General features: G+C 52.9%; 43 protein-coding genes and 1 pseudogene (1 of these 44 running past the window's edge). 23 read left to right on the top strand and 21 right to left on the bottom strand.

The window, feature by feature from the left end; all coding sequences use genetic code 11:
• Positions 1 to 48: 48 nt before the first annotated feature.
• From B1C80_RS24380 to B1C80_RS29025, 3 genes are all read right to left on the bottom strand, one after another.
• A complete protein-coding gene (locus tag B1C80_RS24380; protein WP_077923844.1) occupies positions 49 to 1,284 on the bottom strand; it encodes an efflux RND transporter periplasmic adaptor subunit in 1,236 nt (411 codons plus the stop codon).
• Positions 1,281 to 5,723: a CusA/CzcA family heavy metal efflux RND transporter gene (locus tag B1C80_RS24385; RefSeq protein WP_077923845.1), complete on the bottom strand. Its 4,443-nt coding sequence runs from the start codon at positions 5,721 to 5,723 to the stop codon at positions 1,281 to 1,283. Before B1C80_RS24385 ends, B1C80_RS24380 begins: the two co-directional genes overlap by 4 nt.
• A 97-nt stretch (positions 5,724 to 5,820) precedes the next feature.
• Positions 5,821 to 6,159, bottom strand: a complete 339-nt coding sequence (locus tag B1C80_RS29025; protein ID WP_369822737.1) for a DUF6660 family protein — start codon at positions 6,157 to 6,159, stop codon at positions 5,821 to 5,823.
• A gap of 418 nt (positions 6,160 to 6,577) precedes the next feature.
• On the opposite strand from B1C80_RS29025, the gene B1C80_RS24390 reads away from it, so the two are divergent.
• Together B1C80_RS24390 and B1C80_RS24395 are read left to right on the top strand one after the other, a co-directional pair.
• Positions 6,578 to 7,042 (top strand): 5-fold beta-flower protein, encoded by a 465-nt coding sequence (locus B1C80_RS24390; RefSeq protein ID WP_077923846.1) that lies wholly within the window; start codon positions 6,578 to 6,580, stop codon positions 7,040 to 7,042.
• Between the two features lie 71 nt (positions 7,043 to 7,113).
• Complete coding sequence (locus tag B1C80_RS24395) at positions 7,114 to 7,365, top strand: hypothetical protein (RefSeq protein WP_077923847.1); 252 nt, start codon at positions 7,114 to 7,116, stop codon at positions 7,363 to 7,365.
• A 33-nt stretch (positions 7,366 to 7,398) separates the two neighbouring features.
• Here B1C80_RS24395 and B1C80_RS28215 read toward each other — a convergent pair whose 3' ends face one another.
• From B1C80_RS28215 to B1C80_RS24405, 3 genes are all read right to left on the bottom strand, one after another.
• The gene (locus B1C80_RS28215; RefSeq protein ID WP_139361727.1) at positions 7,399 to 7,773 is read right to left on the bottom strand and encodes a hypothetical protein; all 375 of its coding nucleotides are present in this window, start codon (positions 7,771 to 7,773) and stop codon (positions 7,399 to 7,401) included.
• A 367-nt stretch (positions 7,774 to 8,140) separates the two neighbouring features.
• Positions 8,141 to 8,875, bottom strand: coding sequence for a sulfite exporter TauE/SafE family protein (locus tag B1C80_RS24400; protein WP_077923848.1), 735 nt, complete (start codon positions 8,873 to 8,875; stop codon positions 8,141 to 8,143).
• 189 nt (positions 8,876 to 9,064) lie between these two features.
• Positions 9,065 to 9,634: a recombinase family protein gene (locus tag B1C80_RS24405; protein ID WP_077923849.1), complete on the bottom strand. Its 570-nt coding sequence runs from the start codon at positions 9,632 to 9,634 to the stop codon at positions 9,065 to 9,067.
• Between the two features lie 168 nt (positions 9,635 to 9,802).
• Here B1C80_RS24405 and B1C80_RS24410 point away from each other — a divergent pair, with 168 nt between their 5' ends.
• Positions 9,803 to 12,907, top strand: a complete 3,105-nt coding sequence (locus B1C80_RS24410) for a Tn3 family transposase (protein WP_077923850.1) — start codon at positions 9,803 to 9,805, stop codon at positions 12,905 to 12,907.
• A gap of 352 nt (positions 12,908 to 13,259) precedes the next feature.
• On the opposite strand, the gene B1C80_RS28220 is transcribed toward B1C80_RS24410, so the two are convergent.
• Together B1C80_RS28220 and B1C80_RS24420 are read right to left on the bottom strand one after the other, a co-directional pair.
• Complete coding sequence (locus B1C80_RS28220; RefSeq protein ID WP_139361728.1) at positions 13,260 to 13,853, bottom strand: hypothetical protein; 594 nt, start codon at positions 13,851 to 13,853, stop codon at positions 13,260 to 13,262.
• Positions 13,854 to 14,223: 370 nt separating this feature from the next.
• Entirely contained in the window at positions 14,224 to 14,406 is a 183-nt protein-coding gene (locus B1C80_RS24420) for a hypothetical protein (RefSeq protein ID WP_012931300.1), read from the bottom strand.
• 193 nt (positions 14,407 to 14,599) lie between these two features.
• Here B1C80_RS24420 and B1C80_RS24425 point away from each other — a divergent pair, with 193 nt between their 5' ends.
• The 14 genes from B1C80_RS24425 (at position 14,600) to B1C80_RS29030 (ending at position 31,600) form a co-directional block, all read left to right on the top strand.
• Entirely contained in the window at positions 14,600 to 15,190 is a 591-nt protein-coding gene (locus B1C80_RS24425; protein ID WP_012931301.1) for a helix-turn-helix domain-containing protein, read from the top strand.
• A 101-nt stretch (positions 15,191 to 15,291) separates the two neighbouring features.
• Entirely contained in the window at positions 15,292 to 15,522 is a 231-nt protein-coding gene (locus B1C80_RS24430; RefSeq protein ID WP_012931302.1) for a hypothetical protein, read from the top strand.
• Positions 15,523 to 15,916: 394 nt separating this feature from the next.
• The gene (locus B1C80_RS24435) at positions 15,917 to 16,126 is read left to right on the top strand and encodes a hypothetical protein (RefSeq protein ID WP_012931303.1); all 210 of its coding nucleotides are present in this window, start codon (positions 15,917 to 15,919) and stop codon (positions 16,124 to 16,126) included.
• 116 nt (positions 16,127 to 16,242) lie between these two features.
• Positions 16,243 to 17,652, top strand: coding sequence for an efflux RND transporter permease subunit (locus B1C80_RS24440; RefSeq protein WP_041618065.1), 1,410 nt, complete (start codon positions 16,243 to 16,245; stop codon positions 17,650 to 17,652).
• Positions 17,653 to 17,656: 4 nt separating this feature from the next.
• Positions 17,657 to 19,600, top strand: a complete 1,944-nt coding sequence (locus B1C80_RS24445; protein ID WP_041618066.1) for an efflux RND transporter permease subunit — start codon at positions 17,657 to 17,659, stop codon at positions 19,598 to 19,600.
• Positions 19,551 to 20,939 carry a TolC family protein gene (locus tag B1C80_RS24450; protein WP_236648908.1) on the top strand — a complete coding sequence of 463 codons (1,389 nt, stop codon included), beginning with the start codon at positions 19,551 to 19,553 and terminating at the stop codon, positions 20,937 to 20,939. The genes B1C80_RS24445 and B1C80_RS24450 overlap by 50 nt, the downstream gene beginning before the upstream one ends.
• Positions 20,940 to 20,955: 16 nt before the next feature.
• Positions 20,956 to 22,377 carry an efflux RND transporter periplasmic adaptor subunit gene (locus B1C80_RS24455; protein ID WP_012931305.1) on the top strand — a complete coding sequence of 474 codons (1,422 nt, stop codon included), beginning with the start codon at positions 20,956 to 20,958 and terminating at the stop codon, positions 22,375 to 22,377.
• Between the two features lie 2 nt (positions 22,378 to 22,379).
• Positions 22,380 to 24,203 carry an efflux RND transporter periplasmic adaptor subunit gene (locus tag B1C80_RS24460; RefSeq protein ID WP_012931306.1) on the top strand — a complete coding sequence of 608 codons (1,824 nt, stop codon included), beginning with the start codon at positions 22,380 to 22,382 and terminating at the stop codon, positions 24,201 to 24,203.
• Between the two features lie 80 nt (positions 24,204 to 24,283).
• A complete protein-coding gene (locus B1C80_RS24465) occupies positions 24,284 to 25,435 on the top strand; it encodes a DUF563 domain-containing protein (RefSeq protein WP_012931307.1) in 1,152 nt (383 codons plus the stop codon).
• Positions 25,436 to 25,462: 27 nt separating this feature from the next.
• Positions 25,463 to 26,716, top strand: a complete 1,254-nt coding sequence (locus B1C80_RS24470; protein ID WP_012931308.1) for a glycosyltransferase family 87 protein — start codon at positions 25,463 to 25,465, stop codon at positions 26,714 to 26,716.
• A 287-nt stretch (positions 26,717 to 27,003) separates the two neighbouring features.
• Complete coding sequence (locus tag B1C80_RS24475) at positions 27,004 to 29,469, top strand: TonB-dependent receptor (protein WP_077923851.1); 2,466 nt, start codon at positions 27,004 to 27,006, stop codon at positions 29,467 to 29,469.
• Positions 29,470 to 29,559: 90 nt separating this feature from the next.
• Positions 29,560 to 30,291: an AraC family transcriptional regulator gene (locus B1C80_RS24480; protein ID WP_201723584.1), complete on the top strand. Its 732-nt coding sequence runs from the start codon at positions 29,560 to 29,562 to the stop codon at positions 30,289 to 30,291.
• Between the two features lie 67 nt (positions 30,292 to 30,358).
• Positions 30,359 to 31,402, top strand: coding sequence for a sterol desaturase family protein (locus B1C80_RS24485; protein WP_077923852.1), 1,044 nt, complete (start codon positions 30,359 to 30,361; stop codon positions 31,400 to 31,402).
• Complete coding sequence (locus tag B1C80_RS29030; protein ID WP_077923853.1) at positions 31,403 to 31,600, top strand: DUF2147 domain-containing protein; 198 nt, start codon at positions 31,403 to 31,405, stop codon at positions 31,598 to 31,600.
• 11 nt (positions 31,601 to 31,611) lie between these two features.
• Here B1C80_RS29030 and B1C80_RS29035 read toward each other — a convergent pair.
• Positions 31,612 to 32,352, bottom strand: a pseudogene (locus tag B1C80_RS29035) (DUF6503 family protein).
• 156 nt (positions 32,353 to 32,508) lie between these two features.
• On the opposite strand from B1C80_RS29035, the gene B1C80_RS24500 reads away from it, so the two are divergent.
• Positions 32,509 to 32,688, top strand: coding sequence for a hypothetical protein (locus B1C80_RS24500; protein ID WP_077923854.1), 180 nt, complete (start codon positions 32,509 to 32,511; stop codon positions 32,686 to 32,688).
• A gap of 19 nt (positions 32,689 to 32,707) precedes the next feature.
• Here B1C80_RS24500 and B1C80_RS24505 read toward each other — a convergent pair whose 3' ends face one another.
• Complete coding sequence (locus B1C80_RS24505; RefSeq protein WP_201723587.1) at positions 32,708 to 34,789, bottom strand: heavy metal translocating P-type ATPase; 2,082 nt, start codon at positions 34,787 to 34,789, stop codon at positions 32,708 to 32,710.
• 537 nt (positions 34,790 to 35,326) lie between these two features.
• On the opposite strand from B1C80_RS24505, the gene B1C80_RS24510 reads away from it, so the two are divergent.
• The 5 genes from B1C80_RS24510 (at position 35,327) to B1C80_RS24530 (ending at position 42,191) form a co-directional block, all read left to right on the top strand.
• Complete coding sequence (locus B1C80_RS24510; protein ID WP_012931315.1) at positions 35,327 to 35,929, top strand: helix-turn-helix domain-containing protein; 603 nt, start codon at positions 35,327 to 35,329, stop codon at positions 35,927 to 35,929.
• Between the two features lie 90 nt (positions 35,930 to 36,019).
• Positions 36,020 to 38,284, top strand: coding sequence for a heavy metal translocating P-type ATPase (locus tag B1C80_RS24515; RefSeq protein WP_077923855.1), 2,265 nt, complete (start codon positions 36,020 to 36,022; stop codon positions 38,282 to 38,284).
• 50 nt (positions 38,285 to 38,334) lie between these two features.
• Positions 38,335 to 38,565: a heavy-metal-associated domain-containing protein gene (locus tag B1C80_RS24520; protein ID WP_012931317.1), complete on the top strand. Its 231-nt coding sequence runs from the start codon at positions 38,335 to 38,337 to the stop codon at positions 38,563 to 38,565.
• 206 nt (positions 38,566 to 38,771) lie between these two features.
• Positions 38,772 to 39,242: a DUF305 domain-containing protein gene (locus B1C80_RS24525; RefSeq protein WP_041618069.1), complete on the top strand. Its 471-nt coding sequence runs from the start codon at positions 38,772 to 38,774 to the stop codon at positions 39,240 to 39,242.
• Between the two features lie 123 nt (positions 39,243 to 39,365).
• A complete protein-coding gene (locus B1C80_RS24530) occupies positions 39,366 to 42,191 on the top strand; it encodes a multicopper oxidase domain-containing protein (RefSeq protein ID WP_012931319.1) in 2,826 nt (941 codons plus the stop codon).
• Between the two features lie 116 nt (positions 42,192 to 42,307).
• Here the strand turns inward: B1C80_RS24530 and B1C80_RS24535 are convergent, their stop codons facing one another.
• The 11 genes from B1C80_RS24535 to B1C80_RS24585 form a co-directional block, all read right to left on the bottom strand.
• Positions 42,308 to 42,631 (bottom strand): DUF6799 domain-containing protein, encoded by a 324-nt coding sequence (locus tag B1C80_RS24535; protein WP_012931320.1) that lies wholly within the window; start codon positions 42,629 to 42,631, stop codon positions 42,308 to 42,310.
• A 69-nt stretch (positions 42,632 to 42,700) separates the two neighbouring features.
• Complete coding sequence (locus B1C80_RS24540) at positions 42,701 to 43,273, bottom strand: hypothetical protein (protein ID WP_012931321.1); 573 nt, start codon at positions 43,271 to 43,273, stop codon at positions 42,701 to 42,703.
• A 143-nt stretch (positions 43,274 to 43,416) separates the two neighbouring features.
• Positions 43,417 to 44,214 (bottom strand): cytochrome c3 family protein, encoded by a 798-nt coding sequence (locus B1C80_RS24545; RefSeq protein WP_077923856.1) that lies wholly within the window; start codon positions 44,212 to 44,214, stop codon positions 43,417 to 43,419.
• On the bottom strand, positions 44,202 to 44,963 hold the full coding sequence (locus B1C80_RS24550) for a hypothetical protein (RefSeq protein ID WP_077923857.1): 762 nt from the start codon (positions 44,961 to 44,963) through the stop codon (positions 44,202 to 44,204). Before B1C80_RS24550 ends, B1C80_RS24545 begins: the two co-directional genes overlap by 13 nt.
• 5 nt (positions 44,964 to 44,968) lie before the next feature.
• A complete protein-coding gene (locus B1C80_RS24555) occupies positions 44,969 to 47,029 on the bottom strand; it encodes a 2Fe-2S iron-sulfur cluster-binding protein (RefSeq protein ID WP_139361732.1) in 2,061 nt (686 codons plus the stop codon).
• A gap of 32 nt (positions 47,030 to 47,061) precedes the next feature.
• Complete coding sequence (locus B1C80_RS24560; RefSeq protein ID WP_012931325.1) at positions 47,062 to 47,634, bottom strand: hypothetical protein; 573 nt, start codon at positions 47,632 to 47,634, stop codon at positions 47,062 to 47,064.
• Positions 47,635 to 47,736: 102 nt separating this feature from the next.
• Entirely contained in the window at positions 47,737 to 48,393 is a 657-nt protein-coding gene (locus tag B1C80_RS24565) for a hypothetical protein (protein ID WP_012931326.1), read from the bottom strand.
• A 586-nt stretch (positions 48,394 to 48,979) separates the two neighbouring features.
• The gene (locus B1C80_RS24570; RefSeq protein WP_077923858.1) at positions 48,980 to 55,801 is read right to left on the bottom strand and encodes a type I polyketide synthase; all 6,822 of its coding nucleotides are present in this window, start codon (positions 55,799 to 55,801) and stop codon (positions 48,980 to 48,982) included.
• Between the two features lie 6 nt (positions 55,802 to 55,807).
• Positions 55,808 to 56,353: a GNAT family N-acetyltransferase gene (locus tag B1C80_RS24575; protein WP_012931328.1), complete on the bottom strand. Its 546-nt coding sequence runs from the start codon at positions 56,351 to 56,353 to the stop codon at positions 55,808 to 55,810.
• Positions 56,354 to 56,572: 219 nt separating this feature from the next.
• Positions 56,573 to 57,157, bottom strand: a complete 585-nt coding sequence (locus B1C80_RS24580) for a DUF305 domain-containing protein (protein ID WP_012931329.1) — start codon at positions 57,155 to 57,157, stop codon at positions 56,573 to 56,575.
• Positions 57,158 to 57,243: 86 nt separating this feature from the next.
• On the bottom strand, positions 57,244 to 57,671 hold the 3' portion of the coding sequence (locus B1C80_RS24585; RefSeq protein WP_012931330.1) for a DUF305 domain-containing protein. It continues 286 nt past the right edge of the window; the window shows 428 of its 714 coding nt (coding positions 287–714); the start codon falls outside the window, past its right edge; its stop codon occupies positions 57,244 to 57,246.

Genomic DNA, 57,671 nt, shown 5'->3' on the forward strand with positions numbered 1-57,671 from the left:
GCAGCGAATCAATCGGAAAGCCTGGGTTGTATTTTTCTGCCTGTTGCCTTATTTACCCTCTTCCTCTTCAGTGTTGTTCATGGCCGAGAGCAGGTCATACGCCCCGGTAATAACAATTCGGTTACCCGGCTTTAGGTCGGCGGGCAGGGTAACGGCCTGATACCCATTTTCAGCTACGCCGATCCGCACCAGGATCGGCCGAAACCGATACCGTACCCCTTCTCCCTGGCCTTCTTTTTCTTCCAGCACAAAAATCTGGGATTGATTACCGGACTGGACGATGGCCGCTTCAGGCAGGGCCGGAACCGGCTGGGAAGTCGTTTCGATCACGGCTTTAAGAAAGGTACCCGGACGCAGGCCCGCCGGAGCGTGATCGAAGGAAGCATACACCGACACAGTTCGGTCCGCATTGGTCTCCCGGTTGATAAGCCGGATGCGGCCGGTGTACTCACGCGGAAGGGAAGCTCCGGTTTGGCCAACGAAACTCAGCCGAACGCGCTGCCCCACCTGCACCTGAGACACGTCGCCCTCGAAAACGGTGAGCTGGGCCAGGAGTCGGCTGGCATCGACGATTTCAAAAAGGACATCGTTTGCCGCCACATACCGGCCCCGGTTGACACCGGCCACGGTCACCGTTCCATCAATGGGCGCACGGATGACAACGGTACGGTTAATTTTACCGCCTTTCAATTCGGATGAGGGAATGCCCAGCAGGGCCAGTTGCTGACGAAGCCCCTCCGCCCGGGCCCGGAGCGTACCCAGTTCAGCCGTTGCCTGCTGCAACGTTTTGAGCGCCCCAACATTCTGCTGACTCAGTTCCCGTTGCCGCTCGTATTCCTGCTGCTGGAAGGTCAATCGACTACTGGTCTCTAAGTAATCCTGCTGTAGGCGGATAAATTCAGGGTTTTCCAGCACGGCCAGTACCTGGCCTTTGCGGACGGCCGTGCCGGGCAACAGACTGGATGAAACCAGGATGCCCCCATAGGGCGTCGAAACGGATACCTGTTGCTGAGGGGGCGCATTAAGCGACCCGTTCACCCGGATCAGGTTACTCAGGGTTCGGGTTTCCAGTGATCCCAGGCGAATACCTGCCGTCTGAAACTGGGTTTCGGATAACTCGACCGTACCGGCTTCTTCTTTTGATTCGGCGGGTTCCCCGGTTTTGGCCGGAGCTGCCGTTTCACTCGATTTAGAGGATTTGTCTCCTTGCTGACAGGCCGTTTGGCTACTCAGTACGATAAATAGGGCGAGCCATAGCCGCCGACTAACGAATGGATGGTTCATGGTTGCGTACTTCCCAGGATAAATTCAAGGTTGATAACCGTTTGATTGTACTCATTGAGTGCGGCCAAATAACCCGTTTGAATACCAATGACGGTGCGCAGGTTTTGGAGCAGCTCCACGTAGCCGATTTCGCCCGCCCGGTAGGACCGCTCGGCCGTCTGTCGAATCAGCGCAGCCTGGGGCAGTGCCGATTGCTGAAAATAGGTGAGCGTCTGCTCATTCTTGCGGTAGGTCTGCACCAGTTCGTCGTAAGCCCCCCGCAGGCTTCGCTGTCGGGCAGACAGGCTCGCTTCGGCTCGCTGCTGGCCTAATTCGGCGGCCCGGACCCTGGCCCGCAGAGGCTTGGCAATCAGCGGAAAGGAGATACCTACCTGTCCGTACATAAACCGGTGGGCCGCGTTATAGTATTGTTCCGTTCCGTCAGCCATTGGATAAAATCCCCGCAGCGACTGATTCGTCAGCGTCAGGGCGAAGTCGGGTTTGAGTCGCGCCCGTTCTACGTCCGTTTCCCGCCGGGCCAGTTCTAGTTGCTGGATTAACAGGGCCAGTTCGGGATTTTGCACCAGAGCGGTAGAATCGATGAGCGGCAAGCGGAGAGACCGGACGGTCAGTACCGAATCGCCCACTTGGGGCAGTGCCTGGGTTCCCAGCAACGTTTGCAGGCGTCGGAGCCGGATCAGCTCATCCGACTGGTTTTGCCGCAAGGCCATCTGAAGCTGCCGGGCTTCTACTTCAGCCGCTGTTTGTTCCAGCAATGTCCCTTCGCCGGTGCGTTTCCTGACCTCAGAAGCCTGCACCACCGCCCGCAGCAGACTATCCTGCCGGAGCAGCTCACCCCGCAGGGAGCGGAGGTACACCAGCTCGTAGTACGCTGATTTGGTTTGGAGGGCCAGTTCCTGACGGGTCACGCGGGCTTCGGCTTCGGCCCCGACAACGCGGGCATCCAGGAGTCGGCGCTGGCTCCGGATGAGGGCCGGGGCAGGGAATCGCTGACCCACCGAGATCGACTGGTCAACATAAGGGCTGTTATACTGGCCCAGCGAGACCGATACATCGGTTTTGCCCAAGTCGTTGGCCGTGCCCCGTAACGCCTGCTGAACGCCAATCGTCAAGGTGGAGACCCGAACCAGCGGGTTATTCTGAAACGTTTGCTGAAGCGCTCCTTCCAGGGAAAGAGGTCGGGTCACCGGGGCCTGGGTGTTCACCTGCGCCGATGCACTCGTGGCTCCGGCCACCAGCGAACCAGCCAACAGGCCAATCAGTAACCAACTGGGAGTGAGGCCCGACGTTGGCTTCGGCGAGGTAACCCCGTCGGCCGCTTCCCCTCGTTGGCCGAACCAGCTTTCCTCTAAGTAGTACAGAATGGGCAGGACCAATAAAGTCAGCAGCGTCGCTGTAATCAACCCACCGATGACGACCGTGGCCAGCGGTTTCTGCACTTCCGCACCCGCTGTCGTGGACAGGGCCATCGGCAGAAAACCCAGGGAAGCGACCGTGGCCGTCATCAAAACGGGGCGCAGCCGCACGGCCGTACCCTGATAGATGACTTCGTGGAGGTCGCTGACACCCTGCTCGCGTCGAATGCGGTTGAATTCAGCCATGAGCACAATGCCATTGAGCACGGCTACCCCAAACAAGGCAATAAAGCCCACGCCCGCCGAAATACTAAAGGGCATGTCGCGTAGCCAGAGGGCCAGCACTCCCCCGATGGCAGACAGCGGAATGGCCGTGAAAATCAGGGCTGCCTGCCTTACGGACCCAAACGTGACAAATAGGAGCAAAAAGATCAGGCCGAGGGCCACCGGCACCGCGATACTTAACCGTTCGCGGGCCTCGATCAAATTCTCGAACTGCCCGCCGTAGGTGAGCGAGTAACCCGTGGGCAATTTAACCTGGGCGTCGATTTTACCCTGTAAGTCCCGAACCACACTCTCCACGTCCCGACCCCGGACGTTAAAGGCAATGGTCAGCCGCCGTTTGGCATCTTCCCGCTGAATCTGATTCGGCCCCGGCTTGAGGCTGACATTCGCTAACTGACCCAGCGGCACGGGCGTTCCATCAGGTACCGAAACGGTCAGCGCCCGCACGTCCTCAATGTTTCGGCGGCTCTGGTTGGCCAGCCGGACGACCAGATCATACCGGCGTTCTCCTTCGTAGACGATGCCCGCACGCTCCCCGGCAAAGGCCGCGCTGAGGGTTCGGTTTACCTCATCGACCGACAGCCCGTAGCGGGCCAGGGCCTCGCGGTCCACGGCCACCACAATCTGGGGTAGTCCCTGCACCTGCTCCACGTACAAATCCGTGGCACCCGGCACCGTCCGGACGATGCGCCCAAGCTGGCCCGCCAGCCGCTGCAACTCGGTGAGATCCTCGCCGAATAATTTGACGGCCACGTCCTGCTTGGCCCCCGAAATCAACTCGTTGAACCGCATCTGGATGGGTTGCTGAAACCCGTAGGTGACACCGGGAATCGCTTCGAGGGCTTCCGCCATTTGGCCCGCCAAATCCTCCTGATTATCGGCCGAAGTCCATTCGGACTGGGGCTTGAGCAGGACCATCAAATCCCCCGCTTCGATGGGCATGGGATCGGTGGGAATCTCACCCGCCCCGATTTTGCCAATCACTTCCCGCACTTCGGGAAACTGCTTGAGTAGCAACCGCGCCGATTGCAGAAACTTGTCCTCGGTTTGGCTAAGCGAGGAGCCCGTCAGGGTGCGCAGTTCCACGGCGAAATCGCCCTCGCTCAGTTCGGGGATAAACTCCCCCCCTAAGCGGCTGAAGAGCCAACCGGCCCCCACCAGCAGCCCGGCGGCTAGGCCCAGTACGAGCCATTTAGCGCGCAGCGCCCACCGGATAGCGGGATCATACAAGCGGTGGAAGAAGCCCATCATCCGGTCGGAGAGGGTCGGCTGGTGACGAATGGTTTTACTCAGCAGCAGGGCCGATACCATGGGTACGTAGGTTAGGGAAAGAATGAATGCCCCCAGAATAGCGAAGCTGACTACCTGCGCCATGGGTCGAAACATCTTGCCTTCGATACCGACTAAGGCCAGGATGGGCAGATACACAATCAGGATAATGATTTCACCAAAGGCGGCCGAGGAGCGGATTCGGCTGGCGGCCTGGTAGACTTCCTCATCCATTTGGGGCTGGGTCAAGCGGTTTATTCGGCTACCTGCCAGATGATGCAGGGTGGCCTCGACGATGATAACGGCTCCGTCCACGATCAGGCCGAAATCGATGGCTCCCAGACTCATCAGGTTGCCCGACACGCCGAACAGGCTCATCATGCCGATGGCAAAGAGCATAGCTAAGGGGATCACCGAGGCCACCACCAGCCCCGCCCGCCAGTTGCCCAGAAACAGGATCAGAACGAAAATCACAATCAGTGCCCCCTCGATGAGGTTGCGGGTGACGGTGTGGATGGCCCGGCCTACCAACTCTGAGCGATCCAGAAACACGCGGACATCGACGCCTTCGGGCAGCGTGCGTCGAATCTGGTCAATCTTGGTTTTTACCCGGCCAATGACCTCATTGGCGTTTTGGCCTTTCAGCATCAGGACGACGGCTCCTACGGCTTCCCCTTCCCCGTTGCGCGTCAGGGCCCCATAGCGTACAGCGGAGCCGAAGCGTACCTGGGCCACATCCCGAACCAATATGGGCACGCCCCTGACTGTGCGCCGAACGACGATGCGGCCCATATCGGCCAGACTCCCCACCAAGCCTTCTGAGCGGATGAAATAGGCATTGGGCTTTTTATCAATGTAGGCCCCGCCCGTGTTCTGGTTGTTTTTTTCCAGGGCCGTAAACAAATCACCGATGCTAAGCCCATAGGAACGGAGCCGATCCGGGTCAACGGCAATTTCATACTGTTTCAACAGGCCACCAAAGCTGCTCACGTCGGCCACCCCGGGCGTACCCAGGAGTTGCCTTCGGACGACCCAGTCCTGAATCGAGCGCAGTTCCATGGGTGAATAGCGTTTTTCAAAACCGGGTTTTGCGTAAATGACGTACTGATAGATTTCACCGAGTCCCGTGCTGATCGGCCCCAATGTGGGTTCGCCCGTACCAGGTGGAATCTGAGCCCGGGCTTCGGATAGCCGCTCGTCCACCTGCTGGCGGGCCCAGTATAGGTCGGTGGCGTCTTTGAAGACCAGGGTAACGACCGACAAACCAAAGCGCGAGATCGAGCGGATTTGGGTAATGTCGGGGATGGTGGCCATCGTCTGTTCGACGGGAAAGGTAATCAGCCGCTCTACCTCCTGAGCGGCCAGCGCCGGGGAACGGGTAATTACCTGCACCTGGTTGCTGGTGATGTCGGGCAGCGCGTCAATCGGTAAGCGACGGAGCGCGTAGCTCCCCCACCCAATCAGTACCAGCGTCAGCAGGCCAATAATGAGTTTGTTCCGAATCGAAAATCGGATGATGGAATCCAGCATGGGAATGAAAAAGATAAATAGCCAATGCCTTCATTCAGAGTGAATGAAAGGTACCTAAACCGGTTGGCTTGACCCAACCGGAGCCGCGAACTGGGGCTTAGGCTAGCTGGGGGGGCTGCCAGATATGAAGGGGAAAACGGGTCGGCCGGGAAGGCAAGTACGCGAAGCGTGTTGAAAAAAGGGGTAAATAAGCTACGGTTGGTTCAAGCGGCATCAGCGGTGCCGGAGGGAGAGTTACCGAGGCAGGACAGGCAGAACACGAACAAAACGGCGAGCAGAGATCGCCGTCAGGGAACGAGCCTACAGGCTGGTGGTGAATCGAAAAGGTAGTCGTAAGCTTATTTGAAGACTGGTCATACGGGATAGCCTCGGTGCAGGGGAGTACCGATAGCACGAGTACATGTAGACTTAATAACAGACAGACCAGTGATTTCACGGGGCAAAGATAAGAAAGAGTTGGCGTTATAGAAACGTATTAGTTCCAGACTTGGTCATTACGATCAAATTGACCACCCGATTCCGTCAACTCCAGAGCAGTTGATTCCGCAGGTAATTGACCACTTTATTTCTCTTTGCATCAGCACCTTAGCATCTGTTTGATGAAATAGAAGCAGTGGCCACCGTGGCGCGGTCAATTGGCGACGGAATTAGGTGGTCTATGGCAGTGAAATCTTCACCAGACTATAGCAGGTCGTTAGAAATTCACTTGTACGACTGCACGGTTAACGCTGTTAATCACTTATCGGCGCAGAGAATGCCACAAATCTTATAATAACCAGCCCCGATTGTGTAAACAATCCTGTTATTCAATAGATTACCTTTGATAGGCATCAAAGGTATAAACCATTAACAACATGCGTAAATCAGCTTTTTGCCTCACACTCATCTTGAGTTTTCTGGCTTCCTTTACCTTCGCGCAGCGGCCCCAGGATTCCAAAGGGCATTTCATCAACGCCAAAGGCGATGTTTATTATCAGGGAGAAAAAGTCGGGCTGGTGACCAAAGAGGGCATTATTCAGGATGCCCACGGGAAAAAAGTCGCTTTCCTTAATTCGGATGGCACCCTGTCCGATGCCAGTGGCAAGAAAATGGGGAAAGTGGGAAAGAACGGAGAGACCTTCTACGATGCCAGCGGCAACCTGGTGTTTACGGTGAAAGATAAAGCCGGTGAAACCTGCGATATTTTCGATGCCCACGGGAAAAAAATCGGGTCGGTCTATGATGGCATGAAAGGTTCAGCCTGTGCCGCCCATTGCTTTGCCAATGGTCTTGACGCAAGTACCCATCAAAAACCCAAAGTGGCCAAGGCGGGCAATTAAATTACACTATCAAAGAAAAAGCCCGCCATTTCTGACGGGCTTTTTTTATTTCCCACAACGCTTACTCGCAAATGCAGCCAGGCGTATTAGGGCAAGCCTCTTTACTGCTTTTTGCCGCGAAAGCGACTTTGTTCGCAGTGGCAACCTTCTTCGTAGCAGCTTTCGACGTGGTAGCTGAATTGCAGCCTGTCGAACTGCAAGACGATTGGCTACAAGTCGTTTTAGCTTTTTTTGGTGCTTCGGTTGCAAAGGAGCTTACCGATACAAATAGAAACAGGGCGGAAAGAACCGCCGAAATGAAATTTTTCATGATGAAAATTTGAATGAATGATTAAAAATTTGAACTCGTGCGGAGGTCAAATCATCCATTCGGGCGGCTGGAAAAAGTCGCCGATAAAGTGGGAAGCCGAAGCGGTATAATTGGAGCGAACTTTCTCTTTCTGAACTAGGGCAAACAGCGGTGCAGGAAGTTGGAATACTTCCATCTTAACAATGGAACAGCCTGCACACATTTGGAAGGGACTACATATTCCCCCAGGGCAACAATCATTTGTTCCTTTAGGCGTGTCGTCTGCTTTGCCGGATTGCCCGGTTTCAGTCGTCGCACAGTGGCCACCGTCGCAACAGGACGTTTCCGTACTTGCCATAGATTTTTGGCATAATTCGGCACTTTGCGGAGCAACGGAGAGCCACACAACAACAAAGGCCAAAAAGATTGCCAGAAACTTCATAAGGCAAAGATAGAAAGGAATAATGATTGATGCGCAAAGCATCCGCCAGAACCACTGTTCCCTTTGGCATTTGAACGACAAAACCCAATGTGTTCGTCTAAAATCCCATGATTAAAGCAGGTGCCCCATGAAAAAGTTTCTGATTGTCGTGACGATGATCGCTACATTGGGTGCGTTCGTGCCCGCAGCCTATGCTGCTTGTTGCCCTGATTGTTCGGAATGCCCCGATCCGTGCAGCGATTAAGTGTGCGCTGTTCCATGAATTGAGAAAGCCTCATTTTGGGGCTTTCTTTTTGCCTACTTTGTTCAACTATAAACGGTGTATGCATGTAAACAAAGCAGGGTTCAGTTCGCTCCGAAACCCTGGCTAGGTGAAAATTAGTTTAGCTCCCGCGATAAGTAGTACGATAGGCAAAAGGCGTTTGATAGTGATGTGTTCGAGTCGTTGACTCCCGTAGTATGATCCTATGGTGCCGCCTATAATGGCCGCAATAGCTAGAAAAATTGCGTATGAGGGAAACAAGCGGGTGCTACTAACATTTCCCAACAGACCAGAAATTGAGTTGACCAGAATAAAGAATGCAGACACCGCAGCAGCAGGTTTTGTTTTTGCCCATCGCATAAATAGTAAGAGAGGGGTCAAAAAAATACCACCCCCCGTTCCGGTAAGGCCGGATAACAAGCCAAGCACACCACCTAACAGGATTGCCACCGGACGCGGTGGCTCATTGGCTACAGAATCATCTATAGGACGTAGAAGAAAACGGGCTGCTGTGAAAAGCAAAATAATGCCTACCAGCACCTTAAAAACATGAGTTGGGAGATTGATGTATCCCCCAATAAACGCCATTGGAATCGCCAGCATGGCGAATGGCCAAAAGAGCCGCCAAGAGAAGTAGCCCGCCCGCCAGAATTGCCATGTGCCGATGCAGGCGACCAGGATATTTAAAATTAGAGCAGTGGGTTTTATTACATCTGGTGCAAGGCCAAATAGGGACATAACGGCAATGTAGCCAGATGCGCCAGCGTGACCGACCGAGGAATATAGAAAGGCGACAACCAGAATGGCTAACGCGAGAAATGAAAGCTGCTCAATACCCATTCACAAAGAAAGCAAGAAATGACATTTATCGCTTCGGATGAGTATTTCGTTATTAATGCTCGTTTGGATATGAACAGTAGCCCTATGATCTTATATAAACGTCGGTATCTGTAGGATCAGCTCTGGTTTATTCAAAAGCATACGCTCTATTTGAAAAATGACTGTTTGAATGCTAGGGACATGCGATAATTACAAAGACGTTTTTTCAAGCTGTTTTCGATACCGCTTCACACTCGACATGCTGATGCCGGTTAGACTCACGGTTTCGGCCACCGATAGGCCGCGTTCCAATGCTTTTTTAACCTTGGCAAACTTCTCGGCATCCAGTCCGGTAGGACGACCAATGTGCTTACCCTTTGCCTTGGCCAGCAACTGACCCGCCCTGGTTTTCTCTAGGATACTTTCCCGATTATACTCGGCTAAAGCTGAGAAGATCTGCAAGACTAACTTACCAGCTGCGGTGGTGCTGTCAACACCCAGATCCAACGCCTTGAAATGAATACCATTCCGGGCAAACTCACCCAGCAAGCTAATCAAATGATCCCGGCTTCGACCTAATCGAAAGAAACGGGCTACCATCACTGTATCACCGGGGCGTAATTGGGTCAGTAGGGTATTCAGAGCCGGTCGGCTCGTGCTGACACCGGTGATCTTATCCTGAAAGATTTCATCACAACCCGCTTTGTGAAGAGCATCCAGTTGGGTGTCTAAGTTTTGATCTAGCGTCGAGACACGGGTGTAACCAAAAAGTTTGTTCATAGTCTCAAAAAGTCAGTGTCATAAAGATAAAGCCTTCTTTATTTTAGAACCTACTTTCTGAACCCTATTTTTGGGTGTGTTGCAGCGGTAGAGGATGAAACCAGGGACAGGTTCAGAAAGGTATGGCTTTTTGAACCTACTTGAATCGGACTTTACGACTTACTTCTAATGCCTAGACGCGATTTTCTTTCTTCAGATGAGCGGCTACGCTTTGATATGCCCCCACGTCTTAACGCTGTCGAACGGCTGATTTTAGTGGATATTCCCCAATGGGCAGAGAATTACGTCCAGGCCATCCATTCCCCCACTAATAAAATTGGTTTTCTTTTACAATTGGGCTACTTCCGGGTGGTGACTCGTTTTTTCATACCAGACCGCTTTCCTGCCGCTGATTTGGAATGGGTTTGTCGTCGCCGAAATATTCCGTTAACCGATGTGCAGATAGAGGACTATCGGCATAATCGAACGATGTATCGCCATCGAACGACAATCCTGGATCGATTGGGCTATCAGTCGTTTGAGATTGAACACCGGATAGCATTAATTGAGGAAGCTCGGCGCCTGACGCACATGCAAACGCGCCCTTCTCTCATGCTAGATGCCTTGGTGAGTTGGTTGAGGGAACGACGAATTGAACTACCTCCCTACAACACACTACGCGAGATTATTGCCGGAGCATTGGACGTTTTTGACCAGCACTTACAAACCGTAATTGAGCAACATCTGACGGTCTCGGAAATGGCACTACTCGATAACTTGCTGGATAACTCATCCCTATACACTGGGCATGGTCGGCCAGCCCGCTATCCGCTGACCCAACTCAAACAGATTCCTCAATCCATGCAGCCCAAAGCCATCGCCGAGCGGGTGGCCCTGTTCAACCAGCTCAAGCAGCTTTTTGTGCCACTGGCCCCAGTAATTGTCCGTCTGGACCTAAGCGATGATACGTTGCGCTATTATGCCCAGTATGTACTGGATAATCCATCGACGTATATGGTTGAGCGGCTTTATGAACGCTACCTCCGGCTACTGTCCTTCATCACCCATCAATATCTCACTTTAGGCGATGCCCTGATTCTGACGCTGAATAAGGCAGTAAGTGGGCTGTTGGCGGATTGTGAGGAAAAGCTGAAGCAGGAATACTATCAAAGCCGACAGGCTACAGCCAGTCTGGTTGGCCAGGTTAGCCGACGCTCTGCCCAGCACATTGACGCACTCACCCATATCGAGCGGATCATTGACCAGGCAACGATAGATGACCACCAGAAAGTGGAGCAGATTCGGGCTACTTTATCCCGCCGAAAAATGACCCCTGCCGAGCTATTGGCCGACCAGCAGCGGGTGGTTGAGTTGCAAGGAATCAATCAGCCGGTTCAGGAACGCAGCGATTACTATCTGGCTCTGGAAAAAGCCTCCTTCCGCTTACAACTGCGGGTTTCAGCCATCGTGCAAACGCTGACCTTTGATGAGCAAACGTCTCATCCCCATCTGCTGACAGCGGTTCAGTATTATCAGCAACGTCAGGGTGAACTGTCAGCGAACTCACCTGTCCCGGTGGAGTTTCTGGATCTGCTGGAGAGGCAGCACGTGTATACTGAGAAGGGGAAACTACGGGTATCACTCTATAAGATCTTCTTGTTTCGTGCTGTGCGGGATGCCCTGCGGGACGGTACGCTGACGGTACTTTCCTCCTACGAGTATCGTTCTGTCGATGACTATCAGATTCCACTCCAGCAGTGGCAACAATACCGTCAAGACTACCTCAAACGGGCGAACTTGCTTGCCGTCAGTCAACCAGCTCCAACGTTGTTGGCTATTAATAACCCACTAAATGAGCAGTTCAAAAAGACTAACGAAGGGCTACCGACTAACCCACAGGTTTATTTTGATGCGCATGGCGGCTGGCACCTACACCGCTACCGGGCAGAGGAAGACCAGCAACAGCAACAGGCTGCGGTAGGACTATTGTATCCTGCCAGCCAGGTCATTTCACTTCGGGACGTACTGTTACAGATTGACCGACTGACGGGTTTTCTGAATAAATTTCGACATCAAGGCTTTGCTAGTAAGCCGACCCGGCCGGATAAGCGCCTGTTGCTGGCCGCTCTCATTGGTTACGGGGAAAACATTGGTATTCGCAAGATGGCTCTGATTTCCAAGAGCATCTCGGTCAACGCGCTGGAGCGGGTGGCTACCCAATACTTCTCACCTGAGATGACTCTAGAAGCCATTGACTGCATTCTTTCCCACAGCGAGGCCTTACCATTGACAGAATTGTTTCGTCGTAAAGAGGGGTTTGTACACACGGCAAGCGATGGCCAAAAGTATGACGTCTCGACGCCTTCTCTGAGAGCTTCGGCTTCCTATAAGTATTTTGGCAATGGTGAAGGCGTCGTCATTTACTCGGGCTTGGATGAAGCTGGCCAGTTACTGTACACCGTTGTCTTTAACGCGGCCGAACGGGAATCACCTTACGTTCTGGATGTTATTTTGCATAATAACGTGATCCAAACTCAGGCTCATGCTACAGATATGCACGGCTTTTCGGAAGTCAATTTTGCCATTACCGGCCTTATTGGTGTTGAACTACGACCTCGCTTTGTGACGATTCACCGGCAACGTCTCTACAGTCTCGATTCAGTAGCCAGTTATAAGGAACTGGGTTATCGAATTGTCCCGAATATGCGCATTGATCATGAACAGTTAATCGAGCAATGGGATAATATCCTGCGGTTTGTGGCCAGTATTAAGCTGGGCTATGTACAAGCCTCGACATTGCTAAAGCGACTCAACTCTTACAGCCGCCAACATCCCCTGTACCGAGCCTTGAAAAACCTGGGGCGGCTCTACAAAACCGATTATATCCTGCGTTACGTGCATGAACCTGACCTGCGAGCTACTGTTGAGGGTATGCTCACCCAAATGGAGCATAGTAACAAGTTTAGTAGTGCAGTTACTCTGGGTAACAATCAGGCTATGGGCTGGCAAACTGATCGGGAGCAGCAAATTGCCACTGGTAGCAAAGTGGTCATTATGAATGCCATCAATTATTACAATCTGCTGTATCTATCGGAGCGGTTACGGCAATGCTCGACGGAAAATGAACGGCAGGAGTTGTTGCGTACCATCTTACAATCGTCAACCCATACCTGGCATCACATCAATCTGGGAGGTGAATATGATTTCACCGATACTGAAACCCTCGAAATGGCTTTTGATTTGGAAGCTCTGTTAAACTTTTCCTTGTCCAGACCTTCTCGATCAGTCAAATGACGAATTGTGTACTTTTCCGCAGAAATACCCAAGCCTGTCAAAAATGCGCCGATGCCTGTCATCAACACTATGAACGGTTAACCCAAGCTTAGAAAGCTTTAGTTGATTCAACCGTAAAAGAGGCCAATCACGCATTGTAATTGGCCTTTTTTACGGTTGAACTTTGTTTTTTTTAGCCCGCAAGCAACGTTTTTTTTCTTATTGCGTACAGGGGTTCTCGTTGCAAATGCGGGGCCGCATTTGCAACGAGAACCCTATTGACAATCAATGTATTTGATAATTAGGGCCGTCCAAGTGACAGATATTGCACGAAACGGCAAACACACCCAATGGTGTTAATAATCCCACGTTCTTACTCTCCGAAGAGACCAAGTATCACGCCAACGATACCAAACAGTAAGACAAACAAACCAATAAAACCAACCGTGCCGTTTAATTGACGGCCACTACCCGATAGTATCAACAGTACACCCCCCAGTAACAGAACAAGGCCGCCAATCAAACGTACCCGTTTAGCAATCATTGCCTTTTCTGGCTTGCTGGGTGCCAGATGCCGACCAATTTTTTTGTTTACTTTTCTGAGCATCAATCCTTCAACAAGAGTCGCTTTGTGTGGGGGGTGAGTTGCTGTCGGTTTGAGCGTTTGGAGAGTTAACAAATACGTTACCCGGATCATACGTTCGTTCAGCTTTGTGGCTGTTGCCATTTTGCCCCCATTTGGGAGATGGGCTTCAATTTGTACAGGGGCCGACTCAACCTGCATTCGAGTCTCTATCGGTGTTGCAGCGGCCTGTACAGGAGTTGCTAGGACCACTGGTTGTGTTTTAGGCGTAGCAAACGACGACGACGCTTCTCGCTGAAAATAGGCAATTGGACGGCTGCAAGAAGAATAAATAGCAACTCCAATCAGAACCGCGCAAATTTTTTGAGTGGATGTAGTGGTCATTAATTTGATTATATTGGATAGTTTGGCAGAAAAGTACTTTTTTCACGGTCCGCCGTTGCAGTCGTTTGAACGGCCCTCGTTACTTAACTATCTCATTTACTCTTGCTTACGGTTCAAAAAATTGGTGTCATAAAGCGAAGACGAGAAAAATTATTGAACCTATCATCTGGCTCTAATTTTTGCCATAAGTTGAACACCAAACTTTTTAAAAGTTTAGTGTTCAGAAAGGTACAGCTAACCGGTGACAAATTTGCCGGACCGCTCCGGCGGTTCGTTTTTTTAGATAAACCCATAAAGGGTCGAAATAATCTGTTACGAACGCGGCCTGGTCAAGTGCTTGACCGGGCCGCGTTGTCTGGGTGCGTGAGTATCAGGAATCTTTCTTCATCTTCATTTTACTGTGGTCCATCTTACTATGGTCCATTTTGCTGTGATCCATCTTTTTGGCCGCCTTAGCCTGTTTTTTGGCCGCTTTTGCGGGTTTCTGGGTTTGGGCGAAACTTGCGCCAACTAACAGCAGCGAAAGCGTAAGGGCAATGATTGTCTTTTTCATGGTAAAGTCGTTAAAAGAAATGGTTGTTTCTAACTGTTTAGAACCTTGCTCTAACGCGGTTGTTCAACGGTAGAGTTGTAAAATTTTTGGATTAGTTCATTTCGCAAAAAACTGTAAAGAGAGGCCAAAATTTTGTAGAACAAAAGCCGGTTCGTTTCCCCATTTTTGTTCGATGAACAGGGAGAGAAGATATATGAACAGCGGCCTGACTATCGTGCCGGTTAAAGGGCTGACCAACATAGGGTTGGTGGAGCGTATTCGTCACGAACTTTCGGAAGCCGGGTTTCGGGTCACCGCCATTCGTCCGGGACGAATTACGCTGCAGCAAACGGGGTCGTGGCTCAACCTGGAGCCACTGCTTGGTGCCTGGGGAGTTTTTCTGCTGGATGAGCGGGAACAGCAGGTAATCGAACACGCCAAAAACGGGTTAGCCAATAGCCTGGCCCAACGGTCGCTGCCGCTTCGCAGCCTGCTGAAACACCTCCGCGAACAGACCCGTTGCCCCTATGAACAGCTTAACGATTTATTTCTGGCGACCGAAGGCATGACATTCGGTCGGTACGTCGTGTTGCAACGCTTAGACAAGGTCATTGAACGGCTCACGTACTCCAACGCAACGATAACCGAAATAGCTCGGCAAACCGGCTATCGGAACGAAGCCCATCTAATCAGGCACTTAGATGCCGAGCGAGGCTTGCCACCCGCCCATTTTTTGGCTCTCCGGGACACCCGAATGGGCCAGGAGCCGCACAGGTTGGTTATGGCTCCCGTTGGGATAAACTAAAGATGGACAGATTTTACAAGCCCTGCCCGAAATTGTGTAACGCATCCGGGTTGCGAATGGCAGACCTTTGTCCGCAGTTCACCCGATAATTCGTGAAACAAATGGAAACCACAACACAATCTGCAATTCAGTTTAAAACGAACATTAAGTGTGGCGGCTGTGTCGCTACCGTTACCCCATTTTTAGACAAAACGGTTGGTGCCCAGCATTGGCAGGTCGATACGGCCAACCCCGATAAAGTGCTGACGGTACAGGCTGATGGCGTATTGGCCGAGCAGGTACAGCAGGCGGTGCAGCAGGCCGGTTACAAAGCCGAATTGTTAAATAAGTGACCTTTTGTTTAAAGCTGGTTGATGTCTGATATAGAACCCTGGACACCAACCAGCTTTAGCCAACGGATAGATGTGTTCATTTCGGTTAGAATCCCGATTATTTTATAATAAACTGGCGCTAATCTTATAACTCAGCCTGTTCGGTTTTGCACTACTTTTGTGCTAAATCGATTTCATTAAAAAACGGTGATTGGTGCGAACAATTAAAAACATAGGGTTGGTAAGTTGGGTACTCTGGTTAACGCTGGTACTCAGTGGCTTCCGGCCTGTTGGCGAACGCACCTGCCATAGTCAATCCGCCTGCACCTGTTGCTGTTCGGCTGGTCATTCGACCAACGCTGCTGGTAGCCCAAAATCTGCCGCATCCTGCGCGCCTAAAGCCTGCTCGTCAACGGTGAACCCGGCTGATGTTTCGGTTCGGGTATCGGTGGCACCCGCTCAGGATGTTCTCAATGATCAGCCTTCGCTGGTACGGGTCTATCATCAGTGGCTCCGCTCTCTGCTGGTAGCCAGCCATGATGCAGCTACGCGCCCGTCGCACAGCTACGATTCCCCCCCCTTCGAGCGCGATGTGTTTCTGCGTCTGCGTACTCTGCTTATCTGAATTTATTGGTTTTTCTATCAACTCATTGACTGAGCGGGGCTTTATTGGGCCATTTCGCCGGTTGCTGAGTTATTCTGTTATATACTGTTTGCTTATCGCTTAACCATTCTACCCCAATGATTGAGGGCTTAATTAAATTCTCCATACGCAACCGATTCATCGTCCTGCTGATTGCAGCCGGGCTGTTTGGATGGGGGGTGTACTCCGTCAGAACGAGTAAGATTGATGCAATTCCCGATCTGTCGGAGAATCAGGTCATTGTCTTTACCGAATGGATGGGCCGCTCTCCGCAGCTCATCGAAGACCAGATTACCTACCCATTGGTAACGAACCTCCAGGGTCTTCCGCAGGTGAAATACGTGCGGGGTACGTCGATGTTCGGCATGAGTTTCGTCTATGTCATTTTCAACGACGACACGGAGGTGTATTGGGCCAGGGAGCGGGTACTGGAACGGCTCAACTATGCGGCCCGGCTGCTGCCGGGGGGCGTTTCGCCCACGCTTGGCCCCGATGGAACAGGTGTGGGCCATATTCTGTGGTACACGTTGGACGCGCCCGGCATGGACCTCGGCGAACAGCGGGCCGTACAGGACTGGTACGTCAAGTTTGGGTTGCAGAACGTACCGGGCGTGGCCGAAATCGCGTCGTTCGGTGGGTTTCAAAAGCAGTACCAGGTGACGCTGGACCCCAACAAACTGACCTACTATGGTTTGTCCGTACCGCAGGTGATCGGGGCGATCCGGTCCAATAACAACGAAGCCGGGGGCCGCAAGTTTGAACTCAGCGGCATCGGCTACATCATCAAAACAACGGGCTATCTGCAATCGGTCGAGCAAATCCAGAACATCCCGCTCAAGACCATCAGTAGCGTCCCCGTGCGCGTGGCCGACGTAGCGACGGTTCAGATGACGGGCGAAACCCGGCTGGGCATCTTCGATCTGAACGGGCAGGGTGAGGCTGTGGGCGGTATTGTGGTGATGCGCTACGGCGAGAACGCCGACGAGGTGATTGGCAACGTTAAAAAGAAGATGGAAGAGGTCGCTAAGGGACTGCCCGAAGGCGTAACGTTCAACATCGTCTATGACCGCAGCGGGCTGATTCAGGAATCGGTTGCGTCCATCACCCATACACTCATTGAAGAAATGATTGTGGTGTCGCTGGTGGTGATTCTGTTCCTGTTGCACTGGCGGTCGGCCATCAGCATCATTATTCAGATTCCGATCACCATCGCCACGAGCTTTATCCTGCTCAACGCCTTCGACATCTCCTCCAACATCATGTCCCTGACGGGCATCGCGCTGGCTATCGGGGTAATCGTCGATAACGGCATTATCATGGCCGAAAATGCCTATAAAAACTTAGCGACCCGGCAGGCTGAGTTAACGGCAGAACAGGATGGGAAACAATCGGGTACGGTATCGGCTACGAATGGCAACGGACAAGGGGAGTATATTAATGGGCAGTCGGACCCCGGATCGTCGCTCCGGCGCACCGGCCCGGTTAAACCAACCCCGCAAACGCGCTAATATCATGTGGAAGAAGATAAAGAAATGGTTCGGCTTCGGACCTAAGAATTACGTCGAAATTCCCGACGAAGAACGGCTGGCGATCATCGAGCGGTCAAGTATTCAGGTCTCGCGGGGGGTGTTCTATTCAACTATCATCATCATCACGTCGTTTCTGCCGGTGTTTCTGCTGACCGGGCAGGAAGGAAAGTTATTTCACCCACTGGCCTGGACCAAAACGTTTATCCTACTGGTTGATGCGGTGCTGGTCGTAACGCTGGCCCCGGTCATGCTGTCGCTGTTCATGAAGGGCCGCTTCAAGGATGACCATGCCAATCCGATCAACCGCTTTCTGGAGCGGATCTATGAACCCATTATTCGCTGGGTAATGCGCTGGCGCAAAACGACCATTGGTATCAACCTGTTAGCCCTGGCTATTAGTATACCAATGCTGATGAGTCTGGGTTCGGAGTTTATGCCGCCGTTGGACGAACAAAGCATTCTGTTCATGCCGGTTACGCTACCCGACGTATCGAACGCCGAAGCTAAACGGATTTTGCAGGTGCAGGATAAGTTGATTAAGTCGGTGCCGGAAGTCGATAAGGTGTTGGGGAAAGCAGGACGGGCATCGACGGCAACCGACAACTCACCGATTAGTATGATCGAGACCATCATCATGCTCAAACCCAAAACGCAGTGGCGGGAAGGCATCACTAAGAAAGACCTCATCAACGAGTTGGATGCCAAACTTCAGATTCCGGGCGTGGTTAACGGCTGGACACAGCCCATTATCAATCGCATCAACATGCTCTCGACGGGTATTCGTACCGACGTAGGCATCAAAGTACACGGGCAGTCGCTCGACAGCATTTACGCCGTCTCGGAACAGGTGAAAGCAGCTTTGGAAGGCGTTCCGGGCGTGAAAGACCTGTACGTCGAACCCGTCACGGGCGGCAAGTATCTGACTATTGATGCAAACCGCGAGGCCCTGGGCCGCTACGGATTGAGCGTGGACGACGTGAATGGCGTGGTTGAATCGGCCATTGGCGGCTCTCCCATCGGGCAGACCATCGAAGGACGACGGCGATTCTCGATCAACGTGCGGCTGGCGCAGGATTACCGCAACAGCATCGAACGCATCCGGCGCATTCCCATCGCTACGGCCGCATTCGGTACGGTTCCGCTCTCGGCAGTGGCGACGGTGAAGTTCGAGGATGGCCCCCCGATGATTACCTCCGACAATGCCCTGTTACGGGGGGCGGTGATGTTCAATGTTCGTGACCGCGATCTGGGGGGTACGGTGCAGGAAGCCATCAATAAAGTAGGGAAAGAATTGAAACTGCCCAACGGTTATTTTCTGGAATGGAGCGGGCAGTACGAAAACCTGATTCGGGGTAAGCAAACGTTGCTGATTATTGCCCCCGTGGTGCTGGTTATCATTTTTCTCTCGCTCTACCTCGCTTTTGGCTCGGCACGGGAAGCGTTTCTGAGTTTGATTACGATTCCCTTCGCGCTGATCGGCGGGGCCTACATGGTCTATTTCTACGGGGTGAACCTGTCGGTGGCCGTGGCGGTAGGTTTTATCGCCCTATTTGGAATTGCGGTCGAAACGGGCGTAGTGATGGTGATCTACCTCAACGATGCCATGAAACAATTGGTCGCCAAACGCGGCAACTCCCGCGAGACTATCAGCCGTGACGAACTACGCGAATACGTTATTAACGGCGCGGCCAAACGGCTTCGACCCAAAATCATGACCGTATCGGTGGCCCTGTTCGGCTTAGTGCCGGTGCTGTGGGCATCGGGGGTTGGGAGCGACGTGATGCTGCCCATCGTGCTGCCCATGATCGGGGGGGTATTGACCTCCTCCACGCACATTCTGTTGGTGACTCCGCTAATTTTTTTACTGACAAAAGAGTATGAACTTAAAAAATTTGGTAAACTGGATGTGCTGGAAGCCTCTCACTAACGGGCTGCTTGCCGCGCTGCTGGCAACGCAGGTTGTATTCAGCCAGACGCAGCCTCTGCCAACATTGCCCCAGCCGAAACCATCAGCCGTGCAGTCGCTGACGGGGACTGACCAATACGTGCGGCCTTCGGCCACTGTCTCATCAGGCCCGGTGCTGGCCTTAGACAGTGTACTGACCCACATCGACCAGTACAATCCGTTGCTAAAACCATTTGGCAGTCGGGCCGCTGCCGCCCGCGCTTACGCCGAGGGCGCGCGTAGCTGGATGGCCCCGATGGTGGGCGTGGGTACGTTTATGGCACCGTATCCGATGCAGATGATTATGGACGAGCGCGATAAGGGCTTCGGGATGGTGTCTGTCGAGCAGGATATTCCGAATCCTTTTAAGCAACGGGCTACCCGCATCTACCAGCAATCGAAAGCAGGCGTAGAAGAAGCCGGGCGGGGCATCACGCTCAACCGGCTGCGCTCCGATGCCAAGCAACTCTATTTCGACTGGCTCGTGCTGGAAAAACGGCGGGGGGTGCTGGCCGAAAATAAGCGCATTCTGCAATTGATGAAAAAGCTGGCCGACATCCGCTACCCCTATCAACAGGGCAGTTTGGGCAATATCTACAAGGCGGAAGGGCGGCTCTACGAACTGGACAACATGGTCACGATGACCGAGGCCGAAATTGAGCGCAAACGCATCGGGCTGAATACGCTGATGAACCGGCCCAAAACTGAACCGTTCCAAATCGACACGACCTACCGCCCGGCACAGCCTCAGCCCGTTGTTCCGACAACCGAAGAGATTGGTGGCCGACGCAGCGATATTCTCCGCATGGACAAACAGATTCTGAGTATGCAGGCGGGTATCGAATCGCAGAAAGCGCAGGCCCGGCCCGACTTCCGCATCCGTTTCGACCATATGCAACCCTTTTCGGGCGTGAAGAGCATGATGCCCACCCAGTTTACGCTGATGGGCATGATTTCGATACCGATTGTACCCTGGGCCTCCCGGATGTACAAAGCCGAGATCAAGGGAATGCAGCAGGACATTGAAGCCATGCGCTACGAACGCGAAGGCATGCTCAACGAAACGCAGGGCATGGTAGCCGAGATGCTGACCGACATACGGAACATGAACATTCAGTTGGCAAATTACGAACGGCGGGTCATTCCGACGCTTCGCAAAAACTACGATACCCAACTGATTAACTACGAGCAGAATAAAGGCGAACTACCCCTCGTCATTGATGCCTGGGAAACGCTGAATATGACGCAGATGGACTACCTGACGCGCCTACAAGACTATTATCGCATGATTGTGAGCTATGAGCGAGAACTGGAGAAATAAGAACAGGCTGGGGCCAATGGCCTGCCTCGTCGGACTTGCCCTGCTTCTGCTGGCAGGCTGCCAGGCAAACAACGACAACAAAGAAGTAACGGCACCAGCTAACCCAAATCAGACAGGCCATCAGCATGGTACAGCGGGGGCGGTTGAGTCGGACCACGACGAATATACCTGCCCCATGCACCCACAAATTGTGCAGGACAAGCCTGGTTCGTGTCCCATCTGCGGAATGGATCTGGTGACAAAAGTGACCACTGGTGGCGACAGCCTGACGGTCAATGCCGACCTCAAAGCCCTGTTACAACCCACAAACTCGGTGGTAGTGGCTAACATCGCGACCGTGCAGCCCGAACAGCGCACGGCCTCGGTATCCGTGCAGGCCAACGGCATTGTGACCTACGACACCCGGCGGCTCTACTCGATTCCGGCCCGGTTTGGCGGTCGGGTCGAAAAGCTGTATGTCCGGGTCAACTACCAGCCCATCCGTAAAGGCCAGAAACTACTCGAACTCTACAGCCCCGACATCGTCACGGCCCAGCGCGAACTGCTCTATTTACTCGATGCTGACGCGGGGAATGCCCCCCTGATTGCCGCAGCGAAGCAGAAGCTACGGCTGCTTGGCTTAACCGACGGGCAGATTGACGAACTAACCCGCAGCCGGAAGCCTAGCTACGCGCTGGCCGTGTACAGTCCCTATGACGGGTACGTCGTTGAAGAATCGGCGGGTGCGCCGTCGGGGCAGTCCGGCGATCCGGCTATGCCTGCTGCTGGCGGCATGGGTAGTGCCGGAGCCAGTGGTGGAATGGGGGGCGGTATGTCGGGCGGGGGAACCCCGCCGACTACGGATGAAATCACGTTCGCTACACCAACTCCCGCGCCGGGGAGTGGGGCCGCCGGTGGTTCGTTGCTACTCCGCGAGGGGCAATATGTACAAACCGGACAAACCTTATTCCGGGTGGTTAACCCCAGCCGGTTGTGGGCCGAGTTTCGGCTCTACGCCCGCGATGCGGTTGGCATCAAACCCGGCGACGAACTGACCATTTCGTTCGACCAGACGGGCGAGGCTATGCGCCGGGCGCGGGTCAGTTTTGTGGTGCCTTTCATCGAAGGAAACGGACAGTTCGTTACGGTACGGGCGTATCTGCCGGGGGGTAACTCCGTGCGGGTAGGCCAACTGGCCCGCGCTACGCTTCGGCGGTCGGGCGTAGAGGAGCTTTGGCTACCCGCTACGGCCATACTCGATTTAGGCAACGAGCAGGTCGCCTTTGTGCAACAGCAAGACGCTTCCAATACCTTCCGGCCCGTGCGGGTACAGACCGGCCAGCAGGCAGGTGGGTACATTGCCATTACAAAAGGGCTGACCGATGAGCAGGTTGTTGCCCGCAATGCCCAATTTTTAATTGACAGCGAAAGTTTTGTCAACGCAGCAACCACGAAATAGCCATGAGTAAACGATGGATATATGGCTGGGCAGCCCTGCTGGTGCTGCTCAATACCGCCTGCCAGTCGGGTGGAAAGGCCACAACAAAAAATGATGATTCGACCCGCATAGCCGCCAGCGACGAGCATGGCGGCCATAATCACGGGCCAGACGGGGCGGAAAAAATTACGTACACCTGCCCCATGCACCCGCAAATTGTCCAGGACAAGCCCGGCTCCTGCCCCATCTGCGGCATGGATTTGGTGCCGGTGGCGAAGACCGGCGAAAAAGCCACAGAGATTATGCTTAGCGAAAGCCAAATGCAGCTTGCCAACGTGATGGTTCAGCCGGTAGCGTCGGGCAATATTGGTAATAGTACCATTCTGAACGCCCGGCTTGCCGCCGATGAGCAACAAACGGATGTCATCAGCAGCCGGGTAGCGGGCCGTATTGAGCGGCTCTATGTGAAAGAGACGGGTCAGCCCATCCGCAAAGGGCAGGTACTGTATGAGATTTACAGCGAACCCCTGCTTACTCAGCAGCAGGAATACCTGTTAGCCCTCCGGCAGGTCGAAGAACTGAACGAACCACGCTATGAAGACTTTCGCCGGGCTTCTGAACAGAAACTTAAACTGTATGGCATGACCGCTGAACAGATTGCCGGGTTAGCCAAAACCCGGACAGTACAGCCGCGCATTCCATTTGTGGCACCGGCGGGTGGCACGGTTACGGAAATTGAGGCCAGCGAGGGACAGTACGTGGGTGAAGGGGCATTGCTGTATCGATTGGCGAACCTGGGCCAGCTTTGGGTCGAAGCCGAATTGTATGCGGGTGAAGCCCGGTTTGTGAAAGTAGGTGACCGGGTGCCGGTACAGGTGGTGGGCTATGAAAACAGTCCGATGATGAATGCGCGGGTGACGTTTATTAACCCCGAATACCGGGCCGGTAGTCAGGTACTGGTGATGCGGGCGGTGCTGCCCAATCCGGGGGGACGTTTCCAGCCCGGTCAGCAGACACGGGTGCTGCTTCGGCACGGTGTGCAGCGCGGGCTAACGTTGCCGGTCGATGCCGTGGTGCGGGCGGGCGATGGAGCCGTCGTGTTCGTGCAGACCGGTCAGGGAATCTTTCAACCGCGACGTGTCGAGACGGGTACCGAAACCGATCAGCAGGTCGCTATCACAAAAGGGCTTACCGGCGACGAATCGGTGGCTATGTCGGGGGCCTATCTGCTGTACAGCGAACTGATTCTTAAAAAGGGCATCAACCCGATTACGGCCAAGCCCGATGAGGAAGGCGTAAAATCCACGCCAAATACGGAAGCAAATCCCACCGCACCGGCGGGGATGCGGCCTTCCGACCGGCCCGTTGCTGAAACGGTAGCCCCAAAGAGCCACAAAGCCCCTGAAGGGTTTAAGAAGCAACTAACCGCTGTGTACGAAGCCTCGCTGAAACTGACGGAAGCCTTTGTCGGCTCCAACCCAGGCCAAAGCAAGGCCGCTGCGGGCGGGGTCGAAAAAGCGTTGTCAGGCGTAAACATGATGCAACTTTCCGGGCAGGCGCATACGGATTGGATGACGTACCTGAACACCATGAGCGCGGGCCTGAAAGCCCTTAACACGACCACTGATCTGGAAAAACAACGAACCGCCTACGCGCAGTTTGAGGATGGATTGTACCGGAGCGTCAAAGCGTTTGGCGTGACTGACAAACCGGTGTATCGGCAGTTCTGCCCCATGGCCCTCAACAACAAAGGCAGCTATTGGCTTAGCGACAAAAAGCCTATTCGCAACCCGTATTTCGGGAATCAGATGCTGACCTGCGGGGAAACGAAGGAAGAAATTAATTGACCATTCGCGTCGTACTACTGGCTTAAAAAGTAACGTCTATGGCTGCACCTCTACCCATCCGAACATCTTTGTTTCAGTCAATGAACAGACAACTTACCCGCTTACCCATCAAGCTGGTTAAACGGGTACTAAGTAGAGGCTCCCGTTGGCTCTATCGCCGACTTGGCGTTCAGTTTCTGGACAAGCCCCAAACAGCCGCTTATCTTGCCCCTTACCAGCGGAGTATGTACCCAGCCAATCGGCTTTCCCTAACGGAAGTCATTGACCTCGCCGATCCGTCGAAGGTGTATTTTGCGGCCACCCAGGACGAGAGCGAACCCGTGTCGGTCTGGTTAGTGGAACAGGCCAACGGGGCGTTCTCGCAACTGCCCTATGGGAGTATTCGTGACAAACAGCACGTTCTCTGCACCGACATCAATACGGATGACTTCTACCGGAACGTCCTCCACCGAAAAAAACGTCAGCAGATCAGCAGCACAGCCTTGATAGCTCCCTGGAGTCATTACTTAGATGGCGTAGTTTGGGGCGGCTATTATGACTTTGTGATGTTGGTGGCGGGGAAGTTAGCCCGGATAAAAGACGCCATTCCTGAAACCCTATTCAAGGAAGCCCTTGTCGCATACCCGTTGTTTAAAACGGCTTACGAACGGGAGTATCTTTCCTTACTGGGCATAGAGCCGACCCGCCTACTGGACAGCCGCACGACGCAGGTGCGTTTCGAGCAATGTGTATTAGCCAATACGGGCCACTGGTTTTATCCAAATAAAGCGGATATCGATGCGCTCCGTAAACATATCTTACCTAAACTACCGCCACCAACCGGCAAACGAAACCGGATATATATTAGTCGGGCGGGTCGTCGTCGGGTACGCAATGAACCTGACTTAATCAACCTCCTACTACAATATCATATTGAGGTGATCGAGGACAAACCGCGCTCAGTGGCTGAACAGATAGCTATTTACCAAAATGCCGGTTTTATCATTGGCCCTCACGGGGCTTCATTCGTTAACATCCTTTGGTGCCAGCCCGGTACGCATCTGTTTGAATTGTTTGCACCGACTTATTTCCCCGACTTCTACCGAAATATGGCGGAACAACTCGGCCTTCGTTATTCAGCTTACTTTCACGGTCCAGCCGAAACGGGAGGTTGGGCTGAAGGACTGGAAGACGATATATATGTCTCTGTTTCAGAAATAGATCAATGTCTGGAGAAATTGTTGAATAAGTAGTTTTAAATCTTAAAAACACTGTAACCCATGACTCCTTTTGCCCGTGTTGCCCGACGATATTGGTATGCACTGCTCGCATTTTTCGTACTGTCCGTTATATTTTCCATTCGTGAAGCTCAGACACAGGATGCCAACGGAGATGCTTACATCTACTGGGCCGTTGGGGGTAAGTTTTTAAACGACCAGCCGCTTTATGACCCGGTTCCCGGATCACAGGAGTTTCTATATCCGCCAATAGCCGTTCTGTTTTGCCAGTTTTTGGCTTTATTCCCCTTTCCGGTAGCCGTTGGGCTATTTACGTTTCTTAATTTTATGGCATGGCTGGCTTTGCTATGGCTTACTTACCGCTTTTTGGGTATCTACTTTCCCGGAGCCGCCTTGCAGTCGGCTATGCTGGTTGGGGCTGTGGCAACAATTCGTTATTTCTGGCATAATATTGTCTGGGTAAATGTTAACGAACTGGTCGCCCTGGCCAGCATTGGGGGGCTTTATTGGTATCTGAAAGGCCGGCAAACCATTGGCTTAGGGTTGCTTACGTTAGCCACCTGGGTGAAAGTAATGCCCTTGTTACTCATCGGAATACTGTTCATTCGCAGGCCCCGGCACACAATTAGTTGGGTGCTGGTATTTAGCGGTTCGTTTGCCATTATTCTGTTTGGATTTAGAGGTGTAAGTCAGGGTGTTCAGGATCATTTCGACTACTGGCATATTACGTTTAGGCCGTTTTTGCTGGGCGGTAAGGTCTTTACCGACTGGATTGCTTTCGGTATATCGGCTACCTTGTCGAAGCTGCTGACAGCCCACCCCGATATTAATGGTGTTCGGTATCATATCGTGAGCTGGCCTCCGGCGTTAGTCGGAAAAATCAGTCTGGTCATACGCCTGATTCTGGTCAGCACAACGTATTACTATGCGTGGCGTACACGTCGACAGAAAATAGTACCCCTATCGGTGTTACTAACTACCTACCTGACGATGCTTTTGGTAGCTGGTGTTTCCTGGGAGGGCCATCATGTTACGTTGCTGCTGGTTATCACGGGCCTGTACCAGCGCCTGACTGAGATAGGATTGCTTCGGTTACGGCGGTGGTTTGCCATAATCAGTATCGGCGTTGGGCTGATGACCAGCGACCTGTTGGGAAGCCATCTGTCTGATTATGTGCAGGCATTCAGCCTGATTACCTACAATGTATTGTTTCTATACATAATCGCTGTGTGGGTTAATCAACGGTTGACAACGACAGAACATCAAATAAGTATGAACACGACAACGGCTGTGTAATGCGATGAAAGACTGCTGCAAAACAGGTGACGTACCGCCGACACCTCCCTGGAAAAAGTACTTGAACTGGTTGCTCTACGCGGTATTAGGGGGGATTGTTCTACTGGCTGCCTGGCAGTCGACATAGTGTTCACGCTTTTAGGGCTGTGGTGGTTGCATAATTGAAAAATAAGGCGGCTGGTTCAACAGCCGTCACACTCCTTATTTAGAATAGTTCTATAAAAAAGATTGCCCGTTTCAATGGTACACCTATCTTTGCGTAGTTTTGAATCAGTCTAAATAAAACTATGCAGGTACTTCTTCGATTAATCCCTTTACTCCTCATTTGTCTGTCATCATTCGTTGGGCGGGCAGCCGACTATAAACCGTCGGGTACGCTTCAGGGCTATGTGCTGGACCGAAACAAGCAGCCTGCGGAGGGTATCACCGTGTCGCTTATAGGAACCGTTCGTCAGGTAAGCACCGGCCCAGATGGGTCTTACCTCTTTAAAAACCTGTCACCAGGCCGTTATGTATTGATTGTAACGGGCGTTGGCCTGCAAACCCAGGAGCAATCAGCCGAAGTAACGAGCGGTCAGGCAACCAGCCTGAATATCACCATCAGTGAAAGTGTCCAGGAGCTTCAGGAGGTGAAAGTAGTAGCGTCAACGGGCCTGCACGAGCGCGAGGTGCTTCCCGAAGTCGGTCAGAACGCCATCTACGCGGGCAAGAAAACGGAGGTCGTTAACCTTGGCGCATTGGACGCTAATCTGATTACCAACAACAGTCGGCAGGTGTTCAGCAAAACGCCGGGGGTGATGGTCTGGGAAAGCGAAGGCTCCGGGATGCAGGTCGGCGTAGCGGTTCGGGGGCTTAGTCCGAATCGTTCCTGGGAGTTCAACGTCCGACAGAACGGAGTGGATATTAGTTCCGACCCGTTTGGCTACCCGGAAGCGTATTACAACCCGCCTATGCAGGCCGTTGACCGCATCGAACTTATTCGGGGGGGCGCGTCACTGCAATATGGCCCCCAATTTGGCGGACTACTCAACTATGTGCTCAAGAAACCAGCGACCGATAAACCAATTGCCGTTGAATCGCAGCAGTCGGTAGGCAGCTACGGACTATTTTCTACCTATAACTCGGTGGGGGGGTCGGCTGGTCGGTGGCAGTATTTTGGCTATGTCGATTACCGCCGGGCCGATGGCTGGCGCGACAATAGCCGCTACAGCATTTTCAACGGCTTTGCCTCGGTTAGCTATTTGGTGTCGAACCGGCTCAAAATTGGCGCGGAAGTGTCACGGGCGTATAGCGTCAATCAGCAACCGGGTGGCCTGACCGACGCTCAGTTCGCGCAGAATGCCCGGCAAAGTGCGCGGACACGCAACTGGTTCAACGTACCCTGGACGGTTCCGTCTGTCACCGTCGATTATGCCCTGAGCGACCACACCCGGCTGAATCTGAAGGTACACGGGTTGTTCAGCGAGCGCAACCAGATTGGCTTTGTCAGTGCCATTACCAACGCCGACGTACCCAATGCGGGCGGTCAATTAGCGAACCGGACAATCGACCGCGACACCTACCGCAACTGGGGCAGCGAACTACGGCTTATCAGCCAGTACAACGCCCTGGGCCGTCAGCATACCTTATCGGCCGGGGTTAAGTACTTCAACGGCTTCACTGACCGGCGGCAGCAGGGCAAGGGGGATACTGGTTCAGACTTTAACCTCACGCTACAGGATGCGGCTTACCCCCGCGCCCTTGCGCTACGCACCACCAACGTAGCTGCTTTTGCGGAAAACCTGTTCCGACTAAGTCCGCGCTGGACCCTTACGCCCGGCGTGCGCATCGAAATGCTTGATAATAGTGTAGCGGGCCGGTACAGTTTTGCGGCCAACGGTATCGAAAATCAGGTTGACCAGAGCCGCAGCCGGGCATTTGCACTGTTCGGCGTAGGCACCGAATACAAACTGGCTACGTTCGCCACGTTCTACGGGAATTATTCACAGGCGTACCGGCCCGTTACCTTCGGCGACCTGACACCAGCCGCCCTGACCGACTTTGTAATTGACCCGAACCTACAGGATGCGCGCGGTTATACCATCGACGCGGGCTTTCGGGGAGCCTACCGGAAGTTTCTGAATTTTGACCTGGGGGCTTACTACCTCAGCTACGACAACCGAATCGGAACCCTGACCCGGCTGGATGCGAGTAACCGCCCGTATCAATACCGGACTAATCTGGGCCGCAGCGTGAGCAAAGGCGTAGAGGCTTACGTCGAGATTGACCCGGTGGTAGCACTGGCCGGTCGCTCAAAGGTGGGGTACGTTAGTCTATTTGCTTCGCTGGGGTTTACCGATGCCCGTTACCTGAACCTGCCCACCGCTACGGTAGCGAATGGTCAGCTTGTGGAAGGAAACTTACAGGACAAACAGGTCGAGAATGCCCCACGCTTCATTGGTCGCTTCGGCCTGAACTACACCTACCGCACGTTCACGCTAACGGCCTTGCTAAACCGGGTGGGCAGTGCCTACAGCGATGCCAACAACACCGAAACGGCTACGGCCAATGCCCAGACGGGACCAATTCCCGCCTACCAGGTAATGGACCTGTCGGCATCGCTTCGGCTGGCAGGCCGGTATTCGTTTAAAGCCGGGATCAACAACCTGACCGACGAACGTTATTTCACCCGCCGGGCCGGGGGCTATCCGGGGCCGGGCATTTTACCCGCCGATGCCCGTAATTTTTACGTGACGGTGGGCGTGAAATTATAGAAGTGGTACTTTAGTGCTGAACGGGGGATGAACGGATTGTTTTGTTCCCCGTTTAGCTGTTTTTGCCGTATTATTCAAAAACGTTTCGTCGTGCCTGCGTCCTCCCCACTGCTATTTCTGAGCGATGGCTTTGCGTTTTACCGGGGAAACTTATCCTCCGTCAGTCAGCATCAGCACCACGCCGTCGAATTGGTTATCAGCGAAGGTCCCTGTGAGTTCTGGAATGGCCCGGAGCGGCTGCACCGGGGGCGGGTTGCGCTGTTGGGAGCCGATGTTCCGCACCGATTCGTTGGCAATGGCTGGCAATGCTTTGTCTATGTAGAGCCGGAGAGCCGCTTAGGGTGGCACCTTGCCCAATACCTGAACGGGCAACCCGTAGTGAGCCTGCTGGATCAACTTGTCGTTGACTTATCCGTTGCCGAAGCCACGACAACCGATGAACTGGCCCTACTTTTTAATCAATTGATGCCAAAGCTGATACCGGATGCGGCACCAGCCCTGGCCGTTAGCGTCGATGAGCGAATTGACTCGGTGCTGGACTACGTAAAAACTCACATTGATGATCCGTTGCCACTTGGGCAACTGACGGAAGTGGCGTGTTTGTCGGAAGGACGATTGATGCACTTGTTCAAAGAACAGGTGGGTATCCCCATTCGTAAGTATGTTCTCTGGAATCGACTACAAGTCAGCGTACAGCACGTGTTGCAGGGACAAAATTTAACGCAGGCTGCCCACAGCGGGGGCTTTGCCGATTCAGCCCACTTTAGTCGCACCTTTTCCGAGATGTTCGGCATCCGCCCCTCCGATGTACTGCTAAAATAGCCGGTTTGTTCAAGTCTGCCCGTGGCGGAATGGTGAGCTTTGTAGCGGTCATTTATCAAATACAAGCATGAACAAACGCATCACGCTACTCCGCTACCTACTCTATCCGGTTATCTGGGCAGGCTCCTTCCTGCTTATTGTCGCGCTGCTGGTGGCTGGCATCAATACCTATCTGGCTACGCTCCCTGTTATTGCCGGGGCCGCCATTGTGGTGTTACTGCTGGAACGGGCATTGCCCTACGAAACCGAGTGGTTACGCACCAAACATGGCGATTTGAACCTCGATACAGTTCACTTCGTGGTCAACTACGGCATAAAAGTGGTGGCCCAGTTGATGATTCTCTGGCTGGGGCAGTCGCTAATTTTGTGGGCCATTTTTCCAACCTACTGGCCGTTGTGGGTGCAGGTGCTGCTGGCTCTGGCCCTCATCGACTTCTTTCTGTTTGCCGTTCACGCGCTCAGTCACCGTTACGAGTGGCTGTGGAAGCTGCACGCCATTCACCACAGTTCCGAGCGGCTTTACTGGCTGAACGGCGACAAACGACATCCGATTCATCAGGTGCTGGAAGGGTTGCCGGGTATTATCCTATGCGTACTGATCGGGGCACCCATGCCCGTCATTGCGGGAGCTTTGGCCGTGCTGACCGTCAACATGATGCTGCAACACGCCAACATCGACTACCGGGCCGGTTGGCTGAAACACCTCTTCAGCGTGGCCGAACTGCACCGCTGGCACCACCGGGCCGACTACAAAGACGCTCAGGTTAACTACGGGGCCTGGCTGGTTATCTGGGACAAGCTCTTCGGCACGTACTACGACGCACCGAGCCAGGCTGAACAGATTGGGCAGATCGGCATCGCCGAAGAACCTGATTTCCCACGTACCTACACGGGGCAGCTTCGATACCCTTTTCGTCCTGGTACTAAACAAGTGAATTCACTGCTTTTGGCCATTGGACTAAGCTTCTCTTTTCTGTCGTTTCAAACTCCTGAAGATAGCCTTTTGGGCACGTGGCGTGCGACCGACGGTAACGACATCAGCATCTATCGGAAAGGCGAGCAATACGACGCTAAACTTACCCATGTATCGAAACCGGAGCTACGCAATTAATTGGGCAGTATAGTTATTTGGGGTATGCGTTATGACAAGAAACGAAATGAATGGCGTGGAGGTCAACTAAAAATGCCGGGTATGGAACACATGGCTGAAGCTTTCATACGACTTAGTAATCAGCAACTGACGATCACGGGGTATCATGGTCTGCGCTGGTTGGGGAAAAGCCAGACGTTGACACGTGTAAAAGAATAATCCTGAACGAGTTAGGGCAACGGCATAACGCGAATGTTTTTCTGCTCAATTCGGGATAATTCCCTGAGTTGGCGGGCCTGGTAGCGACGGTCGTAGTTGCCGACCGACGTAGTATCGTCATTTTCGCCCTTGTAATTGATATAGTCCTGAAACCGGATACCGCCCACTACCTGTGGGTTGATAGCCTTGCGAAAACGCGGCCCGCCCTCGCTGTAAGCCAGATAGTCCATCGTGTGCGTCTGCTGATTAAACCAGTAAAAAAAGGTATCCTGGTAATCGGTTCCGCCCCCTTCGGCCCGGAACCGAACGCGCACGTTGTGATAGGGCTGCCCGTCGATTTGCGATTCACCGATTTAATCGGCCAGCACCGCCGGGTCGCTTAATTTGGCAGGTAATAACACAAAATACTCTACCGAATTCACCGCCTGGCTGTACCGTCGGGTCTGGGCCGAATCCAGCGTTTGCCGTTTGCCGTTCAGGGTACGCACAAACCCATTGTTGGTTAAGGTCTCAACGAGCTGGTTGCCCGTCGAATCGCGGTAGGTACGCTGATAACTGAACAGGCCGTCCTGTTGCTGCAACACTGCATGATACTTACGGAAATCAAATTCAATCCGCTTATTATTGTAGGCCGCGCCCCCATGTGCTTTAATAGCCTCTTTGACCAGTTCCTGCGCCTGATCCTGCGGTTGACACGCACAAACGACAAAAAGTGATACCAGCAGGCTTAACGGAAGACGATGGCTAACCATAGTTGATAACGAATGATAAAATGTACTATCTGAATTTAGGGTTATACAGTACGCTGTTAAACGACTGAACGCCCGAATTTTACAAATTCCTTAGCACAATCTTACAAGGTAGCCATTGATGAAACCTCGTAGATTTGACTAAAAATTCAGACTGGTATGAACGAGCTACTTATGGCTACCGACGATGTTTTTGATGCACGAATTGCAGAAATGCTAACTCTTGATGATTACCCGATTAATGATACTAAACCGGACATGGCCCACTGGAAAAAATTAAGGCTCCGCTTAGAGATAAATGCGTCGGGTCTCAAAGACCACACCCGCAACGATAACTAAACCTGGACGGCGATAACCGCTACGGATTACTACTACGCAAACTCCGCTTCAGTAATTGCGCGTTCAGGGCCACGATGACCGTACTGGCACTCATCAGCACCGCCCCAATAGCGGGACTAAGCACGAAATTAGGATACAGCACCCCAGCCGCTAAGGGAATGGCGACAACGTTATAGCCCGTGGCCCAGAACAGGTTCTGAATCATTTTGCGGTACGTGGCCCGGCCAAATTCAACTAAGTTGGTAATGTCGGTGGGTTTGCTATTGACCAAAATAATATCGGCAGTTTCGGCGGCCACATCAGTGCCGGAGCCAACGGCAATACCCACGTTGGCCTGGGCCAAAGCCGGGGCATCGTTCACCCCGTCGCCGGTCATGGCGACGAACTGCCCTTTAGCTTGTAAATCCTTCACGATGGTCACTTTCTGGTCGGGCAGCACCTCGGCGAAAACCCCATCCAAACCTAATTCTTTTGCAACAGCATCAGCTACCTTCTGATTGTCGCCGGTTGCCATATACACCTTGATACCTGACTGCTGCAACCGCTGCACGGCCTCCTTCGAGTCTTCCCGAATTTTGTCAGCCAGGGCTACATACCCGGCCAATTGGTCGTCAATCAGCACAAATACGACCGTTTCGGCTCCGCTGCCGTAGGCATCCTGCGGCTGCTCGATGCCTTTTTCTTTCAAATAGCCCGGACTCACCACCACCACCTGCCGACCATCTACGGTAGCCGACACGCCCTTGCCGGTGATGGACTGGAAGTTTGTGATGGTCGGCATAACCAGGTTTCGCTTTTTGGCTTCGCGGACAATACCCTGGGCGATGGGGTGCTGTGACTGCTGTTCCAGAGCCGCCACCATGCCCAGAAAACCCGCTTCGTCATCAGCCTGCAGCAGACGAACCCGCGTCACGCCAAACTCGCCTTCCGTAAGCGTACCCGTCTTGTCAAACACCATCGCCGTAATTTTGCGGGCCTCCTCAAACGCCGTGCGATTGCGAATCAGCAGGCCCTTTTGAGCCGAAATAGCCGTTGAGATGGCGACTACCAGCGGAATAGCAACCCCCAGCGCGTGGGGGCAGGCCGTAACCATGACCGTGACCATCCGTTCGACGGCGAACGAAACTTCTTTGCCACTCACTAACCAGACAACCAACGTCAGCAACCCCACTGACAGCGAAATCAGCGTCAACCACCCGGCAGCGCGGTCGGCCAGCGTCTGGGTCTGCGACTTGGCACGCTGTGCTTCTTCGACCATTTTAACGACCTTGTTGAGGTAGCTATCTTCACCTTTGTGCGTGACCCGAATTTTGAGCGAGCCTTCGCCATTGACGGCCCCGGCAATGACTGTGTCATTTATCGCTTTCTGCACGGGTACACTTTCACCCGTCAGCATACTTTCATTGACGGCACTATCTCCCTCAACAACGGCCCCATCGGTGGGAATGCGTTCGCCCGGCCGCACCAGCACGACGTCACCCAGATTCAGCGTAGTCACGTTTACATCAGTGATGATGTCGCCCGTTACTTTGTGGGCATCAGAAGGCAACATTTGTACAATTAACTCCAGGGAACGCGAAGCCCCGGCCACCGACTTCATTTCTAAGTAATGACCCAGCAGCATGATGTCGATCAGCGTCGCCAGTTCCCAAAAGAAGTCCATTCCCCGCAGCCACCCGAACGAGACGGCTACACTGTAGGCGTAGGCGGCTGTGATGGCTACGGCGACCAGGGTCATCATTCCGGGTTGCCGGGCACGGAGTTCACCCACTATGCCCGTTAGAAACGGCCAGCCGCCATATACGTAGATGACCGTTGACAGCACCACAACGAGCGGTTCGCGGTACGGAAAATCAAGCTGATAACCCACCAATTCCTGAAACATCATTGACAGGACGACTACCGGCACCGACACAATCAGGCATATCCAGAATCGGCGCAGAAAGTCGGCAATCATGGCTCTGTGGTCATGCCCTCCCGATCCATGCCCCATTTTACTGTGATCCATGCCCGCGTGGCTCATTTGGCTATGATTCATCTGGCTATGATCTATAGACCCGTGTTCCATGCCAACGCCACCCTGATGGTTATCGGGATTCATGGTTCCACTGTGCCCATCGTGGCCGATGTGTTGCAGGGCTTTCTGTTCAGCCGGGGCCTCCTCATCGCCAGTTTTCGGGAGCGTAACGGGATGCGAAGTCATACCCTGTTCTGTATGATGCGCCGAGTCTTTGGCTTCCATGACATGAAATGCCCCAACTTGTGAGACAATACGTTGTATGTCGGATACAGACGGGTGTTCTTCTACCGTCAGCACCGCTTCTGGCGGATCAACCGTAACCACAACGGCCAGCATTCCAGCCTGTTGACCAAGTGCTTTCTCTACCGCTTCCGCTTGTTCGGCAGTGGTTAATCCATGAAGCCTATATCGGTGTTGATGGCGCATAGCGGGAGGGGTTTGTTGTGTCAGGCTAACCCTAAATAGTGCATTCCAGTTTATAGATTCCCTCAATCTGAACCACTTCCAAAAATTTTGTAACAAGCGGAGGGCAATCTTGCAAGTAAAACCAGGCCATCTCGAATAGCTTTGCTGTCTTTATTGTTGTTTATGAGAAGTGAATGAACTGATGTACCCTCTATGATAACGCGTAGCCAGCCTTTACCAACCAACGAAACACCACTCGCGATCCGGGGCATGGTCTGTGCCCGGTGTATGGATGTGGTTCGACAGGAACTGGAAGACTTGGGCTGGGAAGTAACTCAGGTGCGACTGGGGCAGGTGCAGGTACGTGGCCAGGTATCCCCGGACGAGTTGGCCCGGATTCAGGCCGTTCTGGAAAAACAAGGCTTTTCATTGGTATCGGACGCTAAAGTGACGCTTATACAACGCATTAAAACCCTTATTGAGCAGACGCTGAACCGCGATGATTTAAGTGAGCGAAAGATCAGGTTTTCTGATTTTCTCGCTACCGAACTGAGCATGAGTTATGATACGCTGAGTGCCCTTTTTTCGGCCAGCGAGGGCCAAACGCTCGAACGCTACATCATTGAACGACGGTTGGATAAGGTCAAAGAACGCTTGGTGTACAGTGATTTATCCCTGAGCGAGATAGCGCATCAGACGGGGTATAGCAGCGTTCCTCATTTGTCGAACCAGTTTAAACGGCTGACAGGTCTCTCCCCGACCTTTTTCCGCACCGTTCGGCGCGATAAACAGGCTCTCCAGCAGCAGACAGGGTAATCAATTTTACAAGCTAAATGGGCAATTGTGTAACGCTTCCGGGGCGTAGCCGAACGAACTTTGCCGTATAAAATCAGTCACCAAAACAGCATGAATACGCCAACTATCGCCCCGGAGAAGCCCGTTCGATCAGCGGGAGCTACCACCCGCCAAACGTTCCCGGTGCTGGAAATGACCTGCGCGGCCTGCGCCGTTAGCGTCGAGTCGATGCTTAACAATACGCCCGGCGTTGCTAAAGCCGCCGTAAATTATGCTAACCAGTCGGCTACAGTCGATTATAATCCAAAGGCCATCACGCCCCAGGGTATGCAGCAGGTGCTACAGTCGATTGGCTATGATTTGGTAGTCGATGTTGAGGACCCGCAGCAGGTGCAGCAGGAAGCCCAGCAACGGCATTATGAGGCTGTTAAGCAGCGTACCCTTTGGGCAGGTATTCTGTCGGTTCCGGTGGTCATCATCGGTATGTTCTTTATGAATGCGTCCTACGCTAACTACATTATGATGGCTCTTTCAGCTCCAGTAGTGTTCTGGCTGGGTCGGTCGTATTTTATTAACGCCTGGAAACAGGGGCGGCACGGCAAGGCCAATATGGATACGCTTGTAGCCCTGTCAACGGGTATTGCCTTTTTGTTCAGCGCGTTCAATACGCTCTACCCGGAGTTCTGGCACAGCCGGGGGCTGCATCCGCACGTTTATTTTGAAGCGGCTGCGGTGGTCATTGCGTTTATCTCGCTGGGCAAGCTGCTCGAAGAGCGGGCCAAGTCGAATACGTCCTCGGCGTTGAAGAAACTGATGGGCCTTCAGCCCAAAACGGTTCGGATTATCGAAGACAATACGGAACGCGACGTACCGATTGCGTCGGTCAGGGTGGGTCAGCTAATTATGGTGCGGCCCGGTGAGAAAATTCCGGTGGACGGCAGGGTTGAATCCGGCCAGTCCTATGTGGATGAAAGTATGATTTCAGGGGAGCCGGTGCCAGTTAACAAGCAGGCGGGCGAAGCGGTCTTTGCCGGTACGATCAATCAGAAAGGTTCGTTCCGCTTCAGGGCCGACAAAGTGGGGGGTGATACCATTCTGGCGCAGATAATCCGCATGGTGCAGGAAGCCCAGGGCAGCAAAGCTCCGGTGCAGAAATTGGTCGATAAGATTGCCGGTATCTTCGTGCCGGTGGTCATCGGTATTGCTCTATTGACGTTCGCGGCCTGGATGCTCCTCGGCGGAGAGAACGCCTTTACTCATGCACTACTGACTTCGGTAACGGTGCTGGTCATTGCCTGTCCCTGTGCATTGGGGCTGGCGACACCTACTGCCATTATGGTTGGGGTAGGCAAGGGAGCCGAAAACAACATTCTCATCAAAGACGCGGAAAGTCTGGAACTTGGCTACAAAGTCAACGCGGTCATTCTGGACAAAACGGGTACCATTACCGAAGGTAAACCAACCGTGACGGATCTGGCCTGGCAGGTCGGCGACGATGAGGTAGCCCGCCTATTGCCCATACTCTATGCGCTGGAAGCTCAGTCGGAACATCCCCTGGCTCAGGCCGTTGTTGACCGGTTGAAACAGGCGGATGTCAGGGACCTTTCCCTTGATGGTTTTGAAAGTCTCACGGGGCTGGGAATAACGGGCCGCTATAACGGGCAAACCTACTGGGTTGGCAATCGCCGACTGATGGCCGAGCAGGGCCAGTTAGATCAACTAACAAACGTGAATGGTCTGGTCAGTCGCTGGCAGGATGAAGCGAAAACGGTCGTTTATTTTGCGGATCAAACGCGCATTCTGGCGATTCTGGCGATTGCCGACCCCGTGAAGCAAACCTCCCGCGAAGCCATTCACACGCTGAGAAAACGCGGTATCGCCGTGTACATGATGACTGGTGACAACAAACAAACGGCTCAGGCGGTGGCAAAGGCGGTGGGCGTTAACGACTACCGGGCCGAGGCCCTGCCCGCCGATAAAGCTGCTTTTGTGAAGGCGCTACAGGCGCAGGGTAAAGTGGTTGCGATGGTGGGTGACGGCATCAACGATTCGCAGGCACTCGCCCAGGCCGACGTAAGCATTGCGATGGGACGCGGGTCGGATATTGCCATGGACGTAGCCAAGATGACACTTATTACGTCTGACCTGAACAGCGTACCTAAAGCGCTGCACCTGTCGAAGAAAACGGTACAGGCCATCCGGCAAAACCTGTTCTGGGCGTTTATCTACAATGTCATTGGCATCCCAATTGCCGCCGGGCTGCTGTATCCGGTTAACGGCTTCCTGCTGAACCCGATGATTGCCGGGGCAGCCATGGCCCTGAGTTCCGTATCCGTCGTAACCAATAGCCTGCGGTTGCGCTCGGCTAAACTCTAACTGGCGGACGGAGTTGTACGAATAAACCTTTAAAGTTAAACTCAACTGGCATGGAAACATTAAACTTTAAGACAAACATCAACTGCAGCGGGTGCGTAGCGGCTGTCACGCCCTTTCTGAACAGCATCCCAAGCGTTGCCCATATTGATGGATGGAACGTAGATATGGACAGTCCCGACAAAATCCTGACCGTTCAGACGACGGACACCCGGATTGGTGAAGAAATTCAGAAGGCTATAGAGCAAGCAGGTTATCGGGCCGAACCAGTTACACGCCCGTGACGACGCGGGTGGGCCTGGCCGGTCCGCCGGAACGGTGCCGTCCGACCTGACTTCCAAAAGTTTTGCAATAAGTCAACCAAATCTTATAAGCGTCTCCAACATCCAAAGGGGCAGCTTATAAGTTATAGTATTACACAATGAAGTGAATTATGGAAGCGCACAAGCAACACACGGGCCACGCCCAACCTTCTCAACCCGGTCATGCTATGTCTGATCATGGGGCGGGTAACGGAAATCAGTATGGAAAGCTGGCCGTCATGGGTGTATTATCCTTTATTTCCATGTACGTGCTGATGTATTCGATGGTTGATCGGTTTGCCAACATCATTCCGAACGTCAATCAGTTTTACATGGCAGGCCTGATGACCATGCCCATGATTATCATCGAGGTGCTGGTTATGTCGGCGATGTACATGGATAAATGGCGCAATGCCCTCGTTATCGCCGTCAGTGCCGTTGCGCTCGTCGGCTTCTTTCTGCTGATCCGTCAGCAGGGTTTCGTTGGCGATAAAGAGTTCGCCAAGTCCATGATTCCACACCATGCTGCGGCTATTCTGATGGCTAAAGAAGCGAAGCTGACCGATCCTGAGCTGCAAAAACTTCAGCAGGATATTATCACGGCCCAGGAGAAGGAAATAAAGCAAATGAAGGATAAGCTGGCTGAGTTAGATAAGTAGTGCGTGACTACTTGGTGGGCCTAATTCCAAAAGTTTCACAATACTCATGGTCAATATTACAAGCGGCTCTTCCATCCGGCAGGGCTGCTTTTTTGTTTTATCAGCATATACGAGCGACAAACAATGAAAAACACCTTTCTTAGGACAGTAAGCCTGCTGATATTGCTACAAACAGTCAGTTATGGGCAACACCAGCAGCATACGATGGCCGCTGGCGATCAGGCAGCCAAGCCACCGGCTAATCCCGACAAATCAAACTTTCCGGTCGTTAAAACATCCCTGCCCGTCTCCCGGCCCCAAGCCCTTGCCCGCGTGAAACCAACGGGTAAGCGGGTCGAGTATGACCTCACCATTGACGAGCAGACGGTCAATATTACGGGCAAGCCGAAGAAGGCCATGACCATCGATGGGGGCATTCCTGGCCCGACGATGCGGTTTACCGAAGGCGATGTGGCCGTTATTCGGGTACATAACAAATTAAAAACCGAAACCTCATTGCACTGGCACGGACTGCTGGTGCCCAACATTCAGGACGGTGTGTCATACCTGGAAACCCCACCCATTCTGGCGGGCACAACTCGCACATTTGAATACCCGCTGGTTCAGTCCGGCACCTACTGGTTCCATTCGCACACCCGCTACCAGGAACAGGTCGGGGTGTATGGTTCTATAGCCATTCAACCTCAGCAGCTCACCCACAAGGTGGATCATGATCTGGTGTTGTTGCTGTCGGATTGGACGAACGAGAATCCGGCGTATATTCTGAAAAACCTAAAACGGCGCAACGAGTGGTACTCCATCAAAAAAAATAATGTCCAATCGCTCAACCGCATTATTCAGCACAAGGCGGTAGGGGCGTACCTACGGCAGTCGATGATGAAGATGGCCCCGATGGATATATCGGATGTATACTACGACCGATTCTTGGTAAATGGGAAAGACACCGTGCGTTACCCGGAAATCAAGGCTGGTCAAACAGTCCGATTGCGGGTCATCAACGCCAGTGCGTCCACCTATTTTCACGTCAATTATGCCGGCGGTCCCATGAAACTGATTTCCGCCGATGGGCTGGACGTGCAGCCGGTAGACGTTGACCGGCGGCTGATTGCCATTGCCGAGACCTACGACTTTATTGTCACGGTACCAAAAGGGGGAGCTTTTGAAGTGCGGGCCACCGCTCAGGATGGGTCTGGCTACGCAACGGCCTTGCTCGGAAATGGCCCGGCGAAGTACGCTCCGACGATTCCCCGTCCTGACCTCTACAAATTAACAGCCAACATGAGCCAAATGGGAGGCATGGGCATGGGGACGATGAACATGGGCAAAACCGATACGACCGCCCAGGCGAATGTGGACATGAACGGCCCCATGATGCACGATAGGCCCGGCATGGATTCCAAACCCGGCAAAGCCGAGTCCGCTATGGGTCAAATGGATCATAGCCAAATGGATATGGGACAGGGTAAACAGGCAAAACCGGCCCCCGCTACGCCCAAAAAGCCCGATTCGATGACCGGCATGGATCATAGTGGCATGGCCGGGATGGACCACAGCCAGATGGATATGGGTGCGAAGCCCTCAGCCAAGAAGTCGGCTTCGGCAAAAAAAGCCACCAAGCCAGCAAAAGCGGCTGGCTCAATGGAGGGCATGAACCACAGCGGTATGAAGATGGATATGGCCGGGATGAACATGCGCAAAGATGGCAAAATGGACATGACGGGGATGGACCACGGGCAGATGAATCAATCATCCATGCCGGGTATGGATCATAGTAAAATGTCCATGAAAATGGATTCAATGCCCGCTAGGAAAACAGACGGCAAAAAGCCAGATTCGATGGCTGGCATGGATCACAGCCAGATGAATATGGGTAGCAAAGCCGGTACTATGGCCGGGATGAAGGGAAAGGATCATGGAGGAATGGCCGGTATGAGCATGATGGACGAGCAGAATACCATCGACTACAGCATTCTCAAGTCGCCCGAACCCATTGTGTTTCCCACTAACCGCCCGATTCGGGAAATCCCGCTGACGCTGACGGGGAATATGTTCCGCTACATCTGGGGCTTCAACGGGCAACCCCTGTCACGGGCCGATATGATTCAGATTCGGCGGGGCGAGATTGTGCGTATCCGCATGATGAATAACACGATGATGATGCACCCTATTCACCTGCACGGGCACTACTTCCGGGTGTTGAACGGGCAGGGGCAGTATTCACCCCTGAAGCATACGGTGAACGTATCGCCCATGGAGAGCGTCACGATTGAGTTTATGGCCGATGACGAGAAAGACTGGTTTTTTCACTGCCACCTGCTCTATCATATGCTCAGTGGCATGGCCCGCGTGGTCAGCTATGGCGACAAACCAGACTCGTCCATTGCCAACATCCAGAAACAGCACACACGCGATATGCGTGACAACCAGCCGTTTATTTGGGGTTATCTGCAACCCGGCTATCCAATTAACTACTTTAACCTGAACATTTCTAACAACAAAAACGCCATCGTTGCGGGTGGAGATCATGACTGGCGCACGAACCGCTTCGAGTTCGACTTAGACTATGAACGCTACCTCGGCGATTGGTTCCGCGTGTTTGCCGGGATTGACGGCGGTAATGAAGAGTTTCTGCGCCGGGTACGGCCCGAAGATGGGGTAGCCACCGACCGGCGCATCGTTCGAGCCGTGGCGGGTATTCGGTATATGCTGCCGTTTCTCATTCAATCGGAAGTAAAACTCGACACGCGCGGTAACGTCCGGTTCCAGCTTAATGGACAGCAAATGTTGTTTCCCCGCTTAGATTTTCAGTATCAGACGCAGTGGTTAGTGGGCAGTTACCTGCGGGCGCACGTGGAACTGCAATACACCGTTACCAAAAATCTGTTTCTTCATACGGATTACGACACCCGGTACAAAGCCTTTGGTGGCGGACTGGGGTATAATTTCTGATTGGGTAGCCTGATAAGTAGCTGATCGAACAAACGCAAAACCGGGGTAACCAGTTTGATGGATACCCCGGTTTTGCGTTTGGTAGTGCCGGGTCTCAACCGGTTCGGATTGGCCAATCAGGGCTTTTTGTCGGTGCCAGGATGTACCATCATTTTCCCGTCTTTTATCATGCAGTGGTCGCCATCCTTCATTTTTGTGATAGTGCCGTCTTTGGCCTTGCAGGTGCCGTTGGTCATGCAGATGGTGCCATCGCTCATGGTCATGTCCATCGTCATGGGCGACAGTTTGCCGTGCATCATCATCATCTTGCCGCCCTTCATCACCATGTACTCCTCATGAGCCGGTTTGGCCGCATGAGTTGCGTGTTTGGGGGTAGTTTGGGCCGTGCTGCCGAATCCGGCCAGCAACAGGAAGGCGAATACGCCAAGTGAAATTTTCATAAAAACAGACTGATTGTTTGATAGATTATTAATAATTGTTTTGAGCGGGATGTCTTGAGGTTGCCCGACTCACCGACTTTCTTTTAGCAACCAGTTGATTTTGGTCATCCGGTGCATCGCATCGTAGGCGGACAAATCACCCCCATTCCCAAACTGAGCATCGAGCCGATCATGAAAAGGATGATTTTGAGGGAAAGCGTTCTTCAGATTCGCCAGCGTTAACACTTCGACGGGTGAACGGGCATCCTTACTGAAGTAGAGTTTCGTGTAGCCGGGAGCCTTCGCAATCGGCGGCTGAACCAGCTTATAAATCAATACCGACTCCGTTGGGTTTATAATTGGATAATGCTGATTATCAGCTACAAATCGAAACGACTGGCCCTCGCAATCACGGTAGCCAAATAGACTGTCTTTATTATATTGATACGACTTGCCGCTGTGGATTACCGTTACAAACGGCTTACCGATGAATTCATGCAACCGGATTCGATGCTTTTCCGACTGGCAGTCGACACCCAGCAACACTTGATTCTGCTGAAACCCCTCGGCAGAGCGAAACAGACCACTCGGCAGAGTCGTCGTCTGAGCTGCCGCTGTTAGAGAGATGCCTAAAAAGAACAGCACATTTAGTTTATTATACATCGTCTTAATGGATTAATTGGTACGTTACAAAGTTCGGTAAGTTACCTCCAACCGGGAATGACGGATATCAGCTATCAACCTGATTTATAGCCTACTGAACGAACCTGTCCGAGCAGCCTGCTGTGGTTTCAACGCTCCTCAAATTAGTGATGCTTATAAAAACCTACGCCCTTAATATCGTTCCAAGCGGTGGTCTGGTGGCATTTGTAGCATTGCGTGACGTCAACCCCTCCGCAGCACCCTTCGACTTGCCCGCTGCTTCCCCCAGCCACTACCGTTTTATCAACCATCTCGAAGTGCATCATATAGTGACTTGGCGGGGCCTGATGGCAACTGACGCACTCCGTTGAGCGGGGGGAGGGGTGCTGAAACGCTGAAATTGTCCATTCCGTAGCGGCATGGCATGACGCGCAATCCGGCCCGAACAGGCCGAAGTGGGGGTCTTTGGTGCTGTGGCAACCGGCGCAGTTCAGATCAGCTTCGAGGGCCGATAGCAACGGGTGACCGGCAGGCAACATCGCTTTGCCGGACGAATTGGGCGTTTTCCGCGCACTTGCAAACAACTTGTTGCCAATGCGGGCCAGTGCTTTATGATCCATCACGCGCAGGTTGGCATCCACGCCCAGATGCTCCACGTGGCAGGACGCACAGTTGCCGATGGTCGCATGAAAGGCAGTTGGTTGCCGACCCAGCAATTCTTTGTTGTCGGCGTGGCAACTGATACACTTCGCTTCATCAATGCCCATCACCGGCGTGTGGCAGGCGGCACAGTTAGTGGCAAATTGCGCGTGAGCCACCGAGAGGTGGCCTGGACTCACCTGGCTCTGCCAGTTAACGGCGATGGACTTGTCGGCGGGCAGCCAGAGCGCGTAGAAGACGGCTACCGCGAACACCAGCCCGGCCAGCAGCAACAGCCCGGTTTGCCTTTTTAATTGAACCATCGTAGTCCGAAGTAAATCGCTGACCAGATGTGGAAAACGAGCAGTACATAAAAGACACTCGACGTGGCGATGTGCGCGACGAGCCAGTACGTCGTGCGCCGTTTCAGGACATCGTGCATGGCTATCGCGTATTCGACATCGGCGATTGATTCGGTCAGCCGTTCGGCGCGGAGCATAAGCGGGGCCGATGGGTCAACTATCGCCGGTTCGGTTCCCACAAAACTGTTTAAAGCACGGCTCACCACGTTGTGGGAAGCGATGTATGCAATTTCAGCGGTTTGCTGCCGGTCTAATTTTGCCATCAGTTGGTTATACTCGGTGGCCAGACTGTTGAGCAGTTCTTTTTTCTCGCGAACTTCCATCGAGGCATACGCCAGGTAATAACGCCCGACGAAGCCGCTAAAAACTGTTAGCAGCATCATGGTCGTGAGCCAGATGCCGAGATTATTTTGAAAGTGATGTGCGCTGTGTAGGATACCCAGAATCGAGCCGACGATACCAGTGTACACATGACCCGTCAGCAGGGTACCCAGTGAAATACGTTTGGTGACGAACTGTTTAAACCGCTCGATCCGCTTCACGGCGGAATAGATCAGGGGTGGAAAAATCATCAGCAACACGCCCAAAACTCCCAGGATTCCGCCCGTTAGACTGCCGGGGAATCGCGGGGAATGATGAAACAGGAAGCCCAGCCACAGTACAAGCTGAAACAAAAGCAGACCACCGATAATTGTCCGTTCGTTTTTCATAGCGCTTAGGCTTCTACTGATACAGGTGCGGTTGCTTTGGCCTGACACGCCAGAATAATCTGTTGCGCCTTGTCCTCGTCGGTCAGCGCGTCCTGAACCGCCATCGTCACGTTACCCGACAATAGCTTGACTTTGCAGATTCCGCACGTCCCGACGCGGCACGAATAATCAATATTTACCCCAATATCTTCCGACGCTTCCAGTACCGTTTTATCGGGTGTCAGCAGGGCCGTTTTGTTCGATTTGGCAAAGGTGATAACCGCCGTATTGGCTGGTGTTTCAGGTACAGCAGGTTGTCCGTTTTCAGTCACCGCAGCTTCTCCTACTTCGGATGCAGCCGGTTGTTCTGCTTCTTTACCATCTGGCGGTTTTACAGGTCCATCGGTTGCTAGTGACGGAGTCTTGGCAACAGGTGGCGAACCTGCAAATACCTCCTGCATAATATTTTCTTTCGGCACTTTCAGTTCTTCCAACATTAGAATTACTGCATCCATCATGACCTTTGGTCCACAGATGTGAACCATGCGGGATACAATACCCGGCACCCGTTCAGCCAATAGTTCTTTGGTGATATGACCGGAGATAAAATCAACACTGGCCACGCCTTGCTGTCGGCTGAGTACAAAAAATACGTGCAAATTGGAGTACCGCTTTTGCAGGTATAGTAGTTCTTCCCGGAAAATAATGTTGCCCTCATCTTTGCAGGAGAAGAAAAAATAAATTTCCCCTTTCCAGGAGCGGTCGGTTAAATAGCGGATGGCACTCATCATGGGCGTTAAACCGACACCACCCCCAATGAACACCGCACTTTTGGCATGTGTTTCGGTAAATGTAAATTTGCCCGACGGCCCGGTGACTTGCAGCAACTCGCCTGTGTGAACCTCCGTATTCAGATACCGCGACACGGTGCCAAACTCTTCCTGTTTGACGGTAATTTCGCAGTAATCCCGGTGCGTCGGCGAGGAAGCAATGGTATAGGACCGTTTGAGGGGAATGCCGTTTGGCGTTACCGCTACCGTGATAAACTGCCCCGGCAGGTAGTTGAACGGCAGTTTGCCTCCCCCCGGATCGGTCAGTCGGAAGGTCTTGACGTTTGGGGTTTCCTGAAAAATTTCGGACACTATCAACGTTCCCGAAAACGAATTTGGTTTCGACGGCGTAGTATCGGGACTAATTGCCGCGTCCGGTTTGGCAAAGGGCGTAGGAGACGTAGGCGCGGGGCTGATCGCAGCAACCGGTTCGGGTTTGGGTGCCGGTGCTAAACCGCCCGATGGTAGCGCAGGAGCTATCGAACCGTCGGGCTTGGCACCGCCCGAAGGTGGTATCGTCTCGTCAGACTTTCCGCCCAGTTTTTCGACGAGCGCATTGGCACGTTTCATTTTCTGAAAATACATCCAGATCATCGTGGTGGCAAACATAATTAGCGTCAGCATCGTAATGATGTGAAACCACGATAGGTCCCCAATCCCCGGTGGCTCATCGTCCTGGCCAGTGGGTGTGAGCCTCATTTCACGGTTAAACCATTGCAAGGCCAACGTGCGCGGGTCTTCGTTTTCGGCTAAGGCTCGTTGCGCGGAAAACCCGCTTTCGAGCAGCCGCTGGCCCTGCCGGATTTCTTCGGTAGCGGCCCGTTTCACGTCCAAATCCTGATTTCTGGATTGTACGGCATCCGATAGTTTTCGCAGGCCCGAAGCCATCAGCGCGTTCCCCTCGCTGATCCAGGCATCCGATGCCTGTCTGATGGCATCGCGTTTTTCGGGAACCAGTTCCGGCATCTGCATCAGGGTTGGATAGAGTGCCATAGGGGCAACCTTGCCCATCTCTTTCATCATCTCGCCCATTTCGGCCATAATGCCCCCTTTAGCACCACCCGCTATAACGCCCTTGGCTCCACCCGAATCCGTCGCTGTTGTCCCGGACGACATGGCCGTTTCTGTACCGGACATCGGCGCGGCTGAGGCCTGCGGATGATGCTGTTCATGCTCGCTTTGAGCGTTGGTAACCGATGTCCCTCCAAGTAATAGGGCGGGCAGCAACATGAAAATTGCAATGCGAAGAGACCTCATTGAGTACAGATTTTATTGGGGGAATGAACGAACTACATGTCACCCTCGTCGTCCTTCATTGGGGGATCTTTGGCCATTGGGTCTTTGCTTGTCGAGTCTTTGCTCATCTTAGCAGCGACCTTATTCGTCATGGCCATGCCTTTACCCATCATGGCCATGCCCTTGTCCATCATATCATCGTCCATCATGCCTATGCCTTTGGCGGTCGTATCTTTGCCCATGCTTATCATGTGCATGCCTTTATCCATCAAAGCCATATCGTCGTCCGCCCTTTTCTCTTTTCTGATCATCTCTTTACCCATGGTCATCATGTCCATACCCTTGTCAATCATGTCCATACCCCGTTCCATCGTGGCTTTGTCGTCGTCGGCTTCCCCTTTTTTCGTTAGTTCTTTGCCGGATTTGACCATATCCATGCCCTGGTGAATCATGGCCATCCCACCGTCGTCATCCCGTTGCCGGTTTGCCTGAGCGACGGAATCTGTCCCGGTATTTTCGCCGACATTTTTCTTCGTGTTGCAGCCCGCGACGAAAACCGACGCAAATGCCATAAGGAGCAGGCACATGACTTTAATGTTTATGCACAGCACAGATGATTTATTCATAACTTATTGATTTTTAGTTATTAATAGATGTCCATTGTCGGCGTTTGACGTCGTTGCCGGGAGTCATCACGTAAGTATACCGCAGGTTCTGGACAGCTCAGATCACATATCGTCGTCCATCATCGGAGCCTTTTTCATGGGAACCTTCTTCATCGGGGCTTTTTTCATATTACCTCCACAGCATTTTTCGGTCATATCCATGCCTTTTTTCATCATGCCCATGCCCTTGTCCATCATATCCATGGCCATACCTGCTGTCGAGTCTGCGCTCATCGAAGTCATGCCCTTGCTGGTCATGGCTTTGCCCATGGTCATCATGTCCATGCCCTTATTTATCTTGGCACGGTCCGACCGGTTCGCCATCGCGGGTTCAGTCATCTTGTGGGTGTGCATGGCACCTTTTCCTTTTTTCATCATCTCTTTTCCCATATCCATCATTTCCATACCCTTATCCATCATTTTCATTCCCCTGTCCATCATGGATTTGTCTTTGGCGATTTGACCCTTATCCATCATGGATTTGCCGGAATTCACCATGTCTATGCCGTGATGAATCATCACCATCCCATCTTCGTTACTGGCCGACTGGGCCGTCATGGGAGCAACTGTATCGGCAGGCGGAATAACATTGGCGTTGGGTTGGTAAACCATCTTCATACCCCCGTGATTACTGCCCATGCCCTTTTGCTTTGCCAATGGTTGACCAGCCACTGTCAGGGAAATTCCCAGACAACACACCACTATGAGTTTATTGTACATCGTCGAAAGAGTTTAATGGGTACAGCACAAATTTCTACAGGGAATCTCTAGCAGAGTATGACCTGTATCAGCTATCAGGCTGATACAGGTCATATTAAACAAGCCTTTGTAACCGTCGTCACCATTAGCCGGTAGTGTAGTCATCGGGGCAACCGTTTCGGCGAACTGATTTAGGAAGTGGGTCGGAACAATGGATTTCGGGGTGATCTCGATTTCCAGAGGGGTAGCTTGTGGGTATTAGAGAATCTACCGTTGGTATCAGTGAAGAACGAATTGTTCATAAACATCTGAGTTTATAGGTGACCGACTAAAGGCCATTCTTAATAAACTCGACTGCCTAACAATCGGGCAAAAATGGGGCTTGCAAGATTCGATGAAACCCTTACAGAACTTCCAGAAAATTAAATAAATATAGGTCTACTGCTTCTGTGACGTATATATTTTTTGGGGATTTATCCACATTTCTTCCTAAACAGGCTGCGGCTAAACTATTACCCGGCCCTCCGTTTTAATCCGCTCGTCACAGTTGAGGGCTGGCAAACTCAACAGATGGATGAAAACGTCACTGATAACTTTTAAGAATAGCCTAAAGTTGCCGGTATTTTCCGGGTCGGTCCGGGTCTGTTACAAACCACCCAGGATTACCCTGCTGGTCCCGGCCCAGTCTGGCTCCCGGTATAGGTGGGTTATCGGCACGGTTATACACTTTTGTCAAATCAGGTGTCAGCAGCCCCTTCGATTGTATAAATTGAGCTTTCACTAATTCTTGGAAACAATCGTGGAATGCAAAGACGATCTGTTGGCTATCCTCATCGGTATGGGCCTCGGTTATAAAGCAAGGAAAACCATCCCAGATGTGAATCCCTTTTTCCCTCATCATCGTGAACAGGAGATCGCCGTAGGGGACATCTTCGGTGAATTTCAGTTTCCAGAGTGATCCAAACTGAGCGATCAGCATGGGTAGTTGTTGTTTGATAAAGGCTATATTCAGCGTGTCAGCCAATTGTTTTGCTTTGGCGGTCAAACGCTCCTGAAGCGCGGGACCTTGCTCCCGCAGGTATTGAAGCGAGGCATGGGTGGCTGCCAGGGCTAAAGGGTGACGCACAAACGTACCGGCAAAAAACGTGATGTCGGCCTGCGGATACGAGTCGTCACCATACTGCCAGTATCCGCCATCCAGGGCATCCATAAACGCGGCCTTTCCCGCTACCACCCCAATGGGCAGGCCACCCCCGATTACTTTGCCATACGTTGCCAGATCCGCTTTAACGCCAAACAGAGCCTGCGCTCCGCCCGGATGCATCCGAAAGCCGGTTATCACTTCGTCGAAGACTAAAGCCGTTCCCGAAGCTTCGGTAATAGCCCGCACCTGTTTTAGAAAATCAACGGGCTGAAATTCGGGACGTCGGCTCTGCACAGGTTCAACCAGCACAGCGGCCAGTTCCGAGGCTCTTTCCCGAAGGATTTGCAGACTTTCATCGGTGCCATAGTCCAGAATCAACACGTTCTGGACCGCTTCTGCAGGAATACCCAGGGCCGCCGGATACGATTGGCGACTGGTACTACCCCGGCTGATTACTTCATCGAAAATGCCGTGATACGAGCCAGCAAAGGTAACCACCAGCGAACGCCCCGTTACGGTGCGGGCCATGCGTAGCGCACCCAGCACAGCCTCTGAACCCGTGTTGCATAAGGCTGCCCGGTCGAAGCCAGTGAACTCGCAAACCATCCGGGTTACCTGGCCGGCCAATTTATGCTGCGGCCCCAGTTCATAGCCCCGTTCGATCTGATCATGCAGAATCGTTTTTAGCCAGTCAGGCTGATAACCAAACAGAGTTGATCCAAACCCATTTAGCACATCAATATATTCGTTACCGTCGATATCCCATAAACGACTTCCCTTCGACCGCTCTACCACAATTGGATAGACCAATTCCTTTGTCAGCGGCTTGAACCCCGTTACGGCGCGGGGATCGGCCATCCATCGCCGGTTCTCCTGCGCGTAGGCTTTGCTGGCGGCTGTTTTCTCGGTGTAGCGTTGGGTAAGTTTTGCCAAAAATAGTTGCTGCACCTCGCTGAGAGATGTTACCTGTCGTTCGATGCGCGCTCCGGCTCCGAACGCCTGTCGGATTGCAGGAGCCTCGGCTACCGATGGTAATGCTTTTTCGGGTGTCGGGGTAGCCAAAGGCAACGGGTTGGTCACTTCCCCTACTGACTGCAATGCTAGGGCAGGTGCCGGGCTAATTTTCCCGATGGGTTGCTGACGCACAGCTGATGGCTGATGACCTCGCAAAACGGCTAGTTGTTCCGCCATAATCTGTAGTTGTCGCTCAAACAGGTCTGTGACCGGGTCAGCGGGGCCAATCGGAAGGGCTGGCCGATTCGGTAGCGGTTTTGCTTCGTTCGACAGCGTAGGCTGCGGTGCAGTTGGCTTCGGAACGGAGAGCGTTGGTGGAGTAACCAGGGCCGGGGGCTGAAATGCATTGATGGGTAGTTCCCGATCTATAAAATCAACTAAGGCTTCGATGGAATTGTACGCACTGTTCAACTGTCGAAACGAAATTGGCAGGTCGAATTTCTTGCGAAGGTTATAGGAAAACTGAGTCAGCGCTAAGGAATCAAGCCCCAATTCTAAAAAGTTCAGGGGCAGAGCCTTCTCATCCATCTGGATGCCTGCCGTGTCGTTCAGCAATTGCCGAACCTGGTTTATCAACTCATTTCTACGCATGATCGGTATAGCGATGGAATCTTCAACGGGAACTGGGATATTCTGTAGCTCCAGGGGGATATTGGTCGGGCTCTCGGATGATTGCCGGGGCGGGTCCACCCAACAGCGAGTCCGGTCGAAGGCATACGTGGGTAAGGTTATTTTCCGGTTGGGTTGGCCTGTCTGAAAAGACGACCAGTTTGGGTCGATGCCTTTAACCCAGAGTTGCCCTAAGGCATTCAGGATAGATTCATAATCTGTTCGATTACCTTGCCCATTCCTTTCCAAACTTGTCACGATCTCAATCGGGCGGGGTATCGCCTGTTGGCGGGCCAAAGTCGACGTTACACTGCCGGGGCCGACCTCCAGCATAATAGGGTTCGGCAATGTAAACAGCGTTTCCAACGCATCGGCAAAACAAACCGTAGCTCGCATATGGTTGGCCCAATAGCCGGGATTGGTGGCTTCGGCGTCGGTCAGCCAGGTACCACTCACCGTTGATACAATTGGCTTTTGGGGGCGTTGCAACGCTATACCTCGCACCCTGTTTTCAAATTCGCCCACAATCGGGTCCAGCATGGCTGAATGGAAGGCATGGCTGGTTTCTAGAAGCCGGTTGGCAATGCCCCTCTCGTTTAACTGTCCGGCAAATAGGGTAATCGCGTCGTTGGGCCCGGCCACCACGCACAACTGACGACTGTTGACTGCTGCCAGCGATAGAGCGGGGGGCAGCATGGCTGAAACGGATTCGACATCGAGCCGTACCGATAGCATACTTCCTCCTGGCAGTTCGCTGATCAGTCGGCCACGGGCTGCGATAAGGGCCAGTACGTCTGACAGGGTGAAAACCCCGGCCAGATGAGCCGCAACGAACTCGCCAATGCTATGTCCGCAAAAGACAGTGGGTTCGATTCCCCAGCTTTGCCAAAGCCGGGCCAGGGCGTATTCGGTTACAAACAACGCGGGCTGGGTGTATTGCGTGTTTTTCAGCCGGTTGGTCGCGTCAACATCGATGGTATCGGGGTAGAGAACCTGGCGAATGTCGAGGCCGAGATGAGTCATCAGTTCGTCGGCACAGGTGTCAATGGCCTGCCGATACACCGATTCGTTTTCGTATAGTTCCCGGCCCATGTTGAGGTACTGCGCCCCCTGACCCGGAAACAGCATGACGAAGGAACCCACCTCAGTGGAGCCGGGTGGTTGTGATGCCGCATTTCCGTCTGAAAGGGGGTTAATCGTTTTCGGAGCCGCCGGAGCCAGTAACGCCTGCATGAGTTCGGGCTGGCTACGAGCCAGTACGAATCGACGGTGAGCAAAAATGGGCTGGCGGTTCTGAAGCGTATAGGCTACATCGGCAAGCGTCTGTTCGGGGTGCTGGCCAAGATGCCCGGCCAGATGAGCCGCATAGGTTGTCAGACTTTGCCGGGATTTGGCCGACCAAACCGCCAGATGGACCGGTCGCTGGGCGGCTGATGGGCTTACTGCCTCGACGGACCCGGCGGGAATATACTCTTCCAGCACGACATGAACGTTGGTACCGCCAACGCCAAACGAACTGACTCCCGCCCGACGCGGCCCCGATGCGACCCAATCGCGGTGCGTATCGTTCACGTAAAAAGGGGTATCGGCAAAATCAATAACCGGATTTGGTGCGCTGAAACCAAGCGATGCGGGCAGTTGCTGGTGGTAGAGGGCCAGCGTGGTTTTAAGCAGCCCCGCCACGCCGGCAGCCGCTGTCAGATGCCCCAGGTTGCTTTTAATGGAACCCAGCGCGCAAAACTGTTTTTTCGACACGCCACCGAACGCCATGGTTAGCCCCTCCACTTCGATAGGATCGCCCAACGGGGTGGCTGTGCCGTGGGCCTCCACATAGCTTATCGTGGACGGATCAATTTGGGCATCAGCAAGGGCCATCCGAATGGCCCTGGCCTGCCCTTCGGCGTTGGGAGCCGTAAAACTGCCCTTACCGCTCCCGTCGTTGTTAACGCCCACCCCTTTAATGATCCCGTAAATGGTATCGCCATCGCGTTCGGCGGCTGATCGGGCCTTTAGCAACACCACCCCCGCGCCATCACTGAACACGGTTCCGGTAGCACTGGCATCGAACGGCCGGCAATGTCCATCCCGACTCAGCATGGCCCCTTCTTCGTACAGATGCCCACTATAAATGGGTGCCGTAACGCTGGCTCCGCCCGCCAGTGCCAACGCACAATGGCCCAGCCGAATGCTATCGACCGCCTGGGCAACCGCCAGCAGCGAGGTAGAACAGGCCGAATAAACACTAACGGCTGGCCCGCCCAGATTTAGTTGATAAGCCGTTCGGGAGGCAATAAAGTCCTTTTCGTTGACCGTCATGGCCTGAAAATTCCCCACCTGGCGAACGACTTCAGTGTTGGGCAGTACATTGTTGAGGTAGTACGTATTGTTGCCACAACCCGCCCAAACCCCGATGCTTCCCCCGTACTGATTCGGCAAATAACCCGCCTGTTCGAGAGCTTCCCAGGCAATCTCCAGAAAAACGCGCTGTTGCGGGTCCATGACCTCGGCCAGTTTCGGGCTTAGGCCAAAAAAGCCCGCATCAAATTGGTAAGCCTCGGCCAGAATCCCCCTGGCGTTCACGTACTGTGGGTCCCGGATTAAGTCGTCGGGCAATGAAGGATCTAACTCGTCGGGCGTAAAAAAGCGAATCGTTTCCTGACCTGCTCGTAATACTTCCCACAGGGCCTCAACTGTGTTGGCTCCCGGAAAACGACCGGCCATACCAATAATCGCCACCTCGTCGGTATCTGTACGTGCCGTATTTTTTCGACCAGGAAGGGATAAATCCTGGACTTGCCCGTCCACAAAATCGGCCAGGGCCCGTACCGTAGGATACTGATAGAGCTTCGTAATAGGTATCTCTAAAGAATGGGTTTGCTTCAGGGCCGCTATGGTGCGGGCCGCCAACAGAGAGTTGCCGCCTAACTCAAAAAAATTATCGGTGACACCCATCCGGTTGAGTGCCAGCACCTCTCGCCAAACAGCCAGCAACTTTTCCTCAGTGGGATTACCCGGCATCAGGAATGTGTTTACCAACGAGTCTGCCGGTTCAGGATCAGGTAACGCCCGCCGGTCAACCTTGCCGTTTGGGGTCAGCGGAACTTGGTCAATGGACATCCACACTGCGGGCACCATATAATCCGGCAGGCGGCTATTCAGAAAATGGATGAGGGTCGATTTCTCGAAGGGGCCATCCATAACAACATAGCCCACTAACCGAATATCGGCATCACCGTAGATTTTAGCGACGACAACGGCCTGTTTTACGCCGTGATATTGCTGAAGGGTTTGCTCAATTTCGCCCAACTCAATGCGGAATCCCCGAATCTTAACCTGCGCGTCAATACGGCCCAGGTACTCCAGTTCGCCCTGCGGTAACCGCCGCACCAAATCGCCACTGCGGTAAAGCCGGTGGGATACGGGTTGGGTTAGGTCGTCGGTCTGATCCGACAACGGGTTTGGAATAAATCGCTGCGCGGTTAGTTCCGGCTGGTTCAGATAACCCCTCGCCAGTCCCGCGCCACCCACGTATAGCTCACCCGTTTCGCCAACGGCTACCGGTCGTTGCTGTTCGTCCAGGACGTGCGTAGTCAGCGTTGGAATGGACCGACCAATCAGACTACTCGATTGGGCAAGATGTTCTCCCCGGAGGGCCAGGTAGGTTACGTGTACGGTGGTTTCGGTAATGCCGTACATATTGACGAGCTGACAAGTTGGGAATGCCTCTTGCCAGGGGCGAAGTTTTCCCGGATGCAGGGCCTCACCACCAAAAATGACGTATCGAACCGATAACGGAACCGACCGCCCCACAATATGCTCCTGCAATACATAAAACGCGGACGGTGTTTGATTAAGCACCGTGACGCGGTGCGTAGCAAGCAACGCGCCATACAGGTGAGCGTCTTTGGCGATGTGCTTAGGCACGATAATAAGCCGCCCCCCAAACAGCAACGCGCCGTACATTTCCCAGACGGAGAAATCGAAACAGAACGAGTGAAACATCGTCCAGACATCCCGTTCGCTGAAATCAAAAAGCGACGCGTTCATCTTCATCAGACTGACTACATTGGCGTGTTCGATCATTACGCCCTTTGGTCTGCCCGTCGATCCTGATGTGTAGATGATATAGGCTAACTGGGGGGGTGTCGGTGGCTCTGATACAGCTTCAATGAATTCACTGTTAATGACCGATGCATCCCGATCAAGGCACACGAGGGTTCGAGTAACCGGTTGCTTCAATCTTTCGGTCGGATGGGCTGGTTCGGCTTCCAGTTTGGGGCGGGCAACACCATCGGTAACAACTACCGTTGCGTTCAAATCAGCAAGGATATACTCGATTCGGTCAGCCGGATAATCCGGGTCAATGGGTACGTAAGCTCCCCCCGCTTTAAGAATTCCCAATAGCCCAACAATCATGGCGATGGAACGGTCCAGGCAAATAGGAACCAGGGTTTCCGGCTTTACGCCCTGTTTGCGGAGGTAGTGCGCCAACTGGTTCGATTGCTGGTCCAGTTCAGCGTAGGTTAGCAGGCTGTCAGCACACACGACGGCCACTTGATCGGGTGTCTGGCGGGCCTGATCCACAAATAGGTCAACTAATGTTTTGTCCGTTGGGTACAGTGGTTCGGCCAGATTCGGTGAGGCTTGAGTCGGTTTGTTCATGTTCAATTAGAGAAGTTCATTCCTATCAGCCAGCCAATCGCTCGACAGGTACGCATAGAGGACGGTATCCATCAACACATTATTTTTAACGACACTGTCCCGGAGTAACCCTTCTCGACGAAAGCCGACCTTTTCAAGTACCTTGATCGAGGCTGCATTGTGCGCCATTGGCTGCGCGTAAAGCCGGGTAAGCATAAACTCTGTGAACGCATAGTCGATCATTGCCTTTATGGCTGCCGACACAATCCCGCGCCCCCAGTACGCCTGCCCAAGCCAGTACCATAATTCGGCTGAATACCGGCTAATGTCTTCTCCAATTCGTAATCCAATGTTGCCTATTGCTTCGCCACCCACGTCAATAGCGAAGTTGGTTTCCAGTTCAGGGTCAACGACGTATTGTATCCACCGCTGGGCATCAAGTTGTGTATATGGGTGAGGGAAGCTATCGCGGAGATTAAGCCAAATAGCTTTATTGTTGGCGTGCTGAGGCAGGTGATCTTCATCGCCGTATTGCCACGAGCGGATCAGACAGGTGCCACAATCAATCTTCATGGGTTGAGGTATAAAGAGAAAACAGGTGCTACATATTAACATCGACTAATTAGAGCCACTGTTTTGACGGTAGAAACGGGAGTTGTCACCAAGTAAACAATACCAAGATTTCGCTGGATTTATGTAAAATATTTGGATTTCGTTAAAAACACGAGCGACAGGAGCGTAACCTACAAAAGGTTACACTCCTGTCGCTCTTTTAAAAAGTGTCCGCTTTGGTTACCGGGAGACAATCTGAGCTTCCATTTTTTTTAGTTCGGCGACCTCTTTTGTCTGATTCTGAATGACTTTCCGAGCCATCATTTTCATCTTCTCCGTTTTGCCCTCCTTCAAAAAAGCGTTGGCCATGTCGATGCCCTGCTGATGGTGCTGCGCCATCATACTGGCATAATCGTGGTCCATGTTCCCGTTCATCGAGTGCTTCCCACTGTGCATAATCTTCATGGCATCCTGGCCCAGTTTTGAGGAAGCCGTTTGGGGCTTGTGGCTGCTGATGAACTGCGTCAGCTCCTTAATTTCTGCTTGATTAGCCGTTTTGATTTTACCTGCTAAGGCTTTTACCTGTGCATTTTTGCCCTGCCTGATTTCCATCTCCGACATATCAACTGCCGATTGGTGGTGCATTTTAAGCATCATGGCAAAATCATGGTCGGGGTCGCCGGTCATCTTCATGCTCATCATCTGATTCATGCCGGATTGCATGGCCTTCATCATCCCGTTGCTGGCCGACTGCTGGGCCAATGCTGGTTGAGAAAGCAGCAGAACCGCACTGAGTGAGACCACGGTGAACAGTTCGTTTTTCATACGTATTGGTAACTTGATTAATTGGGAAATGACAAAACCGCCGACACGCGCTTTTAGGCAGTATCGGCGGCAGAATATCGATAAAGTTATTTGAGTTCTGCGTTCGGTATGCCATGTTTATTAGCAAACGCAGCTAATTCCTTGAGGGCACTGGCCTGCTCCGTAATGATGATACTGGCCTCATCGGTCGGCGCTTTATCATCGCCGTACTTAAATTGAAGCGTGGCCATTGCAATAGCCCCCTTGTGATGCTCAATCAACCGGCGCACAAAATCAACGTCCACATCGGCGGTGTTCGGAACCTTTGCATAGGCCTGAATCATCTGCTTCATGGCTGTTTTCATCTCCTTTTTGAACTGCTTATAAACGTTGGCATCTATCTTTTCGGGCGCGGGATGTCCGTTCAAAAACGATTGCAGACGTGTCTGGCTTTCCTTGTCGCCCTTAATGGCCATATCGGCCATTTTCTTCGCTTCAGCGTGTTTGCCATACTGATTTTCAGCGGTTCCCAGAT

Source organism: Spirosoma sp. 209 (genome assembly GCF_002006735.1).
Classification (GTDB): Bacteria; Bacteroidota; Bacteroidia; order Cytophagales; family Spirosomataceae; genus Spirosoma; species Spirosoma sordidisoli.

Excerpts from the sequence above, each read along its gene's own strand:
- B1C80_RS24405 (WP_077923849.1), bottom strand. The coding sequence starts at position 9,634 with ATGAACAAACTTTTTGGTTACACCCGTGTCTCGACGCTAGATCAAAAC.
- B1C80_RS24485 (WP_077923852.1), top strand. The coding sequence starts at position 30,359 with ATGAACAAACGCATCACGCTACTCCGCTACCTACTCTATCCGGTTATC.
- B1C80_RS24455 (WP_012931305.1), top strand. The coding sequence starts at position 20,956 with ATGGCCTGCCTCGTCGGACTTGCCCTGCTTCTGCTGGCAGGCTGCCAG.
- B1C80_RS24440 (WP_041618065.1), top strand. The coding sequence starts at position 16,243 with ATGATTGAGGGCTTAATTAAATTCTCCATACGCAACCGATTCATCGTC.
- B1C80_RS24425 (WP_012931301.1), top strand. The coding sequence starts at position 14,600 with ATGAACAGCGGCCTGACTATCGTGCCGGTTAAAGGGCTGACCAACATA.
- B1C80_RS24515 (WP_077923855.1), top strand. The coding sequence starts at position 36,020 with ATGAATACGCCAACTATCGCCCCGGAGAAGCCCGTTCGATCAGCGGGA.
- B1C80_RS24520 (WP_012931317.1), top strand. The coding sequence starts at position 38,335 with ATGGAAACATTAAACTTTAAGACAAACATCAACTGCAGCGGGTGCGTA.
- B1C80_RS24385 (WP_077923845.1), bottom strand. The coding sequence starts at position 5,723 with ATGCTGGATTCCATCATCCGATTTTCGATTCGGAACAAACTCATTATT.
- B1C80_RS24500 (WP_077923854.1), top strand. The coding sequence starts at position 32,509 with ATGAACGAGCTACTTATGGCTACCGACGATGTTTTTGATGCACGAATT.
- B1C80_RS24545 (WP_077923856.1), bottom strand. The coding sequence starts at position 44,214 with ATGGTTCAATTAAAAAGGCAAACCGGGCTGTTGCTGCTGGCCGGGCTG.
- B1C80_RS24525 (WP_041618069.1), top strand. The coding sequence starts at position 38,772 with ATGTCTGATCATGGGGCGGGTAACGGAAATCAGTATGGAAAGCTGGCC.
- B1C80_RS24465 (WP_012931307.1), top strand. The coding sequence starts at position 24,284 with ATGAACAGACAACTTACCCGCTTACCCATCAAGCTGGTTAAACGGGTA.
- B1C80_RS24510 (WP_012931315.1), top strand. The coding sequence starts at position 35,327 with ATGATAACGCGTAGCCAGCCTTTACCAACCAACGAAACACCACTCGCG.
- B1C80_RS24380 (WP_077923844.1), bottom strand. The coding sequence starts at position 1,284 with ATGAACCATCCATTCGTTAGTCGGCGGCTATGGCTCGCCCTATTTATC.
- B1C80_RS24550 (WP_077923857.1), bottom strand. The coding sequence starts at position 44,963 with ATGAAAAACGAACGGACAATTATCGGTGGTCTGCTTTTGTTTCAGCTT.
- B1C80_RS24535 (WP_012931320.1), bottom strand. The coding sequence starts at position 42,631 with ATGAAAATTTCACTTGGCGTATTCGCCTTCCTGTTGCTGGCCGGATTC.
- B1C80_RS24420 (WP_012931300.1), bottom strand. The coding sequence starts at position 14,406 with ATGAAAAAGACAATCATTGCCCTTACGCTTTCGCTGCTGTTAGTTGGC.
- B1C80_RS28215 (WP_139361727.1), bottom strand. The coding sequence starts at position 7,773 with ATGAAGTTTCTGGCAATCTTTTTGGCCTTTGTTGTTGTGTGGCTCTCC.
- B1C80_RS24570 (WP_077923858.1), bottom strand. The coding sequence starts at position 55,801 with ATGAACAAACCGACTCAAGCCTCACCGAATCTGGCCGAACCACTGTAC.
- B1C80_RS24410 (WP_077923850.1), top strand. The coding sequence starts at position 9,803 with ATGCCTAGACGCGATTTTCTTTCTTCAGATGAGCGGCTACGCTTTGAT.
- B1C80_RS24475 (WP_077923851.1), top strand. The coding sequence starts at position 27,004 with ATGCAGGTACTTCTTCGATTAATCCCTTTACTCCTCATTTGTCTGTCA.
- B1C80_RS24540 (WP_012931321.1), bottom strand. The coding sequence starts at position 43,273 with ATGTATAATAAACTAAATGTGCTGTTCTTTTTAGGCATCTCTCTAACA.
- B1C80_RS24575 (WP_012931328.1), bottom strand. The coding sequence starts at position 56,353 with ATGAAGATTGATTGTGGCACCTGTCTGATCCGCTCGTGGCAATACGGC.
- B1C80_RS24505 (WP_201723587.1), bottom strand. The coding sequence starts at position 34,789 with ATGAATCCCGATAACCATCAGGGTGGCGTTGGCATGGAACACGGGTCT.
- B1C80_RS24400 (WP_077923848.1), bottom strand. The coding sequence starts at position 8,875 with ATGGGTATTGAGCAGCTTTCATTTCTCGCGTTAGCCATTCTGGTTGTC.
- B1C80_RS24565 (WP_012931326.1), bottom strand. The coding sequence starts at position 48,393 with ATGTACAATAAACTCATAGTGGTGTGTTGTCTGGGAATTTCCCTGACA.
- B1C80_RS24430 (WP_012931302.1), top strand. The coding sequence starts at position 15,292 with ATGGAAACCACAACACAATCTGCAATTCAGTTTAAAACGAACATTAAG.
- B1C80_RS24450 (WP_236648908.1), top strand. The coding sequence starts at position 19,551 with ATGAACTTAAAAAATTTGGTAAACTGGATGTGCTGGAAGCCTCTCACT.
- B1C80_RS24555 (WP_139361732.1), bottom strand. The coding sequence starts at position 47,029 with ATGAGGTCTCTTCGCATTGCAATTTTCATGTTGCTGCCCGCCCTATTA.
- B1C80_RS24530 (WP_012931319.1), top strand. The coding sequence starts at position 39,366 with ATGAAAAACACCTTTCTTAGGACAGTAAGCCTGCTGATATTGCTACAA.
- B1C80_RS24560 (WP_012931325.1), bottom strand. The coding sequence starts at position 47,634 with ATGAATAAATCATCTGTGCTGTGCATAAACATTAAAGTCATGTGCCTG.
- B1C80_RS24445 (WP_041618066.1), top strand. The coding sequence starts at position 17,657 with ATGTGGAAGAAGATAAAGAAATGGTTCGGCTTCGGACCTAAGAATTAC.
- B1C80_RS24395 (WP_077923847.1), top strand. The coding sequence starts at position 7,114 with ATGCAGCCAGGCGTATTAGGGCAAGCCTCTTTACTGCTTTTTGCCGCG.
- B1C80_RS24460 (WP_012931306.1), top strand. The coding sequence starts at position 22,380 with ATGAGTAAACGATGGATATATGGCTGGGCAGCCCTGCTGGTGCTGCTC.
- B1C80_RS24390 (WP_077923846.1), top strand. The coding sequence starts at position 6,578 with ATGCGTAAATCAGCTTTTTGCCTCACACTCATCTTGAGTTTTCTGGCT.
- B1C80_RS24580 (WP_012931329.1), bottom strand. The coding sequence starts at position 57,157 with ATGAAAAACGAACTGTTCACCGTGGTCTCACTCAGTGCGGTTCTGCTG.
- B1C80_RS24470 (WP_012931308.1), top strand. The coding sequence starts at position 25,463 with ATGACTCCTTTTGCCCGTGTTGCCCGACGATATTGGTATGCACTGCTC.
- B1C80_RS28220 (WP_139361728.1), bottom strand. The coding sequence starts at position 13,853 with ATGACCACTACATCCACTCAAAAAATTTGCGCGGTTCTGATTGGAGTT.